The following is a 45806-nucleotide window of genomic DNA, read 5'->3' as shown; positions in this document are numbered from 1 at the left end:
TTGTTTGGCCGGGCGGGGGCCCGCCCCCGCGGTTTTTTTGGTTTTTTTGGGGGCCGGCCCGGCGCCCGGCACTACCTCCTCCGTTTTGTCTGTGGCTGTGGCTGCGGCGTTACCGCGGCTGCAGCGTCATCTCATCCAGCACCCACATCGTCGGCCGGGTGTCGCCGGTGAAGCGCACGCACAGATTCTGCGTGCCCTTGAGCGAACGCGGCAGCGCCGCCTCCAGTGTGATGAACCCATCGGCACCCGGTGCGGCCGGCAGCGTCACGCTGGCCAGTGGCTTGCCATCGCACTGCCCGCCGAGGATGTCCATTTCCCCGTGTGCGCTGCGCTTGGGTGCGAAGCGACGGCTGGGCTCGTCGTGGGCCAGCTGGAAGTAATACGGGATCTGTCCGGCGCGGATGCGGACGCTGGCAATGCCGTCCACATCGGCATCCTTCCACAGCCAGCACGGGTTGAAGATGTCGACGTTGAAGATCGCACGCTCGCCGTCGGCCGGGCCATCATCTTCCAGGCGCAGCAGCAGCTGGCCTTCGCCCGGGCACTGCGCCAGATGCTCGTCGGTCCGCGACAGCAGCGAGGTGGCGGTGATATCGAAGCGGCTGGCGGCCTTGGCCAATGCCTGGCCGTTGAAGAACGTCGCGGCCTGCAACGCCACCGGCAGCGGCTGCTGCAGCGGGGCGGTATAGCGCGGCGACCGGGCGGTGACGGCACTACCATCCACGCTGTAGTGGATGTCGTAGCCGAGCGGATTGCGCAGTGCGAGCGTCGCGGTGCCGGCAGCGCGATCGTCACGGCTGTCCAGTTCCACCTGGAACGGGGTCTGTGCATACGCGATGCCCATCGCCTGGTATCGCTGCAGCTGCGCCGGCAGGCGTGCCAGGAAATCGGCGTAATCACGACGCTCGCGCGGCGACCAGCCGGTCTCGGCCACGGCAGCCAGGCGCGGGAACAGGTTGTGCTGCAGGCGCGCGTAGCTGCGCGTGTGCTCGGTGAACATGTTGGCCTGCAGGCCGAGGATGTGGTGCTGCTTGTCCTTGGCCAGCGCGTCCGGCACCGGCTCGAAGCCGTACACGCGCGCCAGCGGAATCGTCGCCGGACGGCCCGGCGGCTCGTTCTCCGAGTTCGTCTGCAGGTAATCCATGTACATGTCGGTCACCGGCGACATCACCACGTCGTGACCTTCGCTGGCGGCCTTCAGGCCGCCTTCCGTGCCGCGCCACGACATCACCGTGGCTTCCGGCGGCAACCCGCCTTCGAGGATTTCGTCCCAGCCGATCAGGCGCCGGTCGTGTTGTTCCAGGAACGTTTCCAGGCGCTTGATGATGTGGCTCTGCATTTCCATCTCATCGCCGGCGCCCACCTCGCGCATGCGTGCCTGCACCCGCGCGGAAGCCTCCCACTGGTCCTTGACTGCTTCGTCGCCCCCCACGTGCACGTACCTGGCCGGGAACAACGCGATGACTTCTTCCAACACGTTCTCAAGGAATTCGAGGGTGCTGTCGTCGGTGTTGAACAGGTTGGGGAACACGCCCCATTCGCTCAGCGGCTTGAGCGGGGTGTCGATCGTGCCGAGCTCCGGATAGGCCGCGATCGCTGCGGTGGCATGGCCGGGCACGTCGATCTCGGGAATGACCTGGATATGGCGCGCGGCCGCATACGCGATCACCTCGCGGATCTGTTCCTGGGTGTAGAACCCGCAGTAGGGACGCTCGGCGCCGGTGACCGGATCGCGGCCACCGTCGCCGGCCGGAATGCGGCAGCTGCCGACGCCGGTCAGTTTCGGGTAGCGCTTGATCTCCATGCGCCAGCCCTGGTCATCGGTGAGATGCCAATGGAAGGTGTTGAGCTTCTGCTCGGCCATCGCATCGAGGACCTGCTTGATCTCGTCGAGGCTCTGGAAGTGGCGGGCCGAATCGAGCATCAGGCCGCGCCAGCTGAAACGGGGGGCATCATCGATGCGCAGCGCCGGAAGCATCCCATCGCTGCCGCCGGTAAGCAGCTGCGAGAGCGTGGCCGCACCGTAGAACAGGCCGGCCTCGGTGGCGGCCTGCACGGTCGCGCCGCGCGCGTTCGATCGCAGCTGGTAGCCTTCGGCACCGGTCTTGAGCGTGGCGTCCAGCACGAAGCGGATGCCGTCCTTGCCGCGTCCTTCGCCCACCGTTACCGCCGGGCCACCGCTGTCGCGCAGCAGGGTGGCGAACTGCGTGGCGACGCGCTGCGCGGCCTGACCCTGTGCACGGACCGGCGTGGCCGCCGTCACCGCGTAGCCGGCGCCGGCGAGGCGTTCGGCCTTCGCCGGTGCGGGGATCAGCATCAGCGAACCGGCCAGAGCCTTCGGGCCATCCGTTGCCTGTGCGTCGGCGGCCTGGGCCAGCGGTGCGAGGGAGAGTGCCAGTGCGAAGGACAGCAGCGACAGCGAGGTACGACGGGTGCGGGTGTGCATCGGGTCATTCCTTTGTAGCGAATCGGGTTCCACCTGTGAAACGGGCCCGGAGATCCGGGCCCGTTTCAGGTGTGCAGCGTGTTACCGCGGCGATCAGTACTTGAAGCGGAAGTTCAGATAGTACTGGCGGCCGTTGGAGTAGAACGAGGTCGGGATCAACGCGCTCTGGTAGTACTTGTAGGTCGGGTTGTTGAGGTTCAGGCCATCCAGGCTGATGCTCAGCCAGTCGGTCGCCTTGTAGCTCAGCGACGCCGACAGGGTGCCGAAGTCGTCCTGGTAGTACGGGTTGGTGCCGGACAGGCTGATCAGGAACGAGGAACGGCGGGTGTAGCTGACGCGGGCGCCGAAGCGTTCGTTCTCGAAGTAGGCACCCACGTTGTAGGTGTTCTTCGAGGTGCCCAGCAGGTTGTTGGTGCCGTCGGCCCAGGTGTGGTTGGTCTTGCCATTGGCGTAGGTGTAGTTGGCATTGACGCCGAAGTACTCGCCGATCGGCTGCTCGTAGGCCACTTCCACGCCGGTGACCTGCCCATCGGCATTGATCGGGGTGGAGATGTCGTAGGTTTCAAGCTGGTTGGTCAGTTCGCTGAAGAGCTGGCGCTGGACCACGTCGAAGGCGATGTAGTCCTTCAGGCGCATATGGTAGGCGCCCAGCGACAACAGGCCGCGCGGCATGAAGTACCACTCCAGGTTGGCATCCAGGTTGCTGGACAGGGTCGGCTTCAGGTCGGGGTTGCCGCCGCCGCCGGTCTTGTTCAGATCCGAACCCCACGAGGACGCACCCAGTGCCGAGTAGTCCGGCAGCGTCTGGGTCTGCGACGCGGCCACGCGCAGCACCAGGTCATCGTCCAGGTCGAACTTGATGTTGGCGCTCGGCAGCACGCGGTCGTGCTTGTTCTCGAAGGCCTGGCGCTGCCACATGCCGAACAGGCTGCGCACGTCGGCGCGGGCCGGATCGCTGACGGCCAGGTAGGTGTCGATGTCCTGCTTGATGTTGACGTAACGCAGGCCGATGTTGCCGCTCCACCAGTCACCGGTGAAGTTGGCCTGCACGTAACCGGCGAAGTTCTTTTCCTTCACCTTCCACTCGGCACCGTAGTTGTGGCGGCCGTCGGGACCGTCGTTGCCGGCCAGCCAGGTCGAGTTGTTGACGATGGCGTTCTGCAGCGCATCCGGGGTGTAGTACCAGATGTTGCGCGGGAAGCTGCCGCCCACGCCGCTGGCGAAGTTGCCCGGGTACTGCCCGGTGGCGCTGCCGCGCAGTGCGGACCAGATGTCGCCCGGGCTGGCGCCTTCCGGCGACAGGGCTTCACGTTCGTGGTCGGCGAAGCGCAGGCCGAAGTCGATCGAGCTCAGCGTGCCACCGTTGCTGAAGTACTGGTTGAAATCCAGCGACGCCCAGTCTTCCTTGTCCTCTGCCTTGACCAGCTGGTTGCCCCAGGTGCCGAAGCTGCTGACGCCTGCTTCGCTGATGTCGCCACCGATGTTCCAGTCGACCGGGGAGCCGGCGCCGTGGCTGGCGTAAGACGCGCCGCCACCCTGGCCGACGGTGACTTCGGCGATGAACTGGCGCGGGGTTTCGCCGGTGCCCTTGGTGGTGCCGGCCTGGAACTTCGCGTTGAGGTTGTCGTTGATCTGCCAGTCCGCGTCGAAGGTGACGTAGCTGCTCTTGGCGGTGGCCTCGCGGTAGATCATGTCGTACACGCCGTAGTTCGTACCGGGAACGCCGGTATACGTCGCGTTGGTGATCACGCCATCCACCACGGTGTAACCCGGGTCCGGGGCCTGGGTGCGGCCGAAGCCGCTGCCGAACATCATGAAGTTGCGGTTGTAGTTGTTCGCTTCCAGTTCGGACGTGAAGCCGCTCAGGCCCAGGGTCAGCGTGTCGATCGGCTTCCACTGCACGGTGACCATGCCACCCTTGCGCTTGCGGGTCTGCTCGAACAGGGTCGAACCCAGCAGGCCGGGAATGGACAGGCCTTCCAGGTCCGGACGCGGCGCCTGCAGGAACTGGCCCGGATTGGCCGGATCGGGGATGCCTGCCACGACCGGATCGGTCGCCTTGAGCGCGAAGAAGCCGCCCGGGATTTCCTGCGCTTCACGGCGCAGTTCGCGCTCCTGGTAGAAGCCCTGCACCAGCACGCCGAAGGTGTTGGCGTCATTCTTGTAGTTGAACAACGCCGAGTACTGCGGATCGGTCGAGTCGGCCTGGTCCGAGCGCACGGCGCCGATCGATGCTTCGGCCGTGAACTGCTTGGCGAACTGCAGCGGGGTACGGGTGATGATGTTGACGGTACCGGTGGTGCCGCCGTCCTGCAGCTTGGCCTGCGAGGACTTGTTCACTTCCACCGAGCTGACCAGCTCGGACGGCAGCAGCGAATAGCTGACGCTGCGGCCGACGTTGTTGCCCTGGCTGAGCACGAACCAGTCGGCCGAGCCGACGCTGTGGCCGTTGATGAGGGTCTGGGTCAGGCTCGGGCTGGTGCCGCGCAGGCTGACACGGTCGGCTTCATCGAAGCCGCCTTCATCGGCGCTGGACGAGCTGATGTTCACGCCTGGCACGCGCTGCAGGGTATCGGCGACGTTGTGCGCGGGCAGCTTGCCCACGTCTTCGGCGGTGACCACTTCCAGGCGCGCATTCGCTTCGCGCTTGGTATCGAGCGACTTCTCCATCGAACCGCGGATGCCGGTGACCTGGATGGTGTCCAGGTCGGTTGCGGCCGGCGTGGAGGCGGGGGCTTGCTGCGCGTGGGCGCTGAAGGCCAGGCAGCTGACGATGGCTGCGGAAAGCAGGGTCTTGCGGGTGTTCATGATGTCTCTCCTCATCACTCGATGGTCGCCGGCGACGGCGTCTGTTTGCTTGCGTCTGGTACGACTGTGCCGCGCGCCTGTTGTCCGGTGCGCCTTGGGTGCTACGTACTGCGTGGTGCGTTGTCCGCAGCGCCGATCCCGGCGCCGCGGCAGATCAGGTGTCCGAGCGGCCGAGGTACCAGCTGGCGGCGCCGATGACGCCCAGCTGCCCGTGCTCGACCACCTTCACGGGAATGCGTTCCAGCGCCTCGCGCATCGGCCCCTTGTTGAGGTACCGCTCGACGAACGTGCTGTTCAACAGGAAGTCGCGGATCTGCGGCAGGATGCCGCCGGCCAGGTAGACACCGCCGGTGACGCCGTACTGCAGTGCCATGTCGCCGATCGTGCTGCCGAGCAGGCCGCAGAACACGTCCAGGCTCTGCCTCGCGAGCGGGTCGTGGCCGGCCATCGCGGCGGCGGTGACCGCATCGGGGGTGGTCAGCGTCGGCGCCTGGCCGTTCAACGCGCACAGGGCGCGATACAGATTCATCAGGCCGGGGCCGGACAGCGCCTGCTCGACCGAGACATGCGAGCGCTCGCGCAGCATCTGCCGCACGATCGCCATCTCCAGTTCGGTGGTGGTGGCCAGGGTGGGCTGGCCGGCTTCGGTAGCCAGGACCACCGCGCCATGTGCGGTCGGGATCCACACGGCCGCGCCGAGCCCGGTGCCCGGGCCGACCACCAGGGTCGGGCCGCGCGGGGCGGTGGCCGGGCCGGTCAGCTGGAGCACGCCGCTGGCATCAACCTGGGCGGCGGCATAGGCCACGGCCTCGAAGTCATTGACGATGTAGACCTGGTCCAGGCCGACCTCCCGCTCGATCTGCCGCGCCGACAGCGGCCAGGGCAGGTTGGCGGTGATCACCGTGCCGTCGTCGCGGGCATAGCCGGCGGTGGCGACCACGCAATGCGTCGGGCGCGGGCCATCGGCCAGGAAGTCGGAGAGGATCGCGCTGAGGCCGGCGTAATCCGCATTGCGGAACTTGCGGTAGTCCAGCAGTTCGACCGGATGGGCCGGATCGGCACTGGCCTGGACCCGGCCAACCCGGACATGCGTACCACCCACGTCGGCGGCCAGGAACGGCGGCATCGCGGCGGGCGGGGCATGGGCCGGAACAGCGTGGGCGGCGTTGGTCACACGGACTCCATCGGTTGGGCGTGGCCAGGGCGGACCCGGCGATTGAGGCGGAGTCTGTAATCGTTCTGACAACGATGTCAACGATAACCTCAGACTTTCGATGTTGCGTCGCAACGTGGGTTTGCGCGCGAAAACGTTTTCATCACGGCACCGTCATGTTTTTGCAAACTGCCGTGAATACGGGCTCCGCCCCGCCCGCCGTGAGCGTTGCCGCCAGATTGCGCAGGTGCAGCAAAGGAAAATGCGCGGGGGCGGCGTGAACCAGTTGTTGACAAACCCGGCGGCCGCAACGAATAAATGTGACAACGTTGTTCCCAGCCACTCTTCCGACGCCGCTCCGGCGCCGTCGATGCAGGAGCCTCCCTGATGTCTGCCGTGCCTGTTGCCTCCGCGCGTTCGAGCGTGCTCACCTCGATCCTGATCATCGGCGTGCTGTTTTTCCTGATCGGCTTCTTCACCTGGCTCAACGGCCCGTTGATCACCTTCGTCAAGCTCGCCTTCGAGCTGGACGAGGTCGGCGCCTTCCTGGTGCTGATGGTCTTCTACCTGTCGTATTTCTTCCTGGCGCTGCCGGCCTCTTGGATCCTCAAGCGCACCGGCATGAAGAAAGGCCTGAGCCTGAGCCTGCTGGTGATGGCGGCCGGCGCGGTGGTGTTCGCCCACTTCGCCCAGCAGCGCTGGTACCCGGGCGCGCTCAGCGGCCTGTTCATCATCGGCAGCGGGCTGGCCCTGCTGCAGACGGCGGTCAACCCGTACATCAGCATCCTCGGCCCGATCGAGACCGCCGCCCGGCGCATCGCGCTGATGGGCATCTGCAACAAGATCGCCGGCATGCTCGCCCCGGTGCTGATCGGCACCCTGGTGCTGCACGGTATCGGCGATCTGGATGCGCAGGTGAAGGTCGCCGACGCCGCCGCCAAAACGGTGCTGCTCAACGATTTCGCGGCCAAGATCCAGCTGCCCTACATGGCCATGGCCGGGCTGCTGGTGGTGCTGGCGGTGGGCGTGCTGTTCTCGCCGCTGCCCGAATTGAAGACCTCCGAGGCCAACGCCACGCCGGCCCGCGCGCCGGGGGTGGCCGAGCGCACCAGCATCTTCCAGTTCCCGCACCTGTGGCTGGGCGTGCTGTGCCTGTTCGTCTATGTCGGCGTGGAAGTGATGGCCGGTGATGCGATCGGTACCTACGGGCATAGTTTCAACCTGCCGCTGGACCAGACCAAGATGTTCACGTCGATCACGCTGGGGGCAATGCTGATCGGCTATCTCGCCGGTCTGGCGCTGATCCCGCACCTGGTCTCGCAGTCGCGCTACCTGAGCATTTCCGCCGTGCTGGGCGTGCTGTTCTGCATCGGCGCGCTGCTGACCCACGGCTATGTCTCGGTGGGCTTCGTGGCCGCGCTGGGCTTTGCCAACGCGATGATGTGGCCGGCGATCTTCCCGCTGGCGATCCGCGGCCTGGGCCGTTTCACCGAGACCGGTTCGGCCCTGCTGGTGATGGCCATCGCCGGTGGCGCGATCATTCCCCAGCTGTTTGCCGTGCTCAAGCAGCACTTCGACTTCCAGTGGGTGTTCGCCGGCCTGATGGTGCCCTGCTACCTGTACATCCTGTTCTATTCGATGCGCGGCCACCGCGTCGGGCTGTCCCGCGACGGGCAGTGATCGGCGATCATGGACGCTCAACCGGTCAGCCAGGGAAAAACGATGCGCAGAGCGACCATCAAGGATGTCGCCGAACGGGCCAAGGTATCGCTGAAGACGGTCTCGCGGGTCATCAACAACGAGCCTTCGGTGATGCAGGCCACCCGGGCGCGCGTGCTGCGTGCGATCGCCGAGCTGGACTACGAGCCGGATCCGGCGGCGCGCAATCTGCGCACCGGCACTACCCTGGTGGTCGGGCTGGTCTATGACAACCCGAACCCGTACCACATCATCGGCGTGCAGAACGGCGTGCTCGCCGCGTGCCGGGAGACCGGTTTCGGCCTGCAGATCCATCCCTGCGATTCCAGCTCGCCGATGCTGGCCGAGGAACTGGCCGACTGGGTGCAGCGTTCGCGCCTGGCCGGGCTGGTGTTGACCGCGCCGATGTCCGAGCGCAAGGACCTGGTGGCCGCGCTCACCGCACGCGGGATCAAACTGGTGCGCATCATCGCCGCCACCGCCGATCCGCAGGATGGCGCCTGCGTGTTCGTCGACGACCGCGAGGCCGCCTATGAAATCACCGAGCACCTGATCCAGCTCGGCCATCAGCGCATCGGTTTCCTCTGGGGTGGCAGCTCGCACCGTTCCAGCGGCGAGCGCTATGCCGGCTACGAAGCCGCGCTGCGCGATTACGGCATGACCATCGACAAGCACCTGGTGGTGCAGGGCGATTACACCTTCGATGACGGCTTCCGTGGTGCGCGCCGCCTGCTGGCGCTGCGCGAACCGCCCACCGCGATCTTCGGCTCCAACGATGAGATCGCCGCCGGCGTGCTGGCGGCGGCCAAGTCCACGGGCATGAACGTGCCCTACGACCTGTCGATCGCCGGCTTCGAGGACAGCCCGTTCTCGCGGCAGTCCTGGCCGCCGTTGACCACGGCCAAGCAGGCCACCGAGGACATCGCACGGCATGCCGCACGCCTGCTGATCGCGCAGCTGCGCAGCGATGCCTACGACGACGCACCGCTGCAGCTGCAGAACCAAGGCTTCGTGCCGCAGCTGGTGGTGCGTGGTTCCACCGCGCCGATGCGCCCGCAGGGTGCACGGCTTCCTTCTCCTGAAACGACCTGAGTCCCCATGTCCCTGCCTGCTCCCCACGACACCCTGATGTACCGCGAAGCCGCCGAGGCCGCCGATGTGATCGCCGCGCAGTTCGCGCGCAACCAGGTGGCCGTGGAGACGCTGGCGGCCAGCCTGCGCGCGGCGCCGCCGCCGTTCGTGGTGACCTGCGCGCGGGGCAGTTCCGATCATGCCGCCACCTACGCCAAGTACCTGCTGGAAACGCGGCTGGGGCTGGTGACCGCCTCGGCCTCGCCGTCGGTGGGCTCGGTCTACGAAGCGCCGCTGAAGCTGCGTGGCGCGCTGTACATCGTGATCTCGCAGTCGGGCAAGAGCCCCGACCTGCTGCGCAACGCCGAGGCTGCCCGTGCGGCCGGCGCGCGCGTGGTGGCGCTGGTCAATGTCGAGGATTCGCCGCTGGCGCAGCTGGCCGAGACGGTGATCCCGCTGGGCGCGGGCGCCGAGCGCAGCGTCGCGGCGACCAAAAGCTACCTGGCCTCGCTCTCGGCGATCCTGCAGCTGGTGGCGTACTGGACGCAGGACGTCGGGTTGATCGCTTCGCTGCGCACGCTGCCCGATGCCCTGCGCGCGGCCTGGAACAGCGACTGGTCGTCGCTGACCGAGGGCCTGGTGCCGGCGCACAACCTGTTCGTGCTTGGCCGTGGCCTCGGCCTGGCCGCCGCGCAGGAAGCGGCGCTGAAATTCAAGGAAACCTGCGGCCTGCACGCCGAGGCCTACAGCTCGGCCGAGGTCAAGCACGGCCCGATGGCGCTGGTCGGCCCCGGCTTCCCGGTGCTGGCGTTCGCCCAGCCGGATGAAACCGGCGCCGGCACCCGCGCGGTGCTGGCCGAGTTCGCCGCGCGCGATGCCCAGGTCTGGCTGGCCGATGTCGATGATGGCGACCTGCCGCTGCCGGTCACACCGCACCCGGCCTGCGCGCCGCTGCTGACCATCCAGAGCTTCTACCGCGCGATCAACGCGCTGGCGCTGCGTCGCGGCCACAACCCCGATCTGCCGCCGCATCTGAACAAGGTGACGGAAACCGTCTGATGAAAACTGTCCTGCGCAACGCCCGCATCCTGGCCGGCGACGACTTCCGCGATGACCTGGCGGTGGTGATCGAAAGCGGGCGGATCACCGCGCTGGTCTCCGATGCCGCGCCGATGCTCGGCCAGGCCGATGAGCAGGTGGACCTGGGCGGCGGCTGGCTGCTGCCGGGCTTCATCGATGCGCAGGTCAACGGCGGCGGCGGGGTGCTGTTCAACAACAGTCCGGATGTCGCCACGCTGCGCACGCTGGCGCAGGCGCACCGCCGCTTCGGCACCACCGGGCTGCTGCCGACCCTGATCAGCGACGACGTGCAGGTGATGCGCGCGGCCATCGCCGCGACCCGCCAGGCGATCAGCGAAGGCGTGCCCGGCGTGCTGGGCATCCATCTGGAAGGCCCGTACATCGCGCCGGCGCGCAAGGGCACCCACGACGCCAACAAGTTCCGCGTCCCCGATGCCGCCGAGATCGCCCTGGCGGCCTCGCTGGACAACGGCGTCACCCTGCTCACGCTGGCCCCCGAACGGGTGCCGCTGGAGAGCATCCGCGCGCTGGTCGAACGGGGCGTGGTGGTGGCGGCCGGTCACACCGCCGCCAGCTATGAAGAGGCGCGTGCCGGCCTGGAGGCGGGTATCCGTGGCTTCACCCATCTGTACAACGCGATGTCGCCGCTGACGGGGCGCGAGCCGGGCGCGGTGGGAGCGGCGCTGGAAGACCGCGACAGCTGGGTCGGCATCATCGCCGACGGCGTGCACGTGCACCCGGCCAGCCTGCGCGTGGCGCTGGCGACCAAGCCGCGTGGCAAGGTCATGCTGGTGACCGATGCGATGCCGCCGGTCGGTGCGGAAGACCCCAGCTACGAGCTGTACGGCGAGGTCATCACCGCGGTGGACGGCGTGGTGCGCAATGCGGCCGGCTCACTGGCCGGCTCGGCGCTGGACATGGCCACGGCGGTGCGCAACAGCGTGCAGCTGCTGGGCGTATCGCTGGCCGAGGCGGCGCGCATGGCCTCGACCTATCCCGCGCAGTTCCTGAATCTGGATGACCGCTACGGGCATATCGCCGAAGGGCATCACGCCGATCTGGTGCTGCTCGATGACGCCCTGCAGGTGCGCAGCACCTGGATCGCCGGGCAGCGCGAAGACGTATGAGCGCCACGCCGTCAGGACGGATGGGCTCGATCGACGCGCTGCGCGGCCTGACCGTCGCGGCGATGCTGCTGGTCAACAACCCGGGCGACTGGAGCCATGTCTACGCGCCGCTGCTGCACGCGGACTGGCACGGCTTCACCCCGACCGACCTGATCTTCCCGTTGTTCCTGTTCATCGCCGGCGTCTCGATGGCCTTCAGTCTGGCCCCGCGCGCGGGCGACCCGGCCACGCGTTCGGCGCTGGTGCGTGGGGTCCTGCAACGCGCGCTGCGCATCCTGGTCGCCGGCGCGCTGCTGCACCTGCTGGCGTGGTGGCTGTTCGAGCTGCCGGCGTATCGCCTGTGGGGTGTGCTGCAGCGTATCGCGTTGTGCGTGGCGGTGGTCGGCGTGCTGGCGGTCTACACGCAGGCGCGGACGCAATGGGCGGTGATCGTGGGCCTGCTGGTGGCCTATGCCGCGATCCTGCTGTCTGCCGATTCGCTGGAGCCTTGGGTGAATCCGGCCAGCCGGCTGGATACTGCGCTGTTCGCCCCCTTCCTGTACAAGTATTCCGCGCTCACCGGCCTGGGGCATGACCCGGAAGGGCTGCTGAGCAGCCTGGGCGCGATCGCCAGTACGCTGCTCGGCCTGCGCGCCGGTGCGTGGCTGCGGGCCGGCCGAGCGCCGCAGCTGGCGATGCTCGCAGCGGTGTGTCTGGCCATCGGCGGCCTGGCCACCCTGTGGCTGCCGCTGAACAAGCAGCTGTGGACGCCGAGCTTCGTGCTGTGGACGGGCGGTTTCTCCGTGGCGGCACTGCTGCTGGCGCATCTGCTGATCGATCGCTGGGGCGCGCCCGCGCTGGGCCGGCGCTTCGGCGTGAACGCGATCGCGGCCTATCTCGGTTCCTCGGCGATGGCCCTCGTGCTGGGGGCCACCGGTGCATGGGCTTGGATGTTCCATGCGCTGGAGCGGCCATTGCCGGAGGCGCAGAAGCTGGCCTCGCTCGCCTGCGCCGTGGGTTTCGTGGCGATCTGGTGGGGCGTGGTGTGGGTGCTGGATCGCCGGCGCGTCTACCTGAAAATCTGAATGCGAGGGCATGCGGGCGCACATGCCGTCGGCGCCGGCATCCGTCCGGATTCTTTACCTTCGCATCACGTTTGCGCAGTAAAAGTACCTACGCCGGTCATCCGTAAAAGCACTGGGCCGTTGCTGTCCCCCTTCTGCTGAACAGGAAAGGTACATGCACCAGATGCTTGCTCGGGCGGCTCGGCCGCTGCTGTCCGTCCAGATAGCCCGTCTACTGCATGTTGGCCGCTATGGCGCCCTCGGCACCGCACTGATGGCCGGGGCATTCCCGGCCTGGGCGGGCTGCGACAACCCTGCGCCCACCACCGGTCAGACCGTGACCTGCTCCAGCCAACTGCCCAATCCGGACACTGTCCCGGTCACCGGCGCGGCAGGCAGCAGCACCATCACCCTCAATGTGCTGGGCAACGCCCAGCTCGCGCCTGCCACCGGCAACGCCATCACGCTGCAGGCCGGTGGCGGTGGGCACCTGATCATCAATGACGGAAACATCCTTGCCGCCGCCGGGCGTGCCCTGCAGCTGGATGCCGCTTCCATCGTGATCAATCGCGGGGTGATCAGCGGCAGTACCGGCGGTGTCTTCTTTGGTGCCGGCAATGATCGGCTGGAGATGCTGGCCGGCAGCATCCGCGGCGGCGTGGTGCAAGGCGCAGGCAACGATACGCTGCTGATGCGCGATGGGGTCATAGACAGCGTTGACCAGGGTGATGGGGTGGATACGCTGGAGGTCAGCGGCGGCACCATCACCGGCACGGTGCAGCAGGGCAGTGGCCAGGACGTCTTCCTGATGACTGGTGGCACGGTCGGCGCGCTGCTGCAGGGCGACGGCACCGATCGCTTCCGCATGACCGGCGGGCAGATCATCGGCGGCTTCGACGACGGTGACTATGCCGAGATGACCGGCGGCCGCATCGGCCGGGTCAACATGAAACTGGAAAACAACACCTTCGACATGTCCGGCGGCACCATCGACGGCAACCTCGTCACCGGCTTCGGCAATGACACCATCCTCCTGTCCGACGGCTACATCGGCGGCAACATCAGCGTCAGCGGTGGCGACGATGCGATCACCATCACCGGTGGCACCGTGCGTGGCGAAATCCGTGCCAGCACCGGCACGGACCGGCTTACCTGGTCCGGTGGGGGCGTGGTCTACGGCGCCGTGGACATGGGCGAGGGCGATGACGTCAGCACGCTCAGCAACCTCAACAACAGCCATCTCGGCGCGTTACCGCTGTTCACCGGTGGCGCGGGCACCGACCTGCTGACCCTGAACAACGTCAAGACCAATGGCGTGGCGCGTTTCACCGCTTGGGAGCAGATCAACCTGCGCCAGGACAGCCAGCTCACCGTCGATGCCGATCTGGTGCTGGCCGACGCCACCACCGCCGGTGGCACCCTGGATATCGACCGCACCAGCACGGTGTTCGCCGGCGGCCTCAACGCCAGCGTGCGCAGCTTTACCGCAGGCCAGCAGGTCAACGTCATCAATGCCGGTCGCATCGACCTGAGCAACGGCAGCAATGGTCCGGGGGATGCGTTCACCATCGCGGGCAACTACGTCGGCAACAACGGCGGTGTGTACCTGCAATCGGTGCTGGCGGGTGACGGCGCGCCCTCTGACCGCCTGGTGATCTCCAATGGCGTGGCCAGCGGCAGCACCGGCCTGGGCATCCTCAACGCGGGTGGCAGTGGCGCGGCGACGCTGGCCGACGGCATCCTGGTGGTGCAGTCGATCAACGGCGCGAGCACCGCGCCGAACGCATTCGCGCTGTACAACCCGGTCGCGGCCGGTGCGTTCGAGTACTTTCTGTTCAAGGGCGGCGTCAGTGCCGGCAGCAGCGAGAACTGGTATCTGCGATCGACGCTGGTAACGGGTGTCCTGGCGGCCCCGGCGCCCGCGCCGCCGGGTGTATCCACGGTCACCCCGCCACCGCCGCCGCCGGAGGATGCAGGCACCCCACCGCCGCCACTGACCCCGCCGCCGTCGCCGGATCTGCCGGAGAACCCGGACCCGCTCGCCCCCGAACCGGCACCGCCACCGCCGCCGCCCGAACCGGCACCGGTGGCGCCCCCGCAGGCCGATACCCCGCCGCCGGTACCGACGACCCCCGCCGCAGTACCCGGTCCATTGGCGGTGCCGCCGACGCCCGGCGCGGTGCCCGCCGACGGCGACATCATTCCGCTGTACCGGGTGGAGGCAGCCACGTATGCCGTGGTGCCGCCGCTGCTGCGCGAGACCAGCCTCCTGAGCCTGGGCACGTTCCACGAGCGCCAGGGCGAACAGCGCCTGCTGGCCGGGCAGGGTGGCTTCCGCGCGGCGTGGGCGCGGATGATCGGCCAGAGCCATGAGCAGCACTGGGAAGGCGACGCCAGACCCAGCTTCGACGGTGACATCCAGGGCATCCAGGCCGGCGTGGATCTGTTCGCCAACGCCGATGACCGCCACCGCGACCAGGTCGGTGTGTTTGTCGGGCGCACCCGTGCGCAGGGCAACGTCAACGGTTTCGCGATCGGTTGGGACAACGTGGCCGTCGGCCGCACCCGCCTGGACGACAAGCACGTCGGCCTGTACTGGACCCGCGTGGGCAGCGCCGGGGGCTACCTGGACACGGTGGTGATGCAGAGCCGCTACGACGGCAATGCATGGTCGGCACGCGGGCTCGGCATCGATCTGCGCGGTGACGGCACTACCGCCTCGCTGGAAGTCGGCAAGCCGCTGCTGCAGCTCGGGCAGTCCGCCTGGTGGCTGGAGCCGCAGGCGCAGGTGATCTGGCAGCGCACCGCACTGGATGACGGCGCCGACCGCATTTCCACCGTGGGCTACGACAACGACAACGCATGGACCGGCCGCGTCGGCCTGCGTCTGGCGGCCGACTACACCCTCGCGGGCAATGGCTGGCAGCCCTACTTCAAAGTGAACTACTGGCAGACCTTCGATGGCGAGGATCGCATCACCTTCGGCACCAATCAGTTGACCAACCAGCAGGGTTCGCGCGCACTGGAAGTGGGCGTCGGCGTGGTCGCGCGCTTCAACGCCAACGTCAGTGCGTTTGCGGTGGCCGACTACACCCGCGACCTGGAAAGCAGCGAGCAGAAGGAGCGCAAGAGCATCGAAGGCAACATCGGGCTGCGGTTCGATTGGTGAGGTTGGTGCGGGCACGGGTTGATTGCCGGCACGCCGCCCGGAATGGATGAGGTGCTCTTCATTTCGGGCTGGCGTGTCGCTGGAATTGCGTCGTGCCTGCTTTTCCTGGGGCCGCATGCAGCGCTATGCTGCGGCCCACTCAACTACACGGATGTAGCGCGATGGTGATGTCCAGAGGGTCTCGTTCTTCGCTGCTCGCGCTGCTGGCCGGTGTGCTGTCTGCACCGATGGCGAACGGACAGGACATGCCGACGCCGGCGGTGCAGGCACGGATTGTCGAGGTGCTGGAACGCGAGGCGCTGTACCGCGACAAGGTCGGCTGGCAGGCGCTGCGCACTCGCCTGCAGGCGCCCGATGCCGATCCCGCGCAGACCTGGCCGCTGCTGCGCGATGCCATTGCCGTGAGCAGCGGCGGGCATGGGCGGTGGATGCCGGCGACGCACCCGTCGCTGCAGCCGCCATTGAACCGCGGCACGGTGGCGGCAACCACGCCAACCACTGAAGATCAGCCCATACGCCAGGCCAGCGCCACGCCGCAACGCACGGATCTGCAGCGGGATATGGATACGGTGGGCCGCCGCATTGGATGGATGACGGTGGGAGCCTTCAACGCGAGCGGCGCGGGTGGCAGTCAGGCCTGGCAGCAGGCGAGCCTGGCGTTTGCCGGCAGGCTGCAGAACGCGATCCGCGGCAAGGACCGGGCGGAACGATGCGGTTGGGTCGTGGATTTGCGGGGCAACAGCGGCGGCAACATGTGGCCGATGCTGCTGGGCCTGGCGCCGCTGCTGGAAGAGGCCGATGGCGATGCGCTGCGGATCGGTGCGTTCGCCACGGCCGATGCGGCGCGGTCATGGTCGTCGCACGATGGCGCCGTCTGGCTGGAGCAGAAGAAAATGCTCGACGGTGGCGCGGCGGTGTATCGCCTCCGCCAGCCGGGCGCACCGGTGGCGGTGCTGTTCGGTCCGCGCACCGCCAGCTCAGGGGAAGCAACGGCGCTGGCCTTCCGTGGGCGCGCCAATGCCCGGAGTTTCGGCCAGCCCACGGCGGGCTTCTCGACCGGCAACCGTACCGAGCGTCTGCCCGACGGAAGTGCATTGCTGGTCACCGGCAACGTGATGGTCGACCGCAACGGTCGGGGCGATGGCGGCAAGATCGCTCCGGATGTGGTCGTCGGTGAAGGCGAGGACGCGGCGGCAGCGGCGCGCGATTGGCTGTTGGCACAGCCCGCGTGCGCGGCCAGCGCCAGCTGAGACGGCGTCCGGTTCGCCTGGATCAGGCGGGGCCGGGGTCTGCCGCCCAGGCATCGATCAGCGCGTACGCACTGCGCTGATCGCCTTTACCCGTGCCTTGGCCAGCGCTTCACCCACTGCCGGGCCCTTCAATCCGCTCAGATCCAGATCGCGCGCCTGCACTGCCAGCGCGGCCAGGTGCAGGCGTTTCAGCGTTTCACCCTGCGGGTAGTCGCTGTCCTCGAAGCCCAGCCGGCCGCGCTTGTCGGCTTCGCAGCACAGCGCGATCTGCGCGATCCGCTCGGGGCGACGGAAGCCGTCGCACCGGGCCAGCAACTCGAGCACGGTGGCGTCGCGCAGTTCGTCGATGCGGTGCACGTTGAGATGATCGCGGCAGACCGCTTCGGCCAACTGGCGGTGATCGACCGGTACCTTCAGGCGTTCAGCCAGCGCGCGCAGCGGGGCCACACCGCGCTGCTCGTGCATGATGTGGCGCGGCCATTCGTCGGGCGGCGTGAGGCCCTTGCCGAGGTCATGGGTCAGCGCGGCGAAGCCGATCAGATCGTCGCCGGGCGCCAGCTGTGCGGCCATGTCGCTGACCATTTCCTGGTGCACGCCGGTATCCACTTCCGGATGGAACTCCACGCGCTGCGGCACGCCGTACAGCGCCTCCAGCTCGGGCAGGATCGCGCCCAGCGCATGCGCATCGTGCAGGGTGCGCAGGAAGGCGGACGGCCGGGCAGAAGCCAGCGCGCGGCGCAGTTCCTGCCAGACGCGCTCGGGCACCAGCGCCTCGAGTTCGCCGCTGGCGGCGATCTCGCGCATCAGGGCCACCGTCTCGTCGGCCACGGTGAAGCCGAGCGGGGCGAAGCGCGCCATGAAGCGGGCCGCACGCAGCACGCGCAGCGGATCCTCGATGAAGGCCGGGCCGACATGACGCAGCACGCGCTGTTCGATATCGCGCACGCCGCCATAGGGATCCACCAGGGCACCGGTGGCTTCATCGCAGGCGATTGCATTGATGGTGAAATCGCGGCGCTGCAGGTCTTCTTCCAGCGTCACCGAGGGATCGGCATCGACCACGAAGCCGCGGTAACCGCGGCCCGACTTGCGCTCGGTGCGGGCCAGCGCATATTCCTCACCGGTGTCGGGGTGCAGGAACACCGGGAAATCCCGGCCCACGGCCTTGTACCCCTGCGCTTCCATCTGCGCCTGGGTGGCGCCGACGACGACCCAGTCGCGGTCACCGGGGGTCTGCTGCATCAGGCGGTCGCGCACGGCGCCGCCGACAAGATAGATCTTCATGCGCCCATGATGCCGCAGTGGGCCAACGCGACGCCAACCGGTCGTGCCGGCCGGTGGCCGGCTCCCTGCAATGCCCGGAGATCCCCAGGAGCCGGCCAGCGGCCGGCACTACCCGCAATGCCCGGAGATCCCCAAGTGCCGGCCAGCGGCCGGCACTACCGAGACCGGTCAGTCGCCGCCCTTGTCGGCGTTGGCCGCGCAGGCGAAGGTCTTGCGCTTGACCTGAAGGCGGCCGTTCATGCGGTCGGTCACCGGCAGCGCGTCGCCGTTCAAGCGCCAGTCGTAGATCACGCTGAAGGCCAGGATGCGCGCGACGTACTCGCGGGTTTCCTTGTAGCTGATGGTCTCGATCCAGATGTCCGGATCGAAGCCCGGGCGCTGCGACTGCCAGCGGGCAGTCGGGGTCGGGCCGGCGTTGTAGGCGGCGATGGTGACGTAGGGCAGGCCGTCGTACTTGTTCATCAGCTGGCGCAGGTAGGCCGTGCCGATCGCGATGTTGGTGTCCGCGTCGTACAGGCTGGCCGCACCCCCGTAGTTGGTCAGGCCGATCGACTTGGCCACGGCCGCACCGGTGGCCGGCAGGACCTGCATCAGGCCCATGGCGTTGGCCGGCGAGCGCGCCTTCGGGTTGAAGATGCTCTCGGCGCGGATTTCCGCGGCGACCCAGGCCGGGTCGATGGCGTTGCGCGCGGACTCGCGACGGATGCTGTCGTCGTGGTGCAGCGGGAAACGCAGCGAATACAGGCGCTGCTCGTCCGGGGTCTTGCCCAGCGAGAACACCGCACGATCGAACCAGCCGTTGTCGCGGGCGACTTCGACGGCGAGGCGACGCTGCGTGGTGTCGTAGCGGCTGAGGGCGTCGTTCCATTCGGCCACGGCCCAGCCTGCCCGTTCGATCTTGAACAGTTCCATCGCCCGGATGATCGCCGGGTCACGCGCGACCGCCGCCTGCGCCTGGGCGCTGTCGTTGGGTTCCCACGGGCACAGCGTGTAGTTCTGGCCGAGCTGGTCGGCGGCGAGGAAGCCATGGAAGGTGGCCGCGCGGGCCGCCTCACGGAAGGCGGCCTGCGCTTCACTGCGCTTGCCGGTCTTGTCCAGCATGCGCGCTTCGAAATAGCGCCAGCGCGAGTCGGCGCGCTGGGTCGGGCCCATCTTGCGGATCGCGGTCAGCGCGGCCGGCCAGTCGCCGCGCGACAGTGCTTCGCGTGCGCGCCATTCGTGCAGGCGCTCGTCGTACGCCGATTCGGGCACGGCGTTGAGGCGGCGGGCGGATTCGGGACCGTACGAGGCGACCGTCCACAACGCGATCTGGTACAGCACCTGCGCGCGCTGCGCGGCGCTCAGCTGCAGCGCATCGGCATACTGCGGCAGCTGCTGTTCGGTCGCGCCCGGGTCGGCCTTGGCCAGCTTGGCCAGGCCATCGGCGGCGATGCGCCGGCTGCGTTCGTTGCGCGGCCAGTTCAGTGCGCTGGCGTTGGGTTTGTCGACGAACGCGGCATACGTGTTGGCCAGCACCAGATCGGCGGCCGGCAGGCCGCGTGCGGCGCTGCGCATCACGGCAGGCTGCTGCTCATCGGCCGCTGCGTCGATACGTGCCCAGCGCAGTTCGGCGTTCATGCCGCCCTTGGCATCCAGGACCGCGAACACCGGGTCGCAGGCATCGGGCAGCGATTTACCGGTACTGCGCCAGATCGCCTGGGCCTCGCTGACCCATTGCGCATCGGCCTTGCCGGTGGCCTGGCGCGCATTGAGCTGGGCGCAGCGCAGGCCGACATTGGCGGTGTCGGTCCAATTGGCCAGCAGCGTCGGCCAGTCCTGGCGGCGGGCCACGGCCGGCAGCCACACGTTGCGGAAGCTGGTCGCGACGGCCTGGCCGCTGTAGCGCTTGAGGAAATCCTGGGCCTGCGCGTTGCTGACGGTATCGATGTTGCGACGCAGGTTGGCGAACTCCACCCAGCCATACAGCGGGTGCCGGCTCAATGCGGCCGCTTGGGCAGGGTCGAACTGGCCGCGCTCGGCGTTGTCGATGACGGCCTTGAGCTGCGCGCGCTGCGCATCCAGGTTCTGGGCATCGGCGACCGGGCTGACGCCGGTGCAGGCCAGCAGGACGGTCGCGCTGAAGAAATACAGGGGAAGTCGTGTCATGCCGAAAGCATAACGGGGGCGGGTGAACGGCGGTGAGGGCAATCCGACTCGAGGATGAACGGATCCCTGCCAGGACGCGGAAGCAGGGGGGCGTGGGCGTAGTCTCGGCCTTGGGGCAGCCGGCCCCCTGTCAAGGAGCAGACCATGGCCTTCCGCGCAGCAGGACATGCAGGACCGTTGGCCGAGATCAACGTGACCCCGTTGGTCGACGTCATGCTGGTGTTGTTGATCATCTTCATCGTGACCGCCCCGATGGTGGCGTTGCCGATTCCGGTCCATCTTCCCCAGCCCACCACCGTGGTGCCACCGACGTTGCCACCGCCCCCGATCGAGGTGCGGGTCGACGCCGGCAACCAGGCCTACTGGAACGGCCAGCCGGTCGCCGTGGAGACGCTCGAGTCGCGGCTGCAGGAACAGGCGCACGACCACGCGGGCAACCTGCCGACGCTGCGCATTGCAGCCGATCCCGATGCGCACTATGACGTGATGGCCAAGGTTCTCGCGGCCGCCAACAACGCCGGGATGGACCGGATCGCGTTCGTCCAGTAGCGGCCCGACGGCCCCGCTTGCATGACCTCGAACGCCCTTGGAAACAAGGGCGTTCTTTGTTGCGTGGCTCCGTCCAGGGAGAGGTTGGAAGCAACGCGCACACGCAGTCGGCTTTGTCGATTCCGCGTGAAAGAGTGGAATACGTCACTCCTTCACATTTACAGGTTGTTTACAAAGGAGACACTGCCGCCATGCAGGGGGGCGCGGCAGGTCCGCCCACCATTCCTTTGGAGAGAGAGCGAATGAACAACCTGCATCACCGCCCGCTGGCGGTTGCCGTATCGCTGTGCCTGCTGCTGGCTGCGCCGGCCCTGGCCAGCGCGCAGGACGCGCCACGCAGTACCACCGACCTGGACCGGGTGGAAGTGACCGGCAGCCGCATCAAGCGGGCCGAGGTGGAAGGGCAGGTGCCGATCCAGACCCTGACCCGCACCGAGATCGAGCGCACCGGCCTGACCTCGATCGGCGATGTGCTGCAGCAGCTGACCGGCTCCGGTTCGGCGCTCAATGCGAAGTTCAATTCCTCGGGCAACTTCGGCTTTCCGCCGGATGGCAGCGGCGTGGGCGCGGGCTCGGCCCAGGTCGATCTGCGCCATCTGGGCGCCAAGCGGGTCCTGGTGCTGGTCGACGGCATCCGTTGGGTCAATGAGTCCTCCGCATCCGGCGTGGGCGCAGCGACCGATCTGAACACCATTCCGCTGGCCATCGTCGAGCGCATCGAAGTGCTCGAAGACGGTGCCTCTTCGCTGTACGGCTCCGACGCCATCGCCGGTGTGGTGAACATCATCACCCGCCGCGAATTCGACGGTGCGCAGGTGACGATGAACTACGGCGAGTACAGCAAGGGCGACGGCACCCAGAAGGGCGTGGACCTGGCGTGGGGCACCCGTGGCGACCGCTACAGCCTGTTCCTGGGCGCCAGCTGGACCAAGCAGGATCCGGTGTATGCGCGCGACCGCGAGCAGTCGCGCTTCCCCATCCCGGGCACCGGACTGGCGTTCGGCAGTGGCGGCATTCCGCAGGGGCGCTTCTCCTTCGTGGATCCCAATACCGGTGCCGACCAGGACATCGTGCCCAATACCGGGGTGAGCAACCCACGTTATGACGGCAGTGCCGGCTGCACCCGCAGCGATGACTACCACTGCTTCACCTCGGCCGACCGCTTCAACTTCGCCGAGTACAACATGGTGCTCACGCCGTCCGAGCGGAAGGGCATCTTCGGCCAGTTCCGCTTCGATCTCACCGATGACATCCAGTGGTACATCAAGGCCCTGGGCAACCGCCGCGAATCCACCAACCAGGCCGCACCCGAGCCGCTGTTCTTCGGTCCCGATGGCGCCACCGGCAACCCGCTGGCCGACAACATCGTGGTCTCGGGGCTCAACCCGTACAACCCGTTCGGCTTCGATCTGGTCGCCTCGGGCAACATGAGCCTGATCGGCCGCCGCCCGGTCGAAGGTGGCGCGCGCGTATTCGAGCAGGAGGTCAACACCCAGTACTTCGCCACCGGTCTGGTCGGCCAGTTCCAGGCGGCGGACCGCAGCTGGTTCTGGGACCTCAACGGGATGTACAGCAAGAACAAGGCCGAGCAGACCAACTACGGCAGCTACGACATCTACAAGGTCAACATGGCGCTGGGCGATCCGGCGGTGTGTGCGGCCACGCCGGGCTGCGTGCCGCTGAACATCTTCGGCGGGGTCGGCTCGATCACGCCGGACATGCTGCGCTGGATCCAGCCGGTGGTGCGCGACCGCAGCCAGAACGAGTTGAGCCTGTTCACCGCCAACCTCAGCAGCGAACTGTTCACCCTGCCGGCCGGCCCGGTCTCGTTCGCCACCGGCTATGAGTACCGCAAGTACGAGGGCCGCTACGATCCGGATCCGCTGACCGTGATCGGCCACTACAACGGCGTGCCCTCGCTGCCCACGTCCGGCTCGTACGACGTCAACGAGGCCTACCTGGAGTTGAGCGTGCCGATCTTCGCCAAGAGCGCGCTCGGCGAGAAGCTCGACCTGAGCCTGGCAGGGCGCTACTCGGACTACTCGACCTTCGGTGGCGAGTTCACGCCGAAGTACGGCCTGCGCTGGCAGGTGACCAACGATTTCGTGCTGCGGACCAGCTATGCCGAAGGCTTCCGTGCGCCGTCGATCGGCGAACTGTACGGCTCGGCCGCGCGTGCCGACCTGCAGCTGTTCGATCCCTGCTCGGTCGGCCTCGGCGGCACGCCACCCCGCGGCAACGCGGCCAACTGCGCCGCCCTCGGCGTGCCCGGCGGCTTCCAGCAGGCCAACTCGCAGATTTCGGTCACCACCGGCGGCAACGCCGAGCTGGATCCGGAGCGCTCGCGCAGCTTCAGTGCCGGCTTCGTGTGGAGCCCGTGGTTCGGCAGCAATGCGTCCTGGTCGGAGCGCTTCGATGTCGAGGTGACGTTCTACCGCCACCACATCGAAGGCGCGATCCAGGCGATCAACGCCCAGACCCAGCTCGACCTGTGCGTGGATACGCTGGACCCGCTTTACTGCGCCGGCATCACGCGGGCCTCCACCGGCGCGGTCAGCAGCTTCAACAACCGGCTGACCAACCTGGGCTCGATCAAGACCGATGGCTGGGATGTGGACCTGTTCTGGACCCTGCCGCAGACGGAGATCGGCCAGTTCAAGCTGGGCTGGCAGAACACCTTCGTCGGGCGTTACGAGGCCTTGGGGGCGGCGGGACAGAAGCAGCCGCAGGAGCCCGGCGTGGAAGTGGCCGACAGCTCGATTCCGGAATGGACCAGCAATGCCACGCTGAGCTGGAACCTGTCCAACTGGAACGCCTCCTGGACGGTGCGCCATATCTCCAAGCTCACCGAAGAGTGCGGCGATGTGGCCGCCTTCCCGATCTGCGGCAACCAGGCCGAGGGCACCAACGAACTGGCGGCGACCACCTTCCACGACATGCAGGTGGGCTACAAGGTCGACTGGATGAAGGGACTGCAGCTCAGCGCCGGCCTGAACAACGTGTTCGACAAGGATCCGCCGATCTGCCTGTCATGCTCGCTCAACGGCTACGACGCCTCGACCTACGACATCCCGCGCGGGCGCTACTGGTACGTGCGCGCGGATCTGCGGTTCTGATCGCGGGCTGATGCGGAGGTGACACACCGGGGCGCCATCACGGCGCCCCGGTAGTGGCTTGCAGCAGCGCCGGTCATGCCCCGCTGCGTGCAGGGACGGACAAATGTGTTGCGCACACCGGCCATCGCGGGTGCCTGGCATGTTGGTGCATTCTGTGTCAGGCATCATGGGGAGCCGGCCAGCGGCCAGCACTACCTCTCCTGAACTGCATTGCCATGAATCTGCATACCTGGTGGATCTTCGCCGTCACCGTGTTCGTCCTGTGCGGCACGCCCGGCCCGAACATGCTGCACGTGATGACCCGCAGCGTGCGGGTCGGCTTCCGCCGCAGCATCGCTGCGATGGCCGGCTGCCTGACCGCGCTGGTGCTGGCCCTGGCCATCTCCGCCGCCGGGCTGGGCGCGGTGCTCAAGGCGTCGCCGATGGTCTTCGACGTGCTGCGCTATGCCGGCGTGGCGTATCTGGTCTACCTGGGCATCAAGGCCTGGCGTGGCGGTGATGCGCCGATCGACGTGGGCAGCACCACGGCGCTGGTGCCGAGTTCGCGCACCGTACTGTTCCGCGACGGCTTCATCATCGGCATCAGCAACCCGAAGCTGCTGCTGTTCGCCTCCGCGTTCCTGCCGCAGTTCGTCGATCTCACCCAGCCGCAGCTGCCGCAGTTCGTGATCCTGGTGGGCACCTTCGCGGTGATGGAGATGTTCTGGTACGCGGTGTACGCCGCCGGCGGTCGAGGCCTGGCCGGTCATCTGGCCAAGCCGGGGCTGCGCAAAGTGTTCGACCGCGTGGTCGGCACGATCTTCATCGGGTTTGGATTGGCGCTGCTGCGCGCGCGGCCGTGACGGTCTGGCGCTGGTGCTGCGCGCACGACGTTGATGGTAGTGCCGGCCGCTGGCCGGCAACCAGGCAAGACTTTCATCGTTCATGAGGCTGCCGGCCAGCGGCCGGCACTACCGAGGTCTGGCCGTGCGGCGCCGCGCGTCCGTTGCGCATCGTGCAAAACGCAGAGAGCCGGGCAATGCCCGGCTCTCCTTGTTGACGCGTTGCGATCAATGATCGATCAGAACGACCAGGTGAACGTCAGGCCGCCATTGCGCCCATCGCCGTACGCACCGTACCCGTTGATCTGCGAGAAGTACGTCTTGTCCAGCAGATTGTTGAGGTTGGCCTGCACGCTGAACTCCGGCGAGATGCGGTAGCGCACGAAGGCACTGACCAGCGCATAGCCGCCCTGCTCGATGCGGCCGTAGGCAGGCACCGGGTAGTAGATCCCGTTCTGCCAGTTGGCACCGCCGCCGACGGTCAGCGCGGTCAGCGACTGCGGGGTGTAGCTGGTGAACAGCTTGATCGTGGTCTGCGGCAGGTTGGTGTTGATGTCCGCGTCGTTGATGTCCTTGGCCACGTAGCGCGAGGCGCCAAAGGTCGCGTTCCAGCCCGGCGCAAGTTCACCATTGAGCTCGAACTCGAACCCACGGCTCACCGTGCCGCGCGCAGCGATGTAGGCGAACTCACCCGGACGGCTGGCGATCGGCTCGCTGGTGATCTGCGCGACATTGTCCTGCTCGATGCGGAACGCAGCGACGGAGGCGTTCAGGCGGTTGTCGAACCATGCGCCCTTGACGCCGATTTCGTAGCTCTTGCCGTCCACCGGATCGAGGTAGCTGCCGCTGCGGTCGCGCGCTGTCTGCGGCTGGAAGATCTCGGTGTAGCTGGCGTAGGTGGAGTAGGTGTCGTTGATGTCGAACACCAGGCCGGCGTAAGGGGTGGTGACCTTGTGCGAACGGTCATCGCCTTCACCTTCGCTCTTCCAGTCGGTGTAACGCGCGCCCAGGATCAGCTTGAGCGGATCGGCCAGCGACAGGCGGGTGGCGACGTAGCCAGCCTTCTGGGTGATGGTGCCTTCGCTCTGCAGCGGCAGGGTGCCGACCCAGTTCGGTTCCGGGAAATCGCCCACGCCGGCGAGATAGTTGTCCAACGGCGCCCAGCCGACCTGGTAGTCGCCATAGTTGGCGAACTCACGCTTGTTGTAGCTCAGGCCGGCCATGAACTGGTGCTCGCGGCCGAACAGCTGGAACGGACCTTCCACGAAGCCGTCCACCGCGTTGACCTTGCGCTCGGTGTTGTAGAAACCGGCCGAGGGTGAGACGCCCGCGCCGGTGGTCTTGTCCAGCAGCGATGCGCCCGAGGTCCAGTCGTTGTAGGCCGGGTAGAACAGCTTGTCGTCGGCCTTGGTGGTGTCGTGGGTTGCGCCGAGCTTGACCTTCCAGTCGTTGGCGAAGGCATGTTCCAGCGTGGCGAACAGGCGCTTGCTGGTGGTGTCCCAGTAGGTCCAGCGCGGGTTGGCGCTGAAAGATTCATCGAACGGGGTCGGGCTGCCGTCGGAGAACAGCATCGGGAAGCCACCCCAGGTCGCGCCGTTGGCGCGCTTCTGCTGGTAGTCGTAGCCCACGCTCAGCTGGGTGTCCGGGGTCAGGTCGGCGTCGATCACCGCATAGCCCAGCGTCTTGTGCTGGTCGTAGCGGTCCATCTGCGATTCGGTGTCCAGGTAGCTGCCGATGACGCGCGCGCGCACCGAGCCGCTGGCATTCAGCGGGGTGGTCACGTCCACCGTGCTGCGGGTGCGGCCCCAGCTGCCGACGTTGACCGACACATTGCCGGTCAGCTCGGCGCTGTCGGCATGCTTGCGGATCAGGTTCACCGAGGCGGACGGGTTGCCGGCGCCGGACAGCAGGCCGGTGGCGCCACGCACCACTTCCACGCGGTCGTACAGGGCCAGGTCCAGGCCTGAATCGCCGTAGCTCCAGTTCTGCACCATCTGCGTCGGCAGGCCGTCGAACTGGTAGCTGTCGATGTAGAAGCCGCGCGCGTAGAACTCGGTGCGCTCGGTATCGGACTGGGTGCTGCTGACGCCGGTGGTGTTGGCGAGGACGTCGATGATGTCATCGAGGTTCTGGTCCTCGATGCGCTGGTGGCTGATGATGCTGACCGACTGCGGGATCTCGCGCGGGGCGAGATCGAAGCGGGTACCGGCCGAGGTCCTGCGGACCGAATAGCCTTCGGCGCGCTCGCCCTTGACCACGATCCTGTCCAGGGTGGTGGCATCAGCGGCAGCGTCCTGCGCGAAGGCAGGCGCGACGGCGAAGGTGCACAGGGCCACCATCAAGGCCTGCGGCAGCGGGCGGCGGTGCATCGACGGGCGGGACAGCACATGGGTGGAGCGGGTCATCGGCGTTTCCAGAAAGTCGGCAACGCGCATGGCCGGCGTCCTGGGTGGCCTGCGGCGGAGCGGAGTGGGGGCAGGCAGCGGCTGGCGGGGGGCGTGGACCCGACGCGGGCTCGATAACTGTTCGCGGGCGCGCATCCCTTACGCGACCCGGATCACACTATGGTAATAGCAATGATTCGCATCATCAACCGCATCGGGCCTCGGACATCGGACATCGGCACCGCTGCGCAGGGCTGGCGACTCCAGACGCTCTCGCATTCATACTTCCCGCTGCCGAGCCTCCGCGGGCGCAGGCGCGCCTCGTGGTTCGCCGGAGCTACCCGCGCGCTGGGTTAACAGCTGCGTCGCTACCCTGAGCCTGCGCTGGGTGCACAACCTGAGCCTCCGCGCGATCCGGCGGCTCCGCGCATGCCAGGCTGCCTTCCTCCGCTGCAGGAGATGCCCATGGTCAGCAAGAATACGATCTGCCTCTGGTTCGACGGCACCGCTCTGGAGGCCGCCACGTTCTACGCCGCCACCTTCCCGGACAGTGCGGTGCACGCGGTGCATCACGCACCGGGCGACTTCCCCTCCGGCAAGCAGGGGGACGTACTCACCGTCGATTTCACCGTCGCCGGCATTCCCTGCCTGGGGCTCAACGGCGGCCCGGCGTTCAAGCACAGCGAAGCCTTCTCCTTCCAGATCGCGACCGATGACCAGGCCGAGACCGACCGGCTCTGGAACGCGATCGTCGGCAACGGCGGCGAGGAAAGCGCCTGCGGCTGGTGCCGCGACAAGTGGGGCCTGTCCTGGCAGATCACTCCGCGGGTACTGACCGATGCGGTGACCAGCAAGGACCCCGCCGTGGCCCGGCGCGCGTTCGAGGCGATGATGACGATGCGCAGGATCGACGTGGCGGCCATCGAGGCCGCGGTGAAGGGCTGAGGCGGCCCGCGCGGCGAGCGGCAGCGGACAGCAAGAACGATCAAATGACACGCCGCGCGCTGGGTTACGCTGCGGACCCGTTCATCGGCATGGATCTGGCGGTATGGGTGCGGCACGCAGGGCCCTGTGGTACATCGAAAGCCACTTCGCTGAAAACCCGTCGCTGGCCGATATCGCCGGCGTGGTCGGGCTGTCCCCGTTCCATCTCTCGCGCCTGTTCCAGCTCGGCACCGGCACCTCGGTGGTGCGCTATCTGCGTGGGCGCCGGCTGACCGAGGCCGCACGCCAGCTGGCGGCCGGCGCCGGTGACATCCTCGGTGTCGCGATGGCCGCCGGGTACGGCTCGCATGCGGCATTTACCCGCGCGTTCTCCGAGCAGTTCGGGCGCTCGCCCGAGCAGGTCCGCGAGCAGGGGCTGGGCGGTCTGACGCTGGTGGAGGCCTTGAAGCTGGACGACGCCGCCACCCCCTGCATGATCGAGCCGCATCGCGCGTACCGCGGTGCCCTGCGCGTCGCCGGTATCGGTGCACGCCATACGTCCGCGACCGTCGCATCGATTCCCTCGCAGTGGCAGCGCCTGGAAGAAGCGCATGGCCTGGGCGCGGAGATCGCCTATGGGGTGTGCGGCAACAATGATGCCGATGGCGGCTTCGACTACATCGCCGGGGTGGAGATCCGTGCCGCCGCACCCGTGCCCGCAGGCTGGCAGGCGATCTCGATCGCGCCCCGCGAGTACCTCATCGCCTGGCACGCCGGGCACATCTCGGCGATCCGTTCCACCTGGTTCTGGTTGTTGAACGATTATCTGCCGGGCTCCGGCCTGACCCTCGCCGATGCACCGGACCTGGAGCGCTATGACGCGCGCTTCGATGACCGCAGCGGCCACGGCGGGGTGGAGATATGGCTGCCCCTGGCCGACACGCTGCCCCCCAAGGAGATCGACCCATGCGAATGACCGCCCGTTGCTGCGCCGCGCTGTTGTGGCTCTGCCTGCCCACGTTTGCCTCGGCCGCCGCGCCGCCGGTCGGAGAGCGCCACGGCATCGCGCATACGCCGAGTGCGGCCGTGCGCGATGCCGACCACCGCGACAGCGTGCGCTATACCGTGTGGTACCCGGCCCGGTCCGGTACGCAGGAAACCGCGCTGACGATCGGCCCGCCGGGCGCGCCGTTGTTCGAGGTGGGCACGGCCGCCGCCGATGCCGCCATGGCCAAAGGACGCTGGCCGGTCCTGCTGCTCTCGCACGGCAACGGCGGCAGCGCACGGATGATGGGCTGGTTTGGCACCGCGATGGCGCGGGCAGGGTATGTGGTGATCGCGGTGGATCATCCCGGCAACAACGGCGTGGACCCGATGACCGAGGCGGGCAGCATCCTGATGTGGAACCGCGTGGATGACCTCGCGGCCGCACTGGCCGCCGTGCAGGCCGACCCTGCGCTGGCGACGGACATCGACACCACGCGGCTGGGCATCGCGGGCTATTCGGCCGGTGGGTTCACGGCCCTGGTCGCCGCGGGTGCCCGGCCGGATGTGCAGCGGCTGCTGGCGTTCTGCCGCGCGCATCCCGCCGATGGGGTCTGCGCGCCCCAGGCGGAGAACCCGACGCTGACGCTGGCGCGCCGGTTGACCGCCGCAGCGACGCCGGAACTGGCGCCATGGGTTGCCCGGGCCGGGGACGATCGCGCCATCGCAGGCGTGGGCGCAGTGTTCCTCATCGCGCCGGCGATGGTGCAGGCCTTCGCGCCTGAAGAACTGGAGAAGGTAACGCAGCCGGTGTCGATCGTCGTCGGTGCGGCGGATGCGGTGGCGTCGCCTGCGACCAACAGCGACATCGTGGCCACGACACTTCCGAAGGCGAGGCTGACCACCTTGCCAGCCGTCGGGCACTACGATTTTCTGTCCAGCTGCACCGCCTTGGGCCAGACACGCGTCGGCGCACTCTGCCAGGTCACGGCGGACAAGCAGGCCACGCACGCGGCCGCGATCAAGGAAGCGACGGCCTTGTTCGACGCGGCGTTGTCGGCAACGCGCTGACGCGGATCCGCCCGCCAGAGGAATCTCTGGCGACGTCCGGCGTGCCCCGTCAAGGCATCCGCCATATCCTGTGCGGATGTCGACCTCCCGCCTCTCCTCCTTCTTTCCCGCCCTGGCCGTGCTCGGCTCGGTCACCTCGCTGGCCGTGGGCACCTCGTATGCCAAGCAGCTGTTCCCGCTGATCGGCGCGCAGGGCACCAGCGCACTGCGCGTGGGGTTCTCGGCGCTGGTGCTGCTGATGGTGTTCCGGCCGTGGCGCTGGACCACCTCGCGCGCCGATGCCGGCGCGATCATCCGCTACGGCATCACGCTCGGGGTGATGAACCTGCTGTTCTACATGGCCCTGCGCACGATCCCGTTCGGCATCGCGGTGGCGATCGAATTCTGCGGGCCGTTGGCGGTGGCGATGTGGTCCTCGCGGCGGCCGGTCGACTTTGTGTGGGTCGGCTGTGCGCTGGTCGGGCTGTTGCTGCTGCTGCCGTTGGGCCATGGCGAGCCGCTGGATCCGGCCGGGGTGATGTTCGCCCTCGGCGCGGCCGTGTGCTGGGCGATGTACATCATCTTCGGCAAGCGTGCCGGCCACCTGCCGGCCGGGCATACGGTGTCGCTGGGTCTGTGCGCGGCGGCGTTGGTGGTGGTGCCAGTGGGCGTGGCGCATGCAGGCATGGCGCTGCTGGATCCGAAGATCCTGCTGTTCGGCCTCGGCGTGGCGATCGTTTCCAGCGCGATCCCGATGTCGCTGGAGATGATGGCGCTCAAGCGGTTGCCGAAAGAGACCTTCGGCATCCTGATCAGCATGGAGCCGGCGGTCGCGGCACTGCTGGCGATGGGGTTGCTGGCCGAACACCTGACCCCGCTGCAGTGGGCGGCGATCGGCTGCACGGTGGTGGCGTCGGTGGGCAGCACGGTGACCGCGAAACGGGCGGTGCCCGTGGTGCCGGGCGCGCCGGCGTGATCGCGCGCGTTGGTATCGGTAGTGCCGGCCGCTGGCCGGCTCCGCAGTACCGTTGGATCGTGAGGAGCCGGCCAGCGGCCGGCACTACCTTGAGGTGGCCCCTCAGCTGGCGGCCGCGAACACCGGCCGGGTCAGGTTGTCGGCATCGCCTTCGGTGCACAGCACTTCATCCTCGATGCGCACGCCGCCATACGGACGGAAGAAGTCCACGCGGTCCCAGTTGATGCTGGTGCCGTTGCCGGCCTGCTTCACTTCGTCCAGCAGCATGTCGATGAAGTACACGCCCGGCTCGATGGTGACCACCATGCCCGGCTCCAGCGCGCGGGTCATGCGCAGGTACGGGTGCCCCTGCGGACGCTCGATGCGGCCACCGCGGTCGCTGGCGGCAAAGCCGGCCACATCGTGCACCTGCAGCCCGATCAGATGGCCGAGGCCGTGCGGGAAGAACGCCGCGCTCACGCCGGTGGCCAGCGCGGCCTCCGGCGAGACGGTGAGCACGCCGAAGTCCTTGAGGATGCCCATCAGCGACAGGTGCGCGTCGATGTGCAGCTGCTTGTAGTCCACCCCGGCGCGCACGCCGGCGCCCATCTGCTGCTGCGCCGCGTCGACCGCGTCGATCAGCGCCTGGAATTCGTCATGGCCGCTGGCGGCATAGGTGCGGGTGATGTCGCTGGCATAGCCATGGGCGCTGGCGCCGGCGTCGATCAGGAAACTGCGCAGCGGGGTCGGCGCGCTGCGGCCCAGGTCGGTGTAGTGCAGCACGGCGGCATGTTCATTGAGGCCGATGATGTTGCCGTACGGCAGCTCATTGGCGTCCTGGCCGACCGCGCGGCAATACGCCATGTGGATCTCGAATTCGCTGGCACCGGCGCGGAACGCGGCTTCGGCAGCGCGGTGGCCGCGCACGCCCAGCCGCTGCGCTTCGCGCATCAAGGCGATTTCATACGGGGTCTTGTAGCCGCGCTGCCAGTCCAGGTAATCGATGACCGGCGCCGGATTGTTCGGCACGAACGCGCCCAGCGCGCTCTGCGGCTCGCCGAGGATGGCGCAGCGGGCGGGATCCTTGGGCAGCAGTGCCAGCGCAGCGTCCGGCGTGCGGATGATCTCGATGTCGACATGCTCGACCCACCAACCGTTCGGCGCATCCGGCACCACGTGCCAGTAATCGAAGGGCTGGTAGAAGATCAGCGTGGGCCGCTGGCCCGGGGTGTACACCAGCCAGCTGTTGGGCAGCTTGGTCAGCGGCAGCCAGGCCTTGAAGTTCGGGTTCACCGCATACGGGTAATCGCGATCATCGAATGCCTGGTAATGCTGGGTGCCGCTGGGAATCACCAGATGATCGAAGCCGCCACGGGCCAGCGCTTCGTCGGCGCGTTGGCGCATCACGCTGGCATGGTGGGAGTACAGGGCGCCGAGGTCTGGCTGGTTCATGGCATGAGGCTCGCTGACAGTGCGGAATGCAGCCCTAGATTCTGCCGCAATCGGGCCCTCGGCGCTGTGCCGGAACCGGCGCTCAGACTGCCGAAGTTTCCTCGGCGATCCACTGCCGCAGCTGCTCGCGCGATTCGCGCGCCAGGGTCAGGAAGCGGAAGCCCACCCAGGCCTGGCCGGGTGCATGGGTCTGTTCGCTCCACAGCAGGTGCACGCCGACATCGATCAGCAGGGGCTGCCCCTGCGGGCCGGTGATGGTGAACTGCAGCTGGTACAGCGCGTCGTCCTGCATCGGCACCGAGGCCAGCATCAGCATGCCGGTTTCGGAGACATTGCCCAGCCGACCGATCACGGTCTCGGCCATCCGGTCGGTCACCGGCACCAGCTCGGCCACCTGGCGGCGGGGTGCGCGTCGGGTATCGGGCGAGGTCATTCGGCGTTCTCCGCAGGGGTGCCCGCCAGCGAACGCAGCGTACGCAGCGTGGCCTGCCAGGCGCGGTCGATCAGCCGACCCTTGTCTTCAGTGACGATCCGCACCTGGCCGTGCGCCATCAGCCGTGCCAGTGCGTCCAGGGAATGCTCGCCGACTTTCTGCCCGCGCTGATTGACGAACAGGGCGTTGTCGGTGATCAGGCTGTACCAGGACAGCCGCTGACGGCGGATATCCCCCTGCTGGTTGGTGGTGAACTCGAACCAGGTGCCGAACGGCAGCGTGCGCAGCTGGCGATAGCAGTCGTCCTCGGCCGTGCTGCGGGCCAGTGGGGCGACCCTGCGTGGATCGCTGGCCTCGCCTTGTTCGCCCAGGCGTGTGCGTGCGCGCAGGCGGGCGGTGAGTTCGGTACGAGAGCTGCTGTCGTCCGCACCGCCGGGCGTGGACAGCCGGCGCGCGATCGCGGCCGCTTCGTCCTGGTGGTAGCCGACCTGCAGCAACGCGGACTCGACCTGGATGCCCAGCGCCTCGTCGCGTTCGGTCGCACCCGGCGCCAGGCAGGTGACCTCGGCGATCCGGGCGGTTTCCTGCTGGCGCTGTTGCCACTGCGGCGAGGTCTCGCCGTTGCGCAGCAGGGTGAGCGTGAGTACGTCCGACCACGCCTGTTTCAGCAGCGCCTGCACGAAGCGGGGCGGCGCGGCCTGCGTGCAGAGCTGCTCGATGCTGGCGCTGGCCTGCTGCTTGGCCGCTTCCAGCCGCTCCTTGCCGCGGGCCGCTTCGACATGACGGCGCTCGGCCAGTTCGGCCTTGTGGGCGAGGGCGCGGAAGTGCTGCTGGATCTCTTCATTGGCGGTGTCGAACACGGCGACGTCGCCGTCGTATTCGTTGACCACCTGATCCACGGCATGCCCCAGCTTCTGCACCAGCTGCGGATCCACGTCCTCCTCGCCCAGCCAGTTGGCGCCGGCCTCGGCCACCGCATTGAGCAGTTCGCGCGCGGGGTGCTGGTCGCGCACGAAGAAGGCCGGGTCGGACAGGGCCGCGCGGGCCACGGGGACCTGCAGCCGGGTCAGCAGGTCGGCGGCCACGGCCTCGGGCCGGACCTCGCGCTGGATCTGCCCGTACAGCATGTCGAGCAGGTCGAAGGTGTCGCTGTCCTTGACCGTCAGGGCGGCGTGCGCGCCATGGTCGGCGCGGACCTGGGCGAGCAGCGCGTTGTGCAGGTCGGCCATGCTGCGGCGCGCCCCGCCCGGAGCGACGGCCTGGCTCTGCAGCCTGGCCAGTGTGGCGTGCACGGCTTCGGCGGGCACGGCCTGTGCCGCGGGCGTTTCGGGGGCGAGAAACGCAGTGTCGGTGGGGTGCCCGGACTGCCCGGACGGTCCGGGCAGCTCGTTGGTCGCCGCGACAGCCTGCGCGGCCATCGCCTCGCCGCCCGGCACCGTGCCGGCGGCATGCGCCTGGCGGGCGGCGCCGAGCAACTGGTGCAGGGCCGACATCGCCGGGGCACCGAGGTCCGCCGGCGCAGGCGCGGTGTTGCTGGCCGGTACAGAGGCGGACGACGATGAAGGTGCAGGTGCAGGTGCAGGTGCAGGTGCAGGTGCAGGTGCAGGTGCAGGTGCAGGTGCAGGTGCAGGTGCAGGTGCAGGTGCAGGTGCGGCGCCTGCGTTACCGCCGGGCGCGCTAAAGGCCGGGCCGGCGGCCGGCGCCGTCAACGCCATGGCCTCCTGGGTCATCGCCGCCCAGCCGGCGCGCGGCGCACCGCCGTTCCAGCCGGTCAGCGGCCGCGCGGCGGCACCTCCGCGTGCGCCGGGCAGGCCGCGCTCCGGCCCGGTGATGATCCGGCGCGTGGTCGCCGAGCGCGCCAGGTAGGGGGTGTACACCAGCCCGGGCAGCACGCCCTCGTGCGCGAGCAGGATGTTGGCGCGTTCCAGCAGTTCGCCGAGCCGCTCCAGCAGTTGCCGGTCGAATACGCGGTACAGCGCCAGCTGCGTTTCCAGCCCCAGCGCGAACTGTTGGCCCAGCTCGCGCACGATCCGGCACAGCGCCTGCGGGCCGAACGGCAGGTCATCGGCATCGAAGGCGGGCCCGGCGGCGAGCACGCCGAAGCGCTGGCCAAGCAGCTGCAGGGCACTGGCCGAACGCTGGGCTTCGCGGCGGATGATGTCCACCAGCACGATGTCGCGGTCCACGTCGGTGTCGTTGACCAGGGTCAGCGCGGTCGCCGGGACCGAGACGTCAGTCGGCACGACGCGCTGGGTATGGCGCGGACCGCGCAGCGTGGCCAGGCTGTCGGCCAGCGCGTCCAGGAAGCGCGGGCCGAACTGCGCGTTGACCTCGTGCAGCTGGCGGGCCTGGGCAAAAATGTCGGCCTGGATCTGGCTGTTGCACGCGCGTTCGGCGTCGCGGAATAGTTCGCGTTCGAGCTCCACGATGGTCAGCTTGAGCGGGGCGGTGAGGGTCTGCACCGCCAGCCCGTGCAGCGCCGCCAGCAGGCGGCGCACGCGCGGCGGTGCGGCCACGTCCGCGAAGCGGGTCATGTCGGGCTGGGACGACGAAGGTGCGGGCGCAGACATCCGATGTTCTTCCAGCTCCCCTGAGAACACGGAATCTAACGGTTTCGCGGGGAGCCGGCCAGCGGCCGGCACTACCGGGGCATGTGGGGAGCCGGCCGGCGCATGGGCGGGGAGCCGGCCCGCGCTTATGCGGGGAGCCGGCCAGCGGCCGGCACTACCCTTTGAGGCCGGCGCCGTCCTTCAGGGCAGGAACAGCTCGACCACGTCGTTGGTGAAGCGGCGGCCCAGCTCGGTCGGGGTGGCGCGGTCGCCGCTGACGGTCATCCAGCCGTTGGCCACGGCCACGCCCAGCGGCGCGGCGATCTGCGCCCGGTCCAGTCCGGTGCGCGATTCGAAATCCTTCAGGCCGAACCCCTCATGCAGGCGCAGCAGGTTGAGCATGTACTCGAACGGCAGGCGATCGGCACTGATCACATCGTCACCGCCGATCGAGGCCGCGGTACCAGCGGTGTCCATGAAGGTCTGCGGGTGCTTGTGCTTCCAGCGGCGCAGCACGTGCTGTTCGGCACCGCTGCTGATCTTGCCGTGCGCGCCGGCGCCGATGCCCAGGTAGTCGCCGAAGCGCCAGTAATTGAGGTTGTGCTGGCTCTGCCGGCCGGGCCTGGCGTAGGCACTGACCTCGTACTGCGCGTAGCCGGCGTCGGCCAACATCTGCTGGCAGTGCTCCTGGATGTCCCACGCCGAATCCTCGTCGGGGATGCCCTGCGGCGGCCGCGCGAAGAACACGGTGTTCGGTTCCAGCGTGAGCTGGTAGTGCGACATGTGCGTGGGCTGCAGCGCGAAGGCACGCTCCAGGTCATGCTCGGCCTGCGCCAGCGTCTGCTGCGGCAGCGCATACATCAGGTCGATGTTGAAGTTGTCGTAGCCGGCGTCCTGCGCCAGTTTCACCGCACGCTCGGCCTCGTTGCTGTCGTGGATGCGGCCCAGGCGCTTGAGCGCCTCGTCGTTGAAGGTCTGGATGCCGAAGCTGATCCGGTTCACTCCGGCCGCGCGGTAACGGTCGAAACGCCCGTGCTCGGCGGTGCCCGGGTTGGTCTCCAGGGTCACTTCCAGGTTCGGCGCGAAGCGCAGCCGGGCCGAGGCGGCCTGCAGGAAGCGGTCGATCGCCTCCGGCGGGAACAGGCTGGGCGTGCCGCCACCGAAAAACACACTGCTCACCACCCGGCCCCAGACCAGCGGCAGGTCCTGGTCCAGATCGCGGATCAGCGCATCGATGTAGGCCTCGAACGGCAGCTCGCCCTTCGCCGCATGCGAGTTGAAATCGCAGTACGGGCATTTGCGCACGCACCAGGGCAGGTGTACGTACAGCGCCAGCGGCGGTGGCACCAGCCGCGGGGCGTGGTCGTGGTCCCCCGAACAGGCTTCGCCGGGCAGGTGGGCGCAGGAGGCGTGGGGCATCACAGCAGCTCGGGCAGCTTCTGCTTGAGCAGCTGCAGCGCCTTGGCGCGGTGGCTCATCGCGTTCTTCAGGTCCGGCGCCATTTCCGCGGCGGTCTGTGCCAGCACCGGGTCCAGGAACAGCGGGTTGTAACCGAAGCCGTGGCTGCCGCGCAGTTCATCGACGATCACGCCTTCCCAGCTGCCTTCGCAGATCAGCGGCTGCGGGTCATTGGCATGGCGCAGCAGCACGATCACCGCGTAGAAGCGGGCGCTACGGCGCTCTGCCGGTACGTCGCGCATCGCCTCGAGCAGCTTGGCGTTGTTAGCCGCATCGTTGGTCGGGCTGCCGGCATAGCGCGCGCTGTACAGGCCGGGCGCGCCGTCGAGTGCATCCACGATCAGGCCCGAATCGTCGGCCAGTGCGGGCAGGCCGGTGCTCTGGCAGGCATGGCGTGCCTTGATCAGCGCATTTTCGACGAAGGTCAGGCCGGTTTCCGGCACGTCGCTGACGCCCAGTTCGCCCTGCGCCACGATCTCCAGCGGCAGGCCGCTGAGCATGGCCTGCAGTTCCTTCAGTTTGCCGGCGTTGCCGCTGGCCAGGACCAGTTTCATTGCTTGGGCTCCAGCAGATCCCACGTATTGCCGTACAGGTCGCGGAATACTGCGACCGTTGCGTAGACCTCCTCGCGTGGGGTTTCGAGGAAGGTCACGCCACGCGTGGTCATCGCCGCGTGGTCGCGCCAGAAATCATCGGTGTTCAGGAAGAAGCCGACCCGGCCGCCGGTCTGGTTGCCGATCCGCGCGCGCTGTTCGTCGTTGCTGGCGCGCGCCAGCAACAAGGCGGCCGCGCTGCCGTCGGTCGGCCCGACCACCACCCAGCGCTTGTCTCCCTGGTCGATGTCATCGATCAGGCTGAAGCCCAGCGCGCCGGTGTACCAGGCGATCGCTTCGTCGTAGTCGGCCACCACCAGGGTGGTCAGGGCGATGCGACGGTTCATGCCTGGGCCAGGGCCGCCTGCTGCGCGGCGAACAGATCCTTGATGCCCTTCTCGGCCAGTGCCAGCAGCGCATCCAGCTCATCGCGGCGGAAGGCATGGCCTTCGGCGGTGCCCTGCAGTTCGATGAAGCCGCCGCCGTCGTTCATCACGACGTTCATGTCGGTATCGCAATCGCTGTCTTCGGCGTAATCCAGATCCAGCACCGGGGTGCCGCGGTAGATACCGACCGAGACGGCGGCAACCGCACCGAAGATCGGGTTGCGCTTGATGTCGCCGCGCTTGATCAGGAAGTTCACCGCATCCACCAGGGCCACGTAGGCGCCGGTGATCGCGGCCGTACGGGTGCCGCCATCGGCCTGCAGCACATCGCAGTCGAGCGTGATGGTGCGCTCGCCGAGCGCGCCGCGATCGATGCAGGCGCGCAGGGTGCGGCCGATCAGGCGCTGGATCTCCAGCGTGCGGCCCCCCTGCTTGCCGCGGGCGGCTTCGCGATCGTTACGGGTGTGGGTCGAACGCGGCAGCATGCCGTACTCGGCGGTCACCCAGCCTTCGCCCTTGCCACGCAGGAAGCCCGGCACGCGGTTTTCCACGCTGGCCGTGCACAGCACGCGGGTCTCACCGAAGCTGACCAGGACCGAGCCCTCGGCGTGACGGGTGAAGGCGCGCTCGATGCGCACTTCGCGCAGCTGGTCGGCCTGGCGGCCGCTGGGACGGGAATCAGTCATGCTCAAGTTCCGGTAAGACGGGGGGATGCGGGGCCACGCCCGGGCCGGGGACCGGCGGGCGAGGAGGCTCTGAGGAGACCGCTAGGGTACCATTTGCACTTTGAGAGCACCGGAAACCCGCATGATTCGAAGCATGACCGCCTATGCCAACGGCGAGCGCGCCACCCGCTGGGGCACGCTGGCCTGCGAGCTGCGCTCGGTCAACCACCGGTTCCTGGAGGTCGGCGTGCGCCTGCCCGAAGAACTGCGTGCGTTGGAGCCGCACCTGCGCGAGCGCGTCGCTTCGCGCTGCAGCCGCGGCAAGATCGATCTGGTCATGCGCCTGCGCGCGCCGGAGGTCACCGGTGCCCTGGTGGTCAACGATGCGCTGCTGGGCCAGCTCGGCGAGCTGGCGACCCGGTTGTCCTCGGGCTTCCCGAGCCTGCAGGTGAGTTTCACCGAGCTGCTGCAGATGCCGGGCGTGATGCAGGGTGAGGCGGTCGATGCCGCCGCGCTGCATGCCGAAGCCCTGGCCCTGCTGGATACCGCGCTGGACGGCTTCGTCGCCGCGCGTGAGCGTGAAGGCGACAAGCTCGCCACCGCGATCCAGGAACGCGTGGACAGCATCGAGCGCATCGCCGCCGAGGTCACCACCCTGATCCCGCTGATCCGCGAAGGCCAGCGCACCAAGCTGGCCGCCCGCCTGGCCGACCTGCCGCACCCGGTCGATCCCGGCCGTGCCGAGCAGGAGCTGGTGATGTGGCTGCAGAAGCTGGACGTGGATGAGGAACTGGATCGCCTGGGCAGCCACATCGCCGAGATCCGCCGCGTCTTCACGCAGCGCGAGCCGGTCGGCCGCCGCCTGGACTTCCTGCTGCAGGAGTTCAACCGCGAGGCCAACACGCTGGGCTCCAAGTCGGTGGACAGCCGCACCTCCAATGCCGCCGTCGAGCTGAAGGTGCTGATCGACCAGATCCGCGAACAGGTGCAGAACATCGAATGAGCAGCCAGACCCCGCCCGTCGGTGCGCCTGCACGCGGCACCCTGTACATCGTGGCCGCGCCCTCCGGCGCCGGCAAGAGCAGCATCGTCAACGCCACCCTGGCCCGCGACCCGCAGATCGCCCTGTCGATCTCGTTCACCTCGCGCGCCACCCGCCCCGGTGAAATCAACGGCGAGCACTACCACTTCGTCAGCGCCGAGGAATTCGAATCGATGATCGCCGCCGGCGACTTCTTCGAGCATGCCTGGGTGCATGGCGACTGGAAGGGCACCGCGCGGCAGTCGGTCGAGCCGCAGCTGTCGGCCGGCCAGGACGTGCTGCTGGAGATCGACTGGCAGGGCGCCCAGCAGGTCCGCCAGCTGGTGCCGGGCACGGTCACGGTTTTCATTCTGCCGCCGTCCAAGCAGGCGCTGCAGGACCGGATGCGCAAGCGCGGGCAGGACAGCGAGGCGGTGATCGCCCAGCGCCTGGCCGCCGCGCGTGAAGAAATGCTGCACTTCAACGACTTCGACTACGTGATCGTCAACGAAGTCTTCGAGACCGCGGTGGATGAACTGTGCGCCATCTTCACGGCCAGCCGCCTGCGCCGGGAGGCCCAGAAGGTCCGCCACGCGGGCCTCATCCAGGCCCTGCTGACCCAGGACCCGCCCACAAACGACTGATTCCAAACGGGGTGCTAGCCGGTTGGCTTGATTTTGTCCAGCCCTGGCGGGTACACTCCGTCCCCTTTCCCTCATTCGATTGAGCAGCCCTCACCGGCTGCCGGGAGCCCGCATGGCCCGCATCACCGTAGAAGATTGTCTGGAAGTCGTGAACAACCGTTTCGAACTGGTCATGATGGCGTCCAAGCGCGCCCGTCAGCTGGCCAATGGCGTCCAGGCCACCCTGGACAACAGCGAAACCGAAGACAAGCCGACCGTGCTGGCGCTGCGCGAAATTGCCGCCCGCAAGATCGACAACGCCCTGATCGACGAAGTCGAGAAGTCCGAGCGCGAGCGTGCCGAGCGTGAAGCACTGGAGTGGGCCGCTGCCGAAGTCGTCGCCGACGAAGACATGTCCAAGAACGACGACTGATCGCCTCGCGCGTCCGTTGTTGTTGCTGCGAACAGCCCGCCTTTTGGCGGGCTGTTTCGTTTGTGCCGCCAGTGGCCGCGGCCGGGGCGTGTTGTTGCAGGTGAAACTCCCTGTTCAGGGATTTGCCGATATCACGCCGCTGGCATAGTCTTTGAGCATGAACCCAGGCCCCACTGCCAAGGTCGCCACGCCCGCCGGCGCGGCCGTACCCGACTATGTCCTCCAGCTTGAGCGCGCAGCGCACTATCTGCCGCCCGATCAACTGCCGCTGCTGCGCCGCGCCTGGGAAGTAGGCGCTGCCGCGCATGCCGGCCAGACCCGCAAGTCGGGCGAGCCCTACATCACCCACCCGGTCGCCGTGGCCCAGGTGCTGGCCGAGCTCGGCCTGGACGTGGAAGCGTTGATCGCCGCGATCCTGCACGACACCATCGAAGACACGCCGCTGACCCGCGAGGAGCTGGCCGCCGAGTTCGGCGAAGCCGTGGCCGAGCTGGTCGATGGCGTCACCAAGCTGGACAAGCTGAAGTTCCGCGATCGCCAGGAAGCGGCGGCGGAGAGCTTCCGCAAGATGCTGCTGGCGATGTCGCGCGACCTGCGCGTGATCATGATCAAGCTGGCCGACCGCCTGCACAACATGCGCACGCTCGGCGCGCAGAGTCGCGAGGCCCGCGGCCGCATCGCACGAGAGACGCTGGAGATCTACGCCCCGATCGCGCAGCGGCTGGGCATGAGCCTGGTCAAGAGCGAGCTGCAGAACCTGGGCTTCAAGGCGCTGTACCCGTGGCGCCACGCGATCCTGGAAAAACACATCCGCAGCCAGCCGGTGGTCCGCCGCGAGGCGATGGCGCAGGTGGAGGTGCAGCTGAGCCAGCGCCTGGCCAAGGAAGGGCTGGAGCACCGCCTGGTCAGTCGCATCAAGACCCCGTGGAGCATCTACAACAAGATGTGCGACGAGAACAAATCCTTCGATCAGGTGATGGATGTGTTCGGGTTCCGGTTGGTGGTGCGCAACGTGCCCAACTGCTATCACGCGCTGGGTTCGGTGCATGCCACGTTCAAACCGCTGGATGGGCGCTTCCGCGATTTCATCGCGATCCCCAAGGCCAACGGCTACCAGTCGCTGCATACGGTGTTGTTCGGGCCGTACGGTTCGCCGATCGAGGTGCAGATCCGCACCGAAGAGATGGACCTGATCGCCGAGCGCGGCGTGGCGGCGCACTGGACGTACAAGTTCGGGGGCGATTCGCCCAACAGCGCGCAGAGCCGCGCACATGCGTGGATCGTGGAATTGATCGACTCGCAGCGGGCGGCCGGCTCGTCGCTGGAATTCCTGGATAACGTCAAAGTGGACCTGTTCCCGGACGAGGTCTATCTGTTCACGCCCAAGGGCAAGATCCTGGCCTTGCCGCGCAATTCCACCGCGCTCGATTTCGCGTATGCGGTGCATACCGATGTCGGCAACATGGCGGTGGCCTCGCGGGTCGACAAGAAGCTGGTCCCGCTGCGCACGAAACTGGTCAGCGGGCAGACGGTGGAAGTGATCACCGCCCGTTCGGCCACGCCGAAGCCGCAGTGGCTGGAGTTCGTGGTCAGTTCGAAGGCGCGTACCGCGATCCGTCACCAGCTCAAGCAGCTGGAACACGAGGACGCCGTGCAGTTGGGCCACCGGATGCTGGACCGCGCGCTGGAGGCGATGGACAGCTCGCTGGAGCGCCTGCCGAAGGGGCGCCTGGATGCCTTCCTGGCCGAACACCGGTACCCGCGCCTGGAGGCGCTGCTGGCCGAGGTGGCACTGGGCAACTGGATGCCGAACCAGGCCGCGCAGGCACTGATGGCGTATGCGGAGCTGCGCGGCGGGGCGCATTCCAAGCATTCGCAGGAAAAGATCCTGATCAACGGCAGCGAGCGCGGGGTGGTGAGCTTCGCGAACTGCTGCCAGCCGATCCCGGGCGACGACATCATGGGGTACCACACGGCCGGCAAGGGCATCGTGGTGCACCGGCTGGATTGCCCGAACCTGGCGGAGCTGCGCAAGTCGCCGGAACGCTGGGTGCCGATCGGGTGGGATACGACGGTGTCGGGCGATTACGATACGTCGCTGATCGTGGAGGTCGAGAACGGGACCGGCGTGCTGGCACAGTTGGCCGCGGCGATCGCGCAGAGCCATTCGAACATCGAGCGCGTGGATTATCTGGATCGCGATTTCAATGCGGCGGTGCTGTGCTTCAACGTGCAGGTGCGTGATCGGAACCATCTGGCGGAAGTGATGCGCAGGCTGCGGCGTCTTTCGGTGGTGCAGTCGGTACGGCGGCAATAATTGCCCCGGCGGCCGGCCGGATGACGGCATCCCGGTAGATCCACGCCATGCGTGGATGCGCTCCGTTCCGGCACCGCGAAGCCACGCATGGCGTGGCGCTACCCTTCCCGGCACCGCGAAGCCACGCATGGCGTGGCGCTACCCGTTCCGGCGGTACAATTGCGTTCCCCCTTTTGAACCGTGGAGCTCCCATGTCCCGTCAGATCATCACCAGTGCCAAGGCCCCGGCCGCCATCGGTCCGTACTCGCAGGCCGTGCGTGCGGGCAATACCGTGTATTTCTCGGGCCAGATTCCGCTGGATCCGGCCACCGGTGAGATCGTCGGTGTGGGCGATATCGAGGCACAGGCGCGTCGTGCGTTCGACAACCTGAAGGCCGTGGCCGAAGAAGCCGGCGGTTCGCTGGATCAGATCGTCCGCCTGGGCCTGTACCTGACCGATCTGGGCGAGTTCGCCAAGGTCAATGCCGTCATGCAGGACTACTTCAAGGCGCCGTTCCCGGCCCGCTCCACCATCGAAGTCGCGGGTCTGCCGAAGGCCGCCAACTTTGAAGTCGATGCGGTGATGGTGCTCGACCAGGCCTGACGTGGCGCGGTCACGGGCTCCTGCACCGGCGCTGGCCGCGGCCGGGGAGGCATCGTTGTCGATGCTCTCCGGTATCGGGCCGGCGGTGGCGATCAAGCTGGCCGCCCGTGGCCTGTCTTCGCTGCAGGACCTGTGGCTGCATCTGCCGCTGCGCTATGAGGACCGGACCCGGCTGACCACCATCGCGGCGCTGCAGCCGGGGGTGGCGGCACAGGTGGAGGGGCGGGTGAGCGCGGTCGAGCGCGGCTTCCGCTATCGGCCGGTGCTCAAGGTGGCGATCGAGGATGATTCGTACGGCACGCTGGTGCTGCGGTTCTTCCATTTCCGCGCCCAGCAGGTATCGCAGTTCGCCGTGGGCACGCGGATCCGCTGCTACGGCACCGCCAAGCCCGGCCATCACGGGCTGGAGATCGTCCATCCCAGTTATCGGGTGATGGGTGGCACTGAAGAGGATGCGCTGGGCGACAGCCTCGATCCGGTCTATCCGGCGGTCGAAGGCGTGGGCCCGGCGACGATGCGGAGGTTCATCGGGCTGGCGCTGGACAGGTTGCCCGAAGAATCGACGCTGGAATTGTTGCCGGCCGGCTGGTTGTCCGGCCTGGGCCTGCCATCGCTGCGCAGTGCGCTGTTGACCGTGCACCGGCCACCGCCGGACGCGGATCTTGCCGCGCTGGCCGCAGGCCGCCATCCGGCGCAACGCCGGCTGGCCATCGAGGAATTGCTGGCACACCACCTGAGCCTGCGCCGCCAGCGCATGGCGTTGCAGGCGCACCACGCGCCGTCGCTGCGCGGGCAGGGCCTGCTGGTGGCGCAGTTGCGTGACAGCCTGCCGTTCCAGTTGACCGGTGCGCAGCAGCGCGTGTTCGAACAGATCCGCAAGGACCTGGCCAAGGCGCACCCGATGCTGCGGCTGGTGCAGGGCGATGTCGGCTCGGGCAAGACGGTGGTCGCCGCGTTGGCGGCGATGCTGGCGGTGGAGCGGGGCAAGCAGGTCGCATTGGCCGCACCCACCGAGCTGCTGGCCGAGCAGCACATGAACAATCTGCGCGCCTGGCTGGAGCCGCTGGGCGTGCGCACGGCGTGGCTGGCCGGCAAGGTCACCGGCAAGGCGCGCACCAAGGTCCTGGCCGAGGTCGCCTCGGGCGAGGCCCAGGTGGTGGTCGGGACGCATGCGCTGATGCAGGACAGCGTGGTGTTCAAGGACCTGGCACTGGCCATCGTCGATGAGCAGCACCGTTTCGGCGTGCACCAGCGGCTGGCACTGCGCGACAAGGGCGCGGACGGGCGCAGCGTGCCGCACCAGCTGGTGATGACCGCGACCCCGATTCCGCGCACGCTGGCGATGTCCGAGTATGCCGATCTGGATGTCTCGGCGATCGATGAGCTCCCGCCCGGGCGTACGCCGGTGCAGACCGTGGCACTCAACAATGATCGCCGTCCGGAGCTGATCGAACGCATCGCGGTGGCCTGCCGCGAAGGCCAGCAGGTGTACTGGGTCTGCACGCTGATCGAGGAAAGCGAAGAGCTGGACGCCACCCCGGCGCAGGCCACGTTCGAGTCGCTGCAGGCGCTGTTGCCGGGCGTGCGGGTGGGGCTGGTGCATGGGCGGCTGAAGGCGAGCGAGAAGCTGGCCACGATGGTCGCCTTCAAGGCCGGTGAGATCGATCTGCTGGTGGCCACCACGGTCATCGAGGTCGGCGTGGACGTGCCGAATGCGTCGTTGATGATCATCGAGAACGCCGAGCGCCTCGGCCTGGCCCAGCTGCACCAGCTGCGCGGCCGGGTAGGGCGCGGCTCCGCGGTGTCGCGCTGCGTGCTGCTGTACCAGGCGCCGTTGTCGAACATGGCGCGTGAGCGGCTGGAAACCATGCGGCAGACCAACGATGGCTTCCTGATCGCCGAGAAGGATCTGGAGCTGCGGGGCCCCGGCGAGCTGCTGGGTACGCGGCAGACCGGCCTGGCCGGGTTCCGCATGGCCGATCTGGCCCGCGATGCGGATCTGCTGCCGGGCGTGCACGCGCTTGCCGAGCGGCTGCTGGTGGAGGCGCCCGAGGTGGCCGATCAGGTGGTGCGGCGCTGGATCGGCACGGCCGTGCGGTACGCGTCGGCATAGCGCGCCGCCAAGCGGAGTGGGCGGGCACCGCCTTGTATTTGTCATGGCAGGGTGCGAAAGTCCCTTGCCGATTATCAAGACGGCAACGATGAGCAAGAAGATTCCGCTGTTGATCGACACCG

Annotated in this window: 34 protein-coding genes (1 of these 34 only partly in view); 21 read left to right on the top strand and 13 right to left on the bottom strand. The window is 68.0% G+C overall.

Annotated elements, in window-relative coordinates; all coding sequences use genetic code 11:
- Positions 1-109: 109 nt before the first annotated feature.
- From ABE434_RS14035 to ABE434_RS14025, 3 genes are all read right to left on the bottom strand, one after another.
- Positions 110-2446 carry a family 20 glycosylhydrolase gene (locus ABE434_RS14035; RefSeq protein ID WP_346479264.1) on the bottom strand — a complete coding sequence of 779 codons (2337 nt, stop codon included), beginning with the start codon at positions 2444-2446 and terminating at the stop codon, positions 110-112.
- Positions 2447-2539: 93 nt separating this feature from the next.
- On the bottom strand, positions 2540-5254 hold the full coding sequence (locus ABE434_RS14030; RefSeq protein WP_346479263.1) for a TonB-dependent receptor: 2715 nt from the start codon (positions 5252-5254) through the stop codon (positions 2540-2542).
- 154 nt (positions 5255-5408) lie between these two features.
- Entirely contained in the window at positions 5409-6380 is a 972-nt protein-coding gene (locus ABE434_RS14025; protein WP_176988483.1) for a glucokinase family protein, read from the bottom strand.
- 414 nt (positions 6381-6794) lie between these two features.
- Between ABE434_RS14025 and ABE434_RS14020 the strand changes: the two genes are divergently transcribed.
- The 7 genes from ABE434_RS14020 (at position 6795) to ABE434_RS13990 (ending at position 16845) form a co-directional block, all read left to right on the top strand.
- A complete protein-coding gene (locus tag ABE434_RS14020) occupies positions 6795-8087 on the top strand; it encodes a sugar MFS transporter (RefSeq protein WP_346479262.1) in 1293 nt (430 codons plus the stop codon).
- A gap of 42 nt (positions 8088-8129) precedes the next feature.
- Positions 8130-9197 carry a LacI family DNA-binding transcriptional regulator gene (locus ABE434_RS14015; protein WP_179460055.1) on the top strand — a complete coding sequence of 356 codons (1068 nt, stop codon included), beginning with the start codon at positions 8130-8132 and terminating at the stop codon, positions 9195-9197.
- A 6-nt stretch (positions 9198-9203) separates the two neighbouring features.
- Positions 9204-10235, top strand: a complete 1032-nt coding sequence (locus tag ABE434_RS14010) for an SIS domain-containing protein (RefSeq protein WP_346479261.1) — start codon at positions 9204-9206, stop codon at positions 10233-10235.
- Positions 10235-11383 (top strand): N-acetylglucosamine-6-phosphate deacetylase, encoded by a 1149-nt coding sequence (nagA, locus tag ABE434_RS14005; protein WP_346479260.1) that lies wholly within the window; start codon positions 10235-10237, stop codon positions 11381-11383. Before ABE434_RS14010 ends, nagA begins: the two co-directional genes overlap by 1 nt.
- Positions 11380-12447, top strand: coding sequence for a heparan-alpha-glucosaminide N-acetyltransferase domain-containing protein (locus ABE434_RS14000; RefSeq protein WP_346479259.1), 1068 nt, complete (start codon positions 11380-11382; stop codon positions 12445-12447). The genes nagA and ABE434_RS14000 overlap by 4 nt, the downstream gene beginning before the upstream one ends.
- 154 nt (positions 12448-12601) lie before the next feature.
- Positions 12602-15595: an autotransporter domain-containing protein gene (locus ABE434_RS13995; protein WP_346479258.1), complete on the top strand. Its 2994-nt coding sequence runs from the start codon at positions 12602-12604 to the stop codon at positions 15593-15595.
- 167 nt (positions 15596-15762) lie between these two features.
- Complete coding sequence (locus tag ABE434_RS13990) at positions 15763-16845, top strand: S41 family peptidase (protein WP_346479257.1); 1083 nt, start codon at positions 15763-15765, stop codon at positions 16843-16845.
- Between the two features lie 57 nt (positions 16846-16902).
- Here ABE434_RS13990 and ABE434_RS13985 read toward each other — a convergent pair whose 3' ends face one another.
- Both ABE434_RS13985 and ABE434_RS13980 read right to left on the bottom strand, forming a co-directional pair.
- Positions 16903-18129 carry a multifunctional CCA addition/repair protein gene (locus ABE434_RS13985; protein WP_346479256.1) on the bottom strand — a complete coding sequence of 409 codons (1227 nt, stop codon included), beginning with the start codon at positions 18127-18129 and terminating at the stop codon, positions 16903-16905.
- 168 nt (positions 18130-18297) lie between these two features.
- Positions 18298-20274, bottom strand: a complete 1977-nt coding sequence (locus tag ABE434_RS13980; RefSeq protein ID WP_346479255.1) for a transglycosylase SLT domain-containing protein — start codon at positions 20272-20274, stop codon at positions 18298-18300.
- A 144-nt stretch (positions 20275-20418) separates the two neighbouring features.
- Between ABE434_RS13980 and ABE434_RS13975 the strand changes: the two genes are divergently transcribed.
- The 3 genes from ABE434_RS13975 (at position 20419) to ABE434_RS13965 (ending at position 24781) form a co-directional block, all read left to right on the top strand.
- Positions 20419-20823 carry a biopolymer transporter ExbD gene (locus ABE434_RS13975; protein WP_346479254.1) on the top strand — a complete coding sequence of 135 codons (405 nt, stop codon included), beginning with the start codon at positions 20419-20421 and terminating at the stop codon, positions 20821-20823.
- A 242-nt stretch (positions 20824-21065) separates the two neighbouring features.
- Positions 21066-23939 carry a TonB-dependent receptor gene (locus tag ABE434_RS13970; RefSeq protein WP_346479253.1) on the top strand — a complete coding sequence of 958 codons (2874 nt, stop codon included), beginning with the start codon at positions 21066-21068 and terminating at the stop codon, positions 23937-23939.
- Positions 23940-24154: 215 nt separating this feature from the next.
- Positions 24155-24781, top strand: a complete 627-nt coding sequence (locus ABE434_RS13965; protein ID WP_179460062.1) for a LysE family translocator — start codon at positions 24155-24157, stop codon at positions 24779-24781.
- A gap of 218 nt (positions 24782-24999) precedes the next feature.
- Here ABE434_RS13965 and fhuE read toward each other — a convergent pair whose 3' ends face one another.
- Positions 25000-27165, bottom strand: coding sequence for a ferric-rhodotorulic acid/ferric-coprogen receptor FhuE (fhuE, locus tag ABE434_RS13960; RefSeq protein ID WP_346479269.1), 2166 nt, complete (start codon positions 27163-27165; stop codon positions 25000-25002).
- 444 nt (positions 27166-27609) lie between these two features.
- Here fhuE and ABE434_RS13955 point away from each other — a divergent pair, with 444 nt between their 5' ends.
- From ABE434_RS13955 to ABE434_RS13940, 4 genes are all read left to right on the top strand, one after another.
- Positions 27610-28089 carry a VOC family protein gene (locus ABE434_RS13955; RefSeq protein ID WP_176988202.1) on the top strand — a complete coding sequence of 160 codons (480 nt, stop codon included), beginning with the start codon at positions 27610-27612 and terminating at the stop codon, positions 28087-28089.
- A gap of 103 nt (positions 28090-28192) precedes the next feature.
- Positions 28193-29044 (top strand): AraC family transcriptional regulator, encoded by an 852-nt coding sequence (locus ABE434_RS13950; protein WP_346479252.1) that lies wholly within the window; start codon positions 28193-28195, stop codon positions 29042-29044.
- Positions 29035-30123 (top strand): alpha/beta hydrolase, encoded by a 1089-nt coding sequence (locus ABE434_RS13945; protein ID WP_346479251.1) that lies wholly within the window; start codon positions 29035-29037, stop codon positions 30121-30123. The genes ABE434_RS13950 and ABE434_RS13945 overlap by 10 nt, the downstream gene beginning before the upstream one ends.
- Before the next feature lie 76 nt (positions 30124-30199).
- Positions 30200-31078, top strand: a complete 879-nt coding sequence (locus tag ABE434_RS13940) for an EamA family transporter (RefSeq protein WP_346479250.1) — start codon at positions 30200-30202, stop codon at positions 31076-31078.
- A gap of 102 nt (positions 31079-31180) precedes the next feature.
- Here the strand turns inward: ABE434_RS13940 and pepQ are convergent, their stop codons facing one another.
- The 7 genes from pepQ to rph form a co-directional block, all read right to left on the bottom strand.
- Positions 31181-32509 (bottom strand): Xaa-Pro dipeptidase, encoded by a 1329-nt coding sequence (gene pepQ / locus ABE434_RS13935; protein ID WP_346479249.1) that lies wholly within the window; start codon positions 32507-32509, stop codon positions 31181-31183.
- 82 nt (positions 32510-32591) lie between these two features.
- Positions 32592-32942: a PilZ domain-containing protein gene (locus tag ABE434_RS13930; protein ID WP_346479248.1), complete on the bottom strand. Its 351-nt coding sequence runs from the start codon at positions 32940-32942 to the stop codon at positions 32592-32594.
- The gene (locus tag ABE434_RS13925) at positions 32939-35512 is read right to left on the bottom strand and encodes a DUF1631 domain-containing protein (protein ID WP_346479247.1); all 2574 of its coding nucleotides are present in this window, start codon (positions 35510-35512) and stop codon (positions 32939-32941) included. Before ABE434_RS13925 ends, ABE434_RS13930 begins: the two co-directional genes overlap by 4 nt.
- 180 nt (positions 35513-35692) lie before the next feature.
- A complete protein-coding gene (gene hemW, locus ABE434_RS13920) occupies positions 35693-36910 on the bottom strand; it encodes a radical SAM family heme chaperone HemW (protein ID WP_346479246.1) in 1218 nt (405 codons plus the stop codon).
- A complete protein-coding gene (gene rdgB, locus ABE434_RS13915) occupies positions 36910-37503 on the bottom strand; it encodes an RdgB/HAM1 family non-canonical purine NTP pyrophosphatase (protein ID WP_176988320.1) in 594 nt (197 codons plus the stop codon). The genes hemW and rdgB overlap by 1 nt, the downstream gene beginning before the upstream one ends.
- The gene (locus tag ABE434_RS13910; RefSeq protein ID WP_346479245.1) at positions 37500-37889 is read right to left on the bottom strand and encodes a VOC family protein; all 390 of its coding nucleotides are present in this window, start codon (positions 37887-37889) and stop codon (positions 37500-37502) included. Before ABE434_RS13910 ends, rdgB begins: the two co-directional genes overlap by 4 nt.
- Positions 37886-38614: a ribonuclease PH gene (gene rph, locus ABE434_RS13905; RefSeq protein WP_176988322.1), complete on the bottom strand. Its 729-nt coding sequence runs from the start codon at positions 38612-38614 to the stop codon at positions 37886-37888. Before rph ends, ABE434_RS13910 begins: the two co-directional genes overlap by 4 nt.
- A gap of 121 nt (positions 38615-38735) precedes the next feature.
- On the opposite strand from rph, the gene ABE434_RS13900 reads away from it, so the two are divergent.
- From ABE434_RS13900 to ABE434_RS13870, 7 genes are all read left to right on the top strand, one after another.
- Positions 38736-39596 carry a YicC/YloC family endoribonuclease gene (locus ABE434_RS13900; protein WP_179460177.1) on the top strand — a complete coding sequence of 287 codons (861 nt, stop codon included), beginning with the start codon at positions 38736-38738 and terminating at the stop codon, positions 39594-39596.
- Positions 39593-40258 carry a guanylate kinase gene (gmk, locus tag ABE434_RS13895; RefSeq protein WP_176988324.1) on the top strand — a complete coding sequence of 222 codons (666 nt, stop codon included), beginning with the start codon at positions 39593-39595 and terminating at the stop codon, positions 40256-40258. The genes ABE434_RS13900 and gmk overlap by 4 nt, the downstream gene beginning before the upstream one ends.
- Before the next feature lie 112 nt (positions 40259-40370).
- Positions 40371-40670 (top strand): DNA-directed RNA polymerase subunit omega, encoded by a 300-nt coding sequence (gene rpoZ, locus ABE434_RS13890; RefSeq protein ID WP_176988325.1) that lies wholly within the window; start codon positions 40371-40373, stop codon positions 40668-40670.
- A gap of 157 nt (positions 40671-40827) precedes the next feature.
- Positions 40828-42987: a bifunctional (p)ppGpp synthetase/guanosine-3',5'-bis(diphosphate) 3'-pyrophosphohydrolase gene (locus tag ABE434_RS13885; protein ID WP_179460178.1), complete on the top strand. Its 2160-nt coding sequence runs from the start codon at positions 40828-40830 to the stop codon at positions 42985-42987.
- Positions 42988-43178: 191 nt separating this feature from the next.
- A complete protein-coding gene (locus tag ABE434_RS13880; protein ID WP_176988327.1) occupies positions 43179-43571 on the top strand; it encodes a RidA family protein in 393 nt (130 codons plus the stop codon).
- A 1-nt stretch (position 43572) separates the two neighbouring features.
- A complete protein-coding gene (gene recG, locus ABE434_RS13875) occupies positions 43573-45684 on the top strand; it encodes an ATP-dependent DNA helicase RecG (protein WP_346479244.1) in 2112 nt (703 codons plus the stop codon).
- A gap of 88 nt (positions 45685-45772) precedes the next feature.
- On the top strand, positions 45773-45806 hold the beginning of the coding sequence (locus ABE434_RS13870) for a nucleoside hydrolase (protein ID WP_176988329.1). It continues 902 nt past the right edge of the window; the window shows 34 of its 936 coding nt (coding positions 1-34); the start codon lies at positions 45773-45775; the stop codon falls past the right edge of the window.

The organism is Stenotrophomonas sp. TWI1183 (assembly GCF_039673115.1).
In the GTDB taxonomy this organism is placed as follows: domain Bacteria; phylum Pseudomonadota; class Gammaproteobacteria; order Xanthomonadales; family Xanthomonadaceae; genus Stenotrophomonas; species Stenotrophomonas maltophilia_AA.
This window is presented reverse-complemented; position numbering and strand designations above follow the sequence as displayed.

What these genes read in the sequence shown, in the direction of transcription:
- ABE434_RS14035 (WP_346479264.1), bottom strand. Translation starts at nt 2,446, where the DNA reads ATGCACACCCGCACCCGTCGTACCTCGCTGTCGCTGCTGTCCTTCGCA.
- ABE434_RS14030 (WP_346479263.1), bottom strand. Translation starts at nt 5,254, where the DNA reads ATGAACACCCGCAAGACCCTGCTTTCCGCAGCCATCGTCAGCTGCCTG.
- ABE434_RS14025 (WP_176988483.1), bottom strand. Translation starts at nt 6,380, where the DNA reads ATGCCGCCGTTCCTGGCCGCCGACGTGGGTGGTACGCATGTCCGGGTT.
- ABE434_RS14020 (WP_346479262.1), top strand. Translation starts at nt 6,795, where the DNA reads ATGTCTGCCGTGCCTGTTGCCTCCGCGCGTTCGAGCGTGCTCACCTCG.
- ABE434_RS14015 (WP_179460055.1), top strand. Translation starts at nt 8,130, where the DNA reads ATGCGCAGAGCGACCATCAAGGATGTCGCCGAACGGGCCAAGGTATCG.
- ABE434_RS14010 (WP_346479261.1), top strand. Translation starts at nt 9,204, where the DNA reads ATGTCCCTGCCTGCTCCCCACGACACCCTGATGTACCGCGAAGCCGCC.
- nagA (WP_346479260.1), top strand. Translation starts at nt 10,235, where the DNA reads ATGAAAACTGTCCTGCGCAACGCCCGCATCCTGGCCGGCGACGACTTC.
- ABE434_RS14000 (WP_346479259.1), top strand. Translation starts at nt 11,380, where the DNA reads ATGAGCGCCACGCCGTCAGGACGGATGGGCTCGATCGACGCGCTGCGC.
- ABE434_RS13995 (WP_346479258.1), top strand. Translation starts at nt 12,602, where the DNA reads ATGCACCAGATGCTTGCTCGGGCGGCTCGGCCGCTGCTGTCCGTCCAG.
- ABE434_RS13990 (WP_346479257.1), top strand. Translation starts at nt 15,763, where the DNA reads ATGTCCAGAGGGTCTCGTTCTTCGCTGCTCGCGCTGCTGGCCGGTGTG.
- ABE434_RS13985 (WP_346479256.1), bottom strand. Translation starts at nt 18,129, where the DNA reads ATGAAGATCTATCTTGTCGGCGGCGCCGTGCGCGACCGCCTGATGCAG.
- ABE434_RS13980 (WP_346479255.1), bottom strand. Translation starts at nt 20,274, where the DNA reads ATGACACGACTTCCCCTGTATTTCTTCAGCGCGACCGTCCTGCTGGCC.
- ABE434_RS13975 (WP_346479254.1), top strand. Translation starts at nt 20,419, where the DNA reads ATGGCCTTCCGCGCAGCAGGACATGCAGGACCGTTGGCCGAGATCAAC.
- ABE434_RS13970 (WP_346479253.1), top strand. Translation starts at nt 21,066, where the DNA reads ATGAACAACCTGCATCACCGCCCGCTGGCGGTTGCCGTATCGCTGTGC.
- ABE434_RS13965 (WP_179460062.1), top strand. Translation starts at nt 24,155, where the DNA reads ATGAATCTGCATACCTGGTGGATCTTCGCCGTCACCGTGTTCGTCCTG.
- fhuE (WP_346479269.1), bottom strand. Translation starts at nt 27,165, where the DNA reads ATGACCCGCTCCACCCATGTGCTGTCCCGCCCGTCGATGCACCGCCGC.
- ABE434_RS13955 (WP_176988202.1), top strand. Translation starts at nt 27,610, where the DNA reads ATGGTCAGCAAGAATACGATCTGCCTCTGGTTCGACGGCACCGCTCTG.
- ABE434_RS13950 (WP_346479252.1), top strand. Translation starts at nt 28,193, where the DNA reads ATGGGTGCGGCACGCAGGGCCCTGTGGTACATCGAAAGCCACTTCGCT.
- ABE434_RS13945 (WP_346479251.1), top strand. Translation starts at nt 29,035, where the DNA reads ATGCGAATGACCGCCCGTTGCTGCGCCGCGCTGTTGTGGCTCTGCCTG.
- ABE434_RS13940 (WP_346479250.1), top strand. Translation starts at nt 30,200, where the DNA reads ATGTCGACCTCCCGCCTCTCCTCCTTCTTTCCCGCCCTGGCCGTGCTC.
- pepQ (WP_346479249.1), bottom strand. Translation starts at nt 32,509, where the DNA reads ATGAACCAGCCAGACCTCGGCGCCCTGTACTCCCACCATGCCAGCGTG.
- ABE434_RS13930 (WP_346479248.1), bottom strand. Translation starts at nt 32,942, where the DNA reads ATGACCTCGCCCGATACCCGACGCGCACCCCGCCGCCAGGTGGCCGAG.
- ABE434_RS13925 (WP_346479247.1), bottom strand. Translation starts at nt 35,512, where the DNA reads ATGTCTGCGCCCGCACCTTCGTCGTCCCAGCCCGACATGACCCGCTTC.
- hemW (WP_346479246.1), bottom strand. Translation starts at nt 36,910, where the DNA reads ATGCCCCACGCCTCCTGCGCCCACCTGCCCGGCGAAGCCTGTTCGGGG.
- rdgB (WP_176988320.1), bottom strand. Translation starts at nt 37,503, where the DNA reads ATGAAACTGGTCCTGGCCAGCGGCAACGCCGGCAAACTGAAGGAACTG.
- ABE434_RS13910 (WP_346479245.1), bottom strand. Translation starts at nt 37,889, where the DNA reads ATGAACCGTCGCATCGCCCTGACCACCCTGGTGGTGGCCGACTACGAC.
- rph (WP_176988322.1), bottom strand. Translation starts at nt 38,614, where the DNA reads ATGACTGATTCCCGTCCCAGCGGCCGCCAGGCCGACCAGCTGCGCGAA.
- ABE434_RS13900 (WP_179460177.1), top strand. Translation starts at nt 38,736, where the DNA reads ATGATTCGAAGCATGACCGCCTATGCCAACGGCGAGCGCGCCACCCGC.
- gmk (WP_176988324.1), top strand. Translation starts at nt 39,593, where the DNA reads ATGAGCAGCCAGACCCCGCCCGTCGGTGCGCCTGCACGCGGCACCCTG.
- rpoZ (WP_176988325.1), top strand. Translation starts at nt 40,371, where the DNA reads ATGGCCCGCATCACCGTAGAAGATTGTCTGGAAGTCGTGAACAACCGT.
- ABE434_RS13885 (WP_179460178.1), top strand. Translation starts at nt 40,828, where the DNA reads ATGAACCCAGGCCCCACTGCCAAGGTCGCCACGCCCGCCGGCGCGGCC.
- ABE434_RS13880 (WP_176988327.1), top strand. Translation starts at nt 43,179, where the DNA reads ATGTCCCGTCAGATCATCACCAGTGCCAAGGCCCCGGCCGCCATCGGT.